The sequence below is a fragment of the Actibacterium lipolyticum genome (genome assembly GCF_900184935.1).
In the GTDB taxonomy this organism is placed as follows: Bacteria; Pseudomonadota; Alphaproteobacteria; order Rhodobacterales; family Rhodobacteraceae; genus Actibacterium_A; species Actibacterium_A lipolyticum.
Genome location: NZ_FXYE01000005.1, coordinates 57,672 through 112,718, shown reverse-complemented (window position 1 = coordinate 112,718; position 55,047 = coordinate 57,672). Strand labels below are relative to the sequence as shown.

The window sequence follows — 55,047 nt, the reverse complement described above, 5'->3', positions numbered from 1 at the left end:
GCAAGAGGATGTTGCCCCGGAGGATGCGGCGCGGGACAGTGCCGTAGTTATGGGAGGAAATTATGAACACGAAAAACACGGCGCTTGCCGCGTCGGTGGCGCTTGCATGTTCGTTAACGGGATCGGCGGCTTTGTCGTTGGATCTGACGGGTAAAACGGTTGATTTTGTTATTCCGTTTTCTGAAACAGGCGGGTCTGCACGCTGGGCGAACTTTTACGCGCCCCTGCTGAGTGAAGCGTTGCCAGGCAACCCCACGGTCGTTGTGAAATACATGCCGGGTGCGGGTTCGACCAAGGGCGCGAACTGGTTCCAAAGCCAAGACTACAGCGATAGCGAAGGCACGCTGATTTTCGGCTCTTCCGGGTCGACGCAATTCCCGTATCTGCTGGATGATCCGCGGGTGAAATACGAATACGGCGACTGGAATGTCGTTCTGGCGTCGGGCACCGGCGGCGTTGCGTTCCTGCCACCTGATCTGGCGGGCAAGATGAACGGGCTGGATGCGACCGGCCTGCAAGACACAGACTTTATCTGGGGCAGCCAGGGCGCGACGCGGCTTGACCTTGTTCCGCTGCTTGGCTGGGAAATGCTGGGCATGTCGGTCGAGCCTGTCTTCGGCATCAAAGGTCGCGGCGATGGCCGCCTGATGTTCGAACGTGGCGAAGCCAACATCGATTACCAAACTTCGGCTGCTTATCTGAAATCCGTGGTTCCGCTGGTCGAAGCAGGCCATGCTGTGCCGTTGATGACATGGGGCGCTTTGGATGCGGACGGCAATATCGTGCGCGACCCGACATTCCCTGACATCCCGACGTTCAAGGAAATCTGCGAAGCAACGCCAAGCTGTGAAACCAGCGGCGACGCGTGGGAAGCATGGAAAGCCTTCTTTATTGCCGGGTTCCCGGTGCAAAAGATGGTGTTCTTGCCCCAAGGTGCGGATCAAGACGCGATCGACACTTATACCGCAGCCTTCAACGAAGTGACCGCACGGGCCGATTTCAAAGAGCTAAGCGAGAACACGTTGGGTGTGTACCCGCAGATGACCGGCGATACGGCTCAATCGATGCTTAAGCTTGGCACCGAAGTTCCGGCCGAGGCGAAAGATTTCGTCAAAAAATGGCTTCTGGACACATATGGCGTGTCGCTGAAGTAACTTTACCTGAAACGTGTCTTCCGCGTGTGTGATTGCGCGGAAGGCCCTTCGACGGATCATCAAAAATGGACACTCTCGTCACGGCGCTTCCCGCGCTGCAGGAGGCGTTTGCCTTAATCCTTCAGCCTGCGCAGATCATGTATCTGGTTCTGGGCGTTCTGCTTGGCCTTTCGGTTGGGGTGTTTCCCGGCCTTGGGGGTATCGCGGGCCTGTCGCTGGTGCTGCCTTTTATGTTCGGGATGGATCCCGTTTCCGGCCTTGCGCTGATGGTGGGTTTGGTCGCGGTGGTGCCAACCTCTGACACGTTTGCATCGGTGTTGATGGGCATTCCCGGATCATCGGCCAGTCAGGCCACGGTGCTTGACGGGTTCCCGATGGCGCGAAAAGGCGAAGCAGCGCGCGCGCTTGCGGCGGCGTTCGCATCATCGCTGTTTGGCGGGTTGTTCGGCGCGACGGTTCTGACCGGTTTGATCCTTGTGGCGCGGCCCCTTGTGCTTGCCTTTGGCACGCCCGAGATGTTGGCGATTACCCTTTTGGGCCTGTCGATGGTGGCCATCCTTGCGGGGACTTTGCCGCTTAAGGGTGTTGCGGCGGCCTGTCTGGGCCTGCTTGTCGGCACCATTGGCGAGGCCGGCGCCGGCGGCAGCCTTCGCATGGCGACATATGACATTCCCTATCTGACGGACGGCATCAAGCTGGTCATCGTTGGCCTTGGCATCTTTGCGGTTCCCGAAATCATCAGCCTGCTGCGTCAGGATCAATCCATCGCGCGGGGTTCGCAACTGGGCGCGGGTTGGGCGCAGGGCGTGCGCGACTGGTTTGAAAACCGGTGGCTAAGTGTGCGGTGCGCCGTGATCGGCGTTGTCGTGGGCGTGATCCCCGGCCTTGGCGGGTCTGTCGTGGATTGGATCGCCTATGGCCACACGGTTCAAACCGCCAAAGACAAATCCGGCTTTGGCAAGGGTGACGTGCGCGGCGTGGTTGGGCCTGAAAGCTCTAACAACGCGAAAGAGGGCGGCGGGCTGGTGCCGACGCTGATCTTCGGCATCCCCGGTTCTGGGTCGATGGCGATTTTCATCGGCGGGCTTGGCCTGCTGGGCTTTAACGCGGGCCCGCAGATGATTCAGAACGATCTGGACGTGACCTATACGGTGGTGTGGTCGCTGGCCTTGGCGAACGTGGTGGGGGCGGGGCTTTGTATTGCGCTGTCTGGCCCGATTTCGCGGCTAACGACGATCCGCTTTACGTTGTTGGCGCCGTTCCTGTTCATGATGATTTCTTTCGCCGCGTTCCAATCGCGTCAGTCGCTGGGCGATTTGGTGACCCTGTTCGCGATTGGCCTGTTGGGCATCTTTCTGCGCCGGTTCGATTGGTCGCGCCCGGCGTTTCTGATTGGTTTTGTCCTATCCAGTCAGGCCGAGAATTTTTCGAACAACGCCCATCAGATCGCGACGTTCAAGTTCCGCAAAGGGATGGATGTCGGGTTGGAATATGTCGCGTCGCCCATCGTGATTGGGATTGTGGTTCTGACGATCATCTCGGTCGTTTTGGGGCTGCGCCATTCCAAGCAGATGCCGACCGAAGGGCCGGTTGTGTCTGGCAAAAAGCGGGCTCCGGTTATCTTCTTGCTGCTGATGCTGGCCTATACGGTCACCGCATGGATCAACGCCGCGCTGATCGATCTGACGTCGGATAAAATCTTTCCGCTGACGGTTGGCACCGTGGGGATCATCGCGCTGGTGCTGTTGCTGATCCGCATGATGCGCGCCCCCGAAGACGACCCGATTTTCGCAGACCGTGAAACCGCTGGCGATGACGGCGATGCGGCCCATGGGCTGTGGGCTACGCTGTCGTGGTTTGGCGCGCTGTTGGTCCTGTCATCGCTGTTGGGGTTCATCCTGGCGCTGATGCTTTTCCTTATCACCTTCTTCCGCATCCGCGCGGGGCTTAGCTGGGCGCGCTCTGCTTTGCTGACGGCCGCGGGCATTGCCGGAATGTGTTTCGTCGCCAGCACCCTGAACCGGGATTTCCCGCCGGGGCTGTTACAGGAGTTCATCGATATGCCGTGGCCATTCAAATGATACAGCGCAAGATACCTTTCCTTTTCATGCGGGGCGGAACCTCGCGCGGGCCGTATTTCAACGCGGCGGACCTGCCCGAAGACCGGGAAGAGCTGACCGAGGTGTTGCTGGCCGTCGTCGGCGCGGGCAATCCGCGCAACATCGACGGGATCGGCGGCGGCAACGCGGTGACCAATAAGGTGGCGATGCTGTCGCGCAGTGAAACCAACGATGCGGATGTGAACTATTTCTTCGCGCAAGTGGGGGTGGATGAACGGCTGGTCGATTACACGCCCACCTGCGGCAACATCCTTGTTGGGGTTGGGCCCGCGGCGATTGAAATGGGGCTGGTTCCGGTGACGGGGGATGTGACCTCGGTTCGGATCAGGGCCGTTAATACCGGCGCTTTGGTCGAAGCAGAGGTTCAGACCCCAAACGGCGCCGTGGATTATTCCGGGGACGAGGCGATCGACGGCGTGCCCGGCACCGCCGCCCCCGTGGCGCTGAACTTTCTAGAGGTCGTGGGGTCACGCACCGGCAAAATGTTCCCCACCGGCCATGCCAAGGAAGACATCGACGGGGTCGAGGTTTCTTGCGTTGATGTCGCCATGCCGATGATGATCGCCCGCGCGGCGGATTTTGGGCTTAGCGGCACCGAAACCCAAGACGAACTGGATGCCATGCCCGACCTGTTCAAACGCATGGAGGCGATCAGGCTGGAAGCAGGCCGCCGGATGGGGCTTGGCGATGTGACCAAAAGCGTGGTGCCGAAAATCGGGCTGATCGCGCCGCCTATGAACGGGGGGCATTTTTGTGCGCGCTACTTCATGCCGTGGACGACGCACCCGACTTTGGCTGTAACAGGGTCACAATGCCTTGCCGCTTGCGCCTTGGCACCGGGAACGGTGGCCGAAGGAATCGCGCGGGACGCGGGGGCATCGCCAGCCACCATTTTGATCGAACACCCCATGGGCACGATGGAGGTTCGGGTGAAATTTGACCGCTCTAACGGGTTTGAATTTCTGTCGGCGGGCGTCACCCGCACCGCGCGCCTGTTGGCGCAGGGCGAGGTGTGCGTTCCCGCCGCAAAGAAGGGCTAAGCGATGAAGTGTTTTGACATATTAGCGCAAGGTTTCCGCCAAGAAGGGGTTGGCACATGCTTTGCCCTGTTGGGGGATGCGAACATGCATTTCGCCACCCGTCTGGCCGAAGGTGGCTGCCGGATGATTTATGTCAGGCACGAACATTGCGCGGTGGCGGCGGCGATGGCCTATGCCCGGAAATCTGGTGAAACCGGCGTGGCCACAGTAACGTGCGGCCCCGGCCTGACCCAGTTGATGACAGCCCTTCCCGCCGCCGTGCGGGCGGGCATTCCGATGGTGATTTTGGCGGGCGAACCGCCCCTGAAATCGGGGTGGTACAATCAGGCGATTGATCAGGCCCCGTTCGTCACAGCCACCGGCGCCGCCTATCACAGCCTGCACTGGCCCGCGCGGATGCCGATTGCCATTCGCGATGCCTTTGCCCAAGCCACGCGCGAACAGCGCCCGGTGGTTCTGGGCATTCCGTTCGACCTGCAAGAGCGTGACTGGGAAGGCGCGGTTGATTTGCCGCCGCCGTCGGCCACGTTGGTGCCTGAAACCGGCCCGGTGCCGCCAAACCCCGATGATCTGGCACGGATCGCGGGCGTCGTTGGCGCGGCGCGGCGCGTGGTTGTGATGGCCGGAATGGGCGCCGTTGCGGCGGGCGCTGGCCCAGCGTGCCGCGCGTTGGCACAGGCCTGTGATGGCCTGTTGGCGACCACTTTGCCCGCGCGTGGGCTGTTTCACGATGACCCGTTTTCCATAGGAATCGCTGGGGGTTTCTCTTCCGGTGTCTCTCGCGATTGTTTTGGGGAAGCCGACCTCGTTATCGGGGTCGGCACTTCTTTGGCCAGCCATAACGCCGATGCGGGGCGGTTATGGCCGAACGCGAAGGTTCTTCAGATTGATCTGGACCCGATCAGCGTTTCGCAAGGCCGCGTGGCGGCGCAGATGCACCTGCGCGCCGATGCCCGGTTGGGGGTTGAGGCGCTGACCGCCGCGATTCCGGTGCGCCCGGCCGAATGGCGCAGCGATGCCTTGGCCGAACGCATCAAAACCACCCCCGCCGATAGCGCCGAGTTTGAGATTGAACCGGGCCTTCACGACCCGCGCGCGGTGGTTCAGGCCCTGAACGCGGCGATCCCGCAGGGGTGGCAGTTGGTCAACAGCTCGGGCCATTGTTCGTATTTCTTCGCCCAAATGCCCGGCCGCCCGTATGAAGAGTTTCTGACGATCCGCGAATTCGGGGCCATCGGCAACGGGATTTCCTTTGCGATGGGTGTGGCCGCCGCGCGGCCCGACGTGCCGACCGTGATGTTTGACGGCGACGGAAGCCTGTTGATGCATGTGCAAGAACTGGAAACCATCGTTCGTCACAAGCTGAACATCCTGATTGTTGTGCTGAACGATGGGGCCTATGGGTCGGAAATTCACAAACTGCGCGCCGAAGGCATATCGGACGAAGGTGCTGTGTTTGGCCGCACCGATCTGGCCGCGATTGCGCGCGGGTTTGGGGCCGGGGGTAAAACCCTGACCGACCTGTCCGCGCTGCCCGATATGGTGGCCGATTTTGCCAAAGATGGCGGGGCGGCGGTATGGGATGTGCCAATCTCGGATCAAGTGATAAGCCCGGTCGTGCGCCGTTCGCATTGGTCCGGCAAAGCGCATTAGGGAAACGCGATGAAGGTTCATATTCTAGACGACTGGTTTGACACGCTGCGCGCCTTGCCCAGCTTTCAACGGCTAAACGGCCATGATGTGACCATCTGGAACGATCACGTCGAAGATATTGACGTGCTGGCCGACCGTTTGGCGGATGCCGATGCGCTTGTCCTGTTTCGCGAACGCACGGCGATCACCGCGCCGTTGTTGGCGCGCCTGCCGGGGCTGAAACTGATCAGTCAGCGCAGTGTTTATCCGCATGTGGATGTGCCAGCCTGCACCGCCAATGGCGTGTTGCTAAGTTCGAACATGTCGGCGGCAGGGCCTTCGGTTGCGGCGTCCGAGCTGACGTTCGGGCTGATGCTTGCCTCGGCGCGGCAGATCCCACAGCAGATGGCGAACCTGCGGGCGGGCAACTGGCAGCTTGGCGTTGGTCAAACGCTGGCCGGGCGTCGGTTGGGCCTTTACGGATACGGGCGGATCGGCAAACAGGTCGCCATCTATGCCAAAGCGTTCGGAATGCGCGTTTGGTGGTGGGGCTCTGACGAAGGGCGCGCCCGTGCCGCCGCCGCGGGCGAAGAGGTTGCGCCATCGCGCGCCGCGTTCTTTGGCGAAAGCGATTTCGTTTCCGTGCATCTGCGTATGAACGCAGCCACGCGCGGCATCATTACGCCCGACGATCTGGCGGCGATGAAACCTTCGGCCAGCTTTATCAATACCTCGCGCGCGGGGCTGGTTGCGCCGGGTGCGTTGCTGGCGGCGCTGAACAACGGCCATCCGGGGCGCGCGGCAGTGGACGTTTACGACCAAGAACCGCTGACAGACCCGAACGACCCGCTGATCAACCACCCGTCCATCATCGCCACGCCCCATATCGGGTTCGTCACCGAAGACGAGTTGGATATGCAGTTCGGCGAGATCTATGACCAGATCAACGCCTTTGCCGCCGGGGGGCCGACCAACATGATCAACCCCGAGGTTTGGGACGCGGGTTAATGCGTGCTCAGCCCATGTCGGGGGCGGGGTGGTCTTTTGGCAGAACCACGGCGCCTTCTTCATCGGCAATCAGGTACGCGCCGGGGGTAATGCGGCATTCGCCCAAGCGAACCTCGATCCCGATCTGGCCATCGTCGCGGCGTTTGCCGGGGCGGGGGATGTGGCCAAGGGCCAGAACGCCGATGGGCAGGTTGCGCAATTCCTGCACGTCGCGCACCGCGCCCCAGATCACCATGCCCGCCCAGCCGTTTTCAACGAAGGCCCCTGCGATCATGTCGCCCATCACGGCGTTGCGCACCGAACCGCCCGCATCCACCACCAAAACGCGGCCTTTGCCATCGGTCTGGGACAGCTCTTTCATGCGGCTGTTGTCTTCGAAGCATTTGACGGTTTCGACCCGCCCGGCAAACCGCGCCTTCCCCCCGTACGAGGTCAGCCCAAAGGGCAAAACCTCTAGCAATGCGCCGAATTCATCATGTAGGTCACAGGTCGTTTTCATCTTATCCTCCTTCAACAGGTATCATGTCAGAGCTTAGCACCACAGCCGCCCATTTCTTCTTTAACGGTCTTGAACCGGCGGTCGCGGTCACGCTGGCGCTGGTCAGCTTTGCGTCGTCGTTCATCACCGTCGCGCTTGGCATTGGGGGCGGTGCAATACTGCTGGCGATCATGGCCAGTTTGATACCGCCCGCCGCGCTTATTCCGGTGCATGGGGTCATTCAGTTCGGATCGAACGTGTTTCGCGCCGGTGTGCTGATCCGGCATGTGCATTGGCCACCCTTGGCGGCCTTCGCCGTTGGGTCGGTCCTTGGGGTGGCGGTTGGCGGGGTGTTGGTGGTGAACCTGCCGCCCGCCTTCGTTCAGATCGGCGTTGGCTGTTTCGTAATCTGGAGCGTCCTGATGCGCCCGCCTGTTTGGCTGTCGCGCCTGCCGCTGATCACCGGTGGTTTGTCCAGCTTTCTGACGATGTTCTTTGGCGCGACGGGTGTTTTTGTCGCCAATTTCACCAAGTCGCTGAACCTGCCCCGGCAGGAACATGTGGCCACCCATGCGGTGCTGATGACGCTGCAACATGTGCTGAAAACCATCGCCTTTGGCACGCTGGGTTTTGCGTTCGGGCCTTGGCTTGGCTTCATCCTGATGATGATCGTTTGCGGGGTCGTGGGCACGCTGACCGGGCGCATGTTGTTGATGCGGATCAGCGATCATGGCTTTAAACGCGCGCTTGATGTGATTTTGATCCTGATCTCCCTTCGGCTGATCTGGGCCGGGGCGCGCGCCCTGATATAAGCGCGCGCCACAGGTTTACCCAAACATAGAGTTTGGAATGAGAAGCGCGATCTGCGGAAACAGGATAATCAGCACAAGACACACGATCATCGCCGCAAGGAATGGAAACACCCCGGCAAAGATCGTTTTCATCGGCACGTCTTTGGCCACGCCTTTCACGACGAACACGTTCAGCCCTACGGGCGGGGTAATCATACCCATTTCGATGACGATTACCGCGATCACGCCAAACCAGATGGGGTCAAACCCAAGGCCAAGGATGATCGGGTAATAGATCGGGATCGTGACAACCAGCATCGCCAGCCCGTCAAGGAACATCCCCAACACCACATAGCTAAGCAGGATCAGCACCAGCGTGCCGTATCTGCCCAGCCCCATCGCGGCCATCCCTTCGCTTAGGGCCACCGTAATATCCGTTAGCGCAAGGAACGGGTTCAGCACGTTCGCCCCAATCACGATCATATACAGCATCGCCGAGGTGCGGACCGTATCCATAATCGCCTTGGCATAACCCGCGCGGTTCATCGCCCGTGTTGCCAGCGCAATCAGGATCACAAGGCCTGCGCCGATCCCCGATGCCTCGACCGGGGTGAAGATACCGGCATAGATGCCGCCGATTGACAGAAAAATCACCGCCAGAAGAGGCGTGGCCTTGCCGAACAGTTTAATCCGATCTGCCAGTGGTGCAGGGTCGCCTTTGGGGCCAAGCGCAGGGTTGCGCAGCGTGACCAGCCAGATCGCGCCGATAAACAGCGCCATCATCAAAATGCCCGGCAGGATACCGGCCATGAACAGGCGCCCGATGCTTTCTTCCGTCAGGATGGCATAGATCACGAACCCGGTTGAGGGCGGGATCAAAAAGCCCAACGTGCCCCCCGCCGCGATGGACCCGGTGGACAGGCTGTCGCCATATCCAAGCCTGCGCATTTCGGGCAAAGCGACCCGTCCGATGGTCACAGCCGTGGCCACAGACGACCCTGATACAGCCGAAAACGCCGCGCAGCCCATCACGGATGCCGTCGCCAAACCGCCGCGAAACCGCCCGACCCAGGCATAGGCCGCGTCATACAAGCTGCGGCTAAAGCCCGCTTCTGACGCGATGTTGCCCAGCAGCACGAACATGGGCACCACGATCAGGTTGTAGTTGCTGATCGACGAATAGGTTTCGGTCATCATGACGGCCCCGGCGCGGTTCACGCCGTCCAGCACCCAGATGCCAAAGAAGCCCACCAACAGCATGGCAAACGCCACCGGGGTGCGCAGGATCATCAGGCCGAACATGCAGGCCAGACCCAGAATTCCGATTGTCAGGTCAGTCATGCCGCCTCTCTTCCGCGGGTGATTACAAGCGCGATCATCTGAAGCGCGAACACAAGGATGCACAGCGACATCCCCAGAACGATCAGCGCGAAAAACGGCCAAAGCGGCAGGGACAGCATGTTGGTCGCATCGCCATATTCGATGGCATCCAACACCTTGCCCCAAGATCGCTTCACCAGCACCGAAAGTGCGATGATCGAAAGGGTGCGCGACAGCAGATCGCCGAACAAACGCCCCCGGCGGCCAAGAACCCGGTCAAAGATATCGACGCGCACGTGTTCCTGCGCCTGAGTGCAATAGGGCAGGGACAACATGACAAGCGCGACGGCGGCAAGCTGGACGACCTCGTTCACGCCCAGAATGGCATGGCCGAAGACATAGCGCGCAATCACCGCGACGAAGATGATTGTGACCATCGCCAACAGGCAAACCCCGGCGATGGCCCCTAAAGCGGTGGTGACCTGGCCGGTCTTTTCCAGCCAGGTCTTTTTGGTAAACGCCGCCACTTCTTATTTACCTTGCAGCGCGTCGATGATGGCCGTGGCTGGAATGCCTTCGGCCTCTAGCTGGGCGGTGACGGTGGGCACAACCGATGCGGCCAGCGCGTTGAACGCGGCGATGTCGTCTGCGGCGGGGGTGATCACCTCGCGGCCGTCAAGCTTGGCGAAGGCTTCGATGCCGGATGCGGCAACGGCCAGCTGAGTTTCGTTGGCCAACAGGGAGGCCGCTCGGCCAGCGTCCAGAACGGCGGTTTGTTCGTCAGCCGACAAAGACTTAAAGCTGTCGCGGTTCATCACGATGAAGAAGGGCGAAATCGTAGTATCCAGACCCACAGTCAGGAAATTCGACACCTCGCCCAGCTTGAAGGCGTTGGTGGCCGTGCCGTCGATCATCGCGCCGTCAATCACGCCGGTCTGCATACCGTTATAGATTTCGGGAACGGGCATCGACACGGGCGTTGCGCCCCATGCTTCGACGATCAGGCCAGCGTTGCGCGATGGCACGCGGATCTTCAGGCCCTTGATGTCGTCAAGCGTGCGCACGGGTTTGTCGCGCATATAAAGAAGGTTGGATGCGTTGGACCAAAGCGCCACCAGCTGAACCCGGCGGTATTCATCGCTAAGCAGGTCAATGTTGTCCCACAGGGTTTGCGTGCCTGTCGCTTCGTCCAGAACGCCGGGCAGTTCCGAAACCAACGTGCGCGGAAAGTTGGACGCGGTATAGCCGGGCAGGCCAATCGCGAAATCCGCAACGCCATCGACGGCGCGCGCGTATTGTTCGACGGGGCCGGGGCCAAGTTCACCGCCGGAATAAAGCCGTACGGTCAGATCGCCGCCTGTCTTTTCGGCAACCATGTCAACAAAGGGCTGAAACGCGCCGCCCACATAGGGGTGGCCGGCTGGCAAGAAGTTCGCGAATTTCAGCTCGGTCGCGGTGGCAGACCCGATGCTAAGACCAAGCGCGACGGCTGCGCCGGTGATGATTTTGGTGATGGACATATTGCTCCTCCGATGTCGCAAAGGCGGCGTGCCGGGGGTGTGGCCCGGCGCGCCGCTGTGCGCAGAGAAGTGCCTTAGTCTATCGGATTCAGCTATTTGGAACGGAGCACAATCGTATTAATTTTTGCTATAACGATTTGGCTATTCGGCGGCGGCTTGGCTGATTTTGTCGATCAGCGCAAGTTGGCCGCGCGTTGGAATCCACCCGACGCGGGTGGTCAGCCCGATGGGGCGGCGGGTTAGCGTCAGGTCAAAGTCCAGCGGCACCATCAGGCCCATATCAACCTCGGCTGCGGCTTGCAGCCTAGAGATGCAGCCAAGGTGGTTGCTTTGCCTTAGCAACTGACGCATCAGGATCATCGACCCGGTTTCGACCAATGACACCTGGGTTTCGGCGGGATCGAACAGTTTATCGAACAACATCCGCGTCGGCGTGCCATTGCGCGCAACGACCCATGGAAAGGCGGCCATTTCTTCCAACGTTATCGCGGGCTTGCCCACCAAAGGATGATCTGGCCCGGCGACAAGGATCAGATCGTCGGTGAACAATTCGGTCTGTGTGACGTCGTCAATCGGCACCGGGTCGCGCAACGCGCCGATCAACATGTCCACCTCTCCGCGGCGCAGGCCGGATAGCAGTTCGCTATAGGGGCCTTCGTCCACGCGGATCAGCAGGTTGGGGCGGGTCTTGCGAAATTCGATAATCGCGGACGACAGGATATAGGCGCGCGACAGGGGCAGGGCGCCAACGACGATCTGCCCGACTTCGCGCCCGGCCAGTTCGGCCAGCTCCATCACGGCTTGATCCAATTCGGCAAAGGCAAGTTGCGCGGCATCGGCAAGCGCCTGACAGGCCCGCGTGGCCCGCAGGCCATAGGCCGAGCGTTTGAAAAGCGGCTTTTGCGCCTCTGACTCTAACTGCGATACGGCGCGGTGAACGGTGGGCTGCGCAAGGCCAAGGTGGCGGGCGGCAAGGCTGAAATTTTCAAGCTCGCGCACGGCGATCAGCGCCTCCAACTGCGATGTCGTCGCGGTGGAGGACAGGCGCGGCGCAATCGGCGCGGTGGCGGTATCAATCCGCGCAAGGGCGCGTTCAACCCTAAGCGCCAGCGTTTCCCCGGCGGGGGTCACGAACAAACCCTGCGTCATGTGCTGAAACAGCGGCAGGGCAAAGGCGCGTTCAAGTTTGGCGATGGCTTGGGTGACGGCGGGCTGGGACAGGTGGCATTCATCCGCGGCCCGTGACACCGAAGAATGGCGCGTAACGGCCAGAAACACACGCAGGTGCCTGATGTTCCATTTCATGCCCGAATCCTCCGATCAAGGGGGGACACTATAGCCAATACTTATGGGCGGAAACGGAAAAGGCCGCCAAGCAATGCTGGCGGCCTTTGGTGTTTGTTATACGCGTTCCAGCGCCAGGGCGATGCCCTGACCCACGCCGATACACATGGTCGAAAGCGAACGCTTGCCGCCGGTTTCCAGCAATTCAAACGCAGCCGTGCCAGTGATGCGCGCGCCCGACATGCCCAGCGGATGACCAAGCGCGATGGCCCCGCCGTTGGGGTTTACGCGCGGGTCGTCGTCGGCGATGCCAAGGTCACGCAAGGTGGCCAGACCTTGAGAGGCGAACGCCTCGTTCAATTCGATCACGTCGAAGTCGGTTTGGGTCAGACCCAACCGCGCCATCAGCTTTTTAGAGGCAGGTGCCGGGCCGAACCCCATGATGCGTGGCGCAACACCGGCGGTCGCGCCGCCCAGAACGCGCACCAGCGGGGTCAGCCCGTGGCGTTTCGCGGCCTCTTCGGTGGCAAGGATCAACGCCGCCGCGCCATCGTTCACGCCCGATGCGTTCCCGGCCGTCACGCTGCCCCCTTCGCGGAATGGCGCGCGCAGTTTGGCAAGTGCTTCGACGGTGGTGGTCGGGCGGGGGTGTTCGTCGGTGTCCACAACGATTGGGTCGCCCTTGCGCTGTGGAATGGTGACGGGCGTGATCTCTTTCGCCAAGCGCCCGTTTTCCATCGCTGCGCCCGCTTTTTGCTGCGAACGAACGGCGAAGGCGTCTTGATCTTCGCGGCTGATGTTAAAGTCTTCGGCGACGTTTTCGGCCGTTTCAGGCATGGAATCCACGCCGTATTGCGCCTTCATCAGCTTGTTGACAAAGCGCCATCCGATGGTGGTGTCGAACACCTCGTTCGCGCGGGAAAAGGCGGTGGTGGCTTTGGGCATCACGAAGGGCGCGCGGGTCATGCTTTCGACGCCGCCGGCGATCATCAGGTCAGCCTCGCCCGCCTTAATGGCGCGGGCGGCGGTGATGATCGCATCCATGCCCGAACCGCACAGGCGGTTCATCGTGGTGCCGGGGATGGTTTCAGGAAGGCCCGCCAAAAGCGAGCACATCCGGGCGACGTTACGGTTATCTTCGCCCGCTTGGTTGGCGCAGCCATAGATCACCTCGTCAACATCAGCCCAGTCGATGTCGTGCTTGGCCATCAGCGCCTTCAGCGGCACCGCGCCAAGGTCATCGGCGCGCACTTGGGCCAAGCCGCCGCCGAAACGGCCAATCGGGGTGCGGATATAGTCGCAGATATATACGTCACGCATTCTTAAAGCTCCGGCACGATAAGGTCGGCCACGGGGCCGTCTAGTTTCAGTTCAGCACCGGTGACGGCCTGCAAATCCTCGAGCGAGATCTGAGGCAGCTTTTCACGCAGCACAAAGTGACCGTCTTGAATATCCACAACCGCAAGGCTGGTGTAAACGCGGGTCACGCAGCCAACGCCGGTCAGCGGGAAGGTACATTCGGCCACCAGCTTGGGCTTGCCGTCTTTGGTGACGTGATCGGTGATCACCGCCACGCGGCCCGCGCCATGCACAAGGTCCATCGCGCCGCCAACGGCGGGCACACCTTTGTTGCCCACGCGCCAATTCGCCAGATCGCCGTTTTGCGCAATCTGATAGGCACCCAGAATGGCAACGTCCAAATGGCCGCCGCGCACCATGGCAAAACTGTCGGCGTGGTGAAAAAACGCCGCGCCGGGTTTCAGGGTGATCGCCTTTTTGCCGGCGTTGATCAGATCCCAGTCTTCGTCGCCTTCGGCGGGGGCTTGGCCAAAGCCAAGAACGCCGTTTTCAGTGTGAAAGATCGCCTCGCGGCCTTCGGGCTGATATTGCGCGACCATTTCGGGAAAGCCGATCCCAAGGTTCACATAGGCCCCATCTTCGATGTCTTGCGCGGCGCGCCATGCGATTTGGGCGTTGGTCAGTTTGATGTCGTTAATCATGGGTAGGTCGCTCCGGCACGGATCAGGGCTTCTTCTTGCTGGGGGTTGGCCACTTGGACCACGCCATCGACAAAAATGCCCGGCGTGATGACCTGTTCGGGGTCGATGCCCCCCGGCTGAACGATTTTGCTGACTTGGGCGATGGTGCGTTTGGCGGCCATGCACATCAGCGGGTTAAAGTTCCGCCCGGCAAGGCGATAGGTCAGGTTGCCCATCGGATCGCCCAGTTCGCCCTTAACAATGGCGAAGTCGGCCTTGAGCCAGCGTTCTTGAACGTATGAACGCCCCTCGAACACCTCAATCGGTTTGCCTTCGGCCAGTTCGGTGCCAAAGCTGGTGGGCGTGTAAAACGCCGGGATGCCTGCGCCACCGGCACGGATGCGTTCGGCCAGGGTGCCTTGGGGCACCAGCTCTAGCTCGATCTTGCCGTCAAGGTAGCGTTCGGTGAATGCCCGCGGGTCGGACGAACGTGGGAAGGAACACACCATTTTGGCAACCATGCCCGCGTCGATCATCGCGCCGATGCCGATTTTGCCGTTGCCCGCGTTGTTGTTGATCACGGTCAGGTTCTTGGGGCCCTTGTCGATCAGCGCGTGGATCAGTTCAATCGGGGCACCCGATCCGCCAAAGCCGCCGATCATGACGGTTGCGCCATCGTGAATATCCGCGACAGCATCCGCCACCGTGGCGATTGTCTTGTCCATTGCGCTCTCCATGTCTGCAAATTTGGGCGAACTTAGAAAGGCAGCGGCCCGTGCGGCAAGCGGTTCTGCGCGCATATTGACATTTGTTCACATTGCGCATCCATCTGTGCGCATGTCGAACAGATCCACAGATTTCATCGCCTCGTTGGCAAAAGGGCTGAACGTTATTGAGGCGTTCAGCGCGGAAACGCCCAAAATGTCGATCACCGATGTGGCCGCGAAAACGGGGTTAGACAGGGCCACGGCGCGGCGATGTTTGCTGACTTTGAACAGCTTGGGATATGCCGATTACGACGGCAAGTTTTTCACGCTGACCCCGCGCGTGCTGCGGTTGGGCATGGGGGCGCTGGCGGCGCTGCCGTTGCCGCAGATCGTGCAGCCGTGGTTGGATCAGCTTTCCGCCCGGATCGGCCATTCGGCGTCAGCGTCGATCTTGGATGAAACCGAAATTGTCTATGTCGCGCGGGCGGCGCAGCGGCGCGTGATGTCGATTGGGTTGATGCCGGGCACGCGGCTGCCAGCGCATTGCACATCGATGGGGCGCGTCCTGTTGGCCGCCCTGCCCGAAGGCGAGGCCCGCGCCATCGTCGAACGCAGCGATCTGACCCCGCGCACGCCGCTTAGCCTGACAGACCCGGATGCCGTGATGGCCCGCATCGCGCAGGTGCGCGCCGATGGCTATGCGATTATCGACCAAGAGGTTGAACTGGGCCTGCGGTCCATCGCGGTGCCGATCCGCAATGCGCATGGGCAAACGGTTGCGGCGTTGAACACCGGCATGGCGGCAGTTCACGCAGAGGCCAGCGAACTGGCGACCCTGTATCTGGAGGAGTTGTTGCGCGTGCAGGCCGGGCTGTCGCGCGTGGTGCTTTAGAGACTAAACCGGGGCTTTCTTACGCTCTTTGAAGGGCGCGCGGCTGGCGGCGTTGTTTCCGTCGGCCAGTTTGTGCAGCAAGGTGATCAGCGTTTCAGCCTCTTCATCGGTCAGGGGGGCAACGGTTCGGGTTTGCGCCTTCAGAACCGCCGGCGCACAGGATTGCGCCAGCGCGCGACCTTTGGGCGTGATCGACACGATCTTTGAACGGCGGTCCTTTTCCGACTGCGCCCGCGTGACAAGGCCGCGCCCCTCTAGCTTGCTGACGACAACGGCGATTGTTGTACGGTCCAGCGCGGAACGCCCGGCCAGCGTCACCTGATCCTGCGGGCCGCCGTTGATCAGATTTTGCAGCACGGCGAACTGAAGCGGGGTCAGATCGAATGCCTCGCATTCTTCAAGAAACAACCCGACAGAGATTTGGTGACAGCGCCGCAATAGATGGCCGGGCAGGTCTTTCAAAGACAATTTGTCGGGGCCATCTTCGCGGGACATGGCGGTTCCTTTAGGTGACGGCGTCGGGCTGGTTGGGCGGGGCCGCCTGATCGAACGCCGGAATTGAACTTAGCGCGTCAAAGATACCAGAAATCGTGGGATAGGGCGACGCATCAACGTTGAAGCGTTTGTTATTCCACATTTGTGCGAAAAGGCAAATGTCCGCCATGCTGGGGGTGTCGCCGTGGCAGAACCGGCCGGTATCGGGCGATGTGGCCAAGGTGGTTTCCAGCGCCGCGAATGTGGTCTGTACCCAATGGGTGAACCACGCCTTTTGCGCAGCGTCATCCGCACCAAAGGTTTCACCCAGATAGCCAAGCACACGCAGGTTGTTCAGCGGGTGCACCTCGCACGCGATCATATAGCACAGCGCGCGGACCCGCGCACGACCGTCCGGGTCCGAAGGCAAAAGCGCGGGCGTGGGGTGGGTTTCGTCCAGCCATTCGATGATGGCAAGGGATTGGGTCATCTGAACGCCATCGTCGCGTTCCAGCGTTGGCACCAAACCGGCGGGGTTGCGCGCCAGATAATCTGGCGCGCGCGTGTCCCCATCGCGCAGCGAATAGGGGACATAATCATAAGACAGCCCCTTTAGGTTCAGCGCCGCCCGTACCCGCACAGATGTAGAGGAGCGGAAGAAGTTGTGCAGGATCAGCGCCACGGGGCTTAGGCCGCCGGGCCGATATGGGTGGTCAGCGTGCCCAGCCCCACAATGCTGACTTCGCAGGTGTCGCCCACGTTCAGCTGGCCAACGCCAGCGGGCGTGCCTGTCATGATCAAATCGCCGGGCTGAAGCGTCATTGAGTGCGACAGGATCGAGATCACCTCGGGGATGGACCAGATGAGTTCGTTCAGGTCAGCGTCTTGCTTGGTTTCCCCGTTCACCGTCAGCTTGATCGACCCTTCGGAAGGATGACCAACCGCAGACACCGGATGAACCGGGCCAACCACGGCGGAACGGTCAAACGCCTTGCCCCAATCCCATGGGCGGCCCATTTCGCGGGCAACCAGTTGCAGGTCGCGCCGGGTCAGGTCATTGCCGATGGCATAACCCCAGACGTGGTTCAGCGCGTCCTTTTGCGCGATATTCACGCCGCCGGTGCCGATGGCGACGACCAGCTCTGCCTCATAATGAAAATTCTCGGTTTCGGGCGGGTAGGCCACCGTTTCGCCGTCCATCACCACGGCATCGGCGGGCTTGGTGAAAAAGAACGGGGGTTCACGGTCTGGGTCGCGGCCCATTTCGCGGGCGTGGGCGGCGTAGTTGCGGCCAACGCAAAAGATGCGGCGCACAGGAAGGCGGTCGTCAGAACCCGCCACCGCAACAGAGGCTTGCGGGGCAGGAGGGAAAACATAGTTCATTCATTCAGTCCTTAGTTATTGCCGCGGTCCTGCCGGAACAGCCCAAGTTTTTCTTGGGCCACCCGGTCCGAAAAGCTGAACAAGACGGCTTCGTCATCTGCTTCGTGCGTGACCCATTTCCACGAGGGTACGACGAAAATATCCTTTGGTCCCCATTCAAAAACCTGCCCGTCAATCGTGGTCCGGCCCGACCCTTCGACGGGAACAAAAACGGTGGCGTCGGTGGCCCGATAGGCGGCGGTTTTGAACCCTTTGGGCAGCAGTTGCAGGAACGGTGCGATTGTGGGCATCGCATAACCGCCATCAACCGGGTTCACATACCGCATTTTCAGGCCATGGCAGGGATCCCATTCGCCCTGATCCTTCATCTGTTCCAACGCCGCGCGGGACCGCTCATAGGGGTAGTTGAAGATGGGCGAGGCCAGCTTTTCCTGATGGTAATCCACCGGCAGCATATTCGCGCCGTACCGGGCCAGACTGTCGCCCATGGTGCGGTCGATGGGCTGTTCATCGTCGCCGTACCCTTCGGCGAAGCTGGCATCGAAATGCGAAACCATCGGGATATCCAGCCCATCAAGCCAGATCATCGGTTCATCCGTGTGGTTGCCGTGATCGTGCCAAGCCTGAGGTGGGGTAATCACGAAATCCCCGAAATTCATCTCCGTGCGTTCGCCGTTCACCGCCGTATGCGCGCCCGCGCCATCCAGCACGAACCGCAACGCGGATTGGGAATGGCGATGGGCGGGGGCAACCTCGCCCGGCATGACAAGTTGCAGCCCGGCATAAAGCGAGGTCGTGATCTTTGAATCGCCCCGCATGCCGGGGTTTTCCAAGATCAGCACGCGGCGTTCGGCCTCTTTCGCGGTGATCAGGTTGCCCGCTTCTAACAGATGGGCCTTGGCGTTGGCGAAGTTCCACAAATGCGGCTGGCAGGCCGATTTGGGTTCGGGGGTGATGATGCTGCTCATCACGGCCCACAGGGGGGTGAACGCCTCTTTGTCGATCTTGTCGTAAAAGGCGCGGCGTTCGGGGGTTTCGGCGGGTTTTTCAGTAAGGGACATTAGAACCTCCTTAATTCATGAGCCCGTTAGAGCCATAAAGCCAGTTCAACTGCTGGCACCAATCATCCGGCGACATGTTCGACATCACGTGGTTGCGCACGGCGGCTTTTGCGTCGTCGGGGTGGTAAATGTATTCGCCGATCAAACGGCTGTTCATCTGCACACGGGCGGTGCGCACAAGGCGTTGTTCCTGATACTTGCGCAGAGCGGTTTCATCGTCGTCGTAATTGTCAAAACAATGGGACAGGCAGACAGCATCCTCCATCGCCATACAGGCGCCTTGGGCGAAATATTGCAGCATCGGATGCGCCGCATCGCCCAGCAGGGCCACGCGGCCGTCCACCCAGTTTGAAATCGGCTCTCGGTCGCACAGGACCCACAGTTTCCAGTTGTCGCCGTGTTCGATGATCTGGCGGGCCTGCGGGGCGATGTGTTCAAAGCCTTGCATCACCTCGTCGCGCGACACGGGCTTACCGGCGATCGCCTCTTGCAGGTCGCGGTGATAGGTCACGACAAGGTTAAACACCTTCCACCCTTTCAGCGGGTAATGGACGATGTGGCACTTTGGCCCGGCCCAAAGCGTGGCCGCGTTCCAACGTAAATCTTCGGGCATTTGTTCTGTGGGAATGACAGAGCGATAGGTCGTGTGGCCCGAAATGCGCGGGGCGCCGTCGCCGACCATCTGCGCACGAATGGGGGAATTCAGCCCCTCGGCCCCGATCAGCACGCGGCCCTTAATCGGATCGCGCCCTTTTACGTGCAGCACGGCGGAGGCGCCATCTTGGCTGTAACCTTCAACGCGGTGATCCGTGCGAATATCCACCAACGGCGAAGCCGCGCAGAAATCGAGCAGCGTTTTATGCAAATCCGCCCGGTGGATCACCGCATAGGGGTTTTTGAAAAACGCGCGGAAATCGTCGCCCAGTGGGATTTGCGTGATGTCCTGCCCGGTTTTCGCATCCATCAGGCGCAGCGCGTCGATATAGACGGCCTCTTTGCGCATCACCTCTCCCACGCCAAGGTAGTCGAAACAGTGGAACGCGTTCGGGCCAATCTGAATGCCCGCGCCGATTTCACCCAAGTGCGGGGCCTGTTCCACCACGACCGACCGAACGCCCTTTTGCGCCAACCCAGCGGCAGAGGCCAAACCGCCAATACCACCGCCCGCGATTAGGACTGGAAGATCTGTCATATGTCATCCTTTCAAAGCCGTGCCGGATTCGGTATACAGCATTATGCGCATAGTACTGTACATATCAAGCCCGCCCCGTCACGTCACCCTGTGGGTATCGCCCAAGACCATCCCAGTATTGGACTTGGCGCATGGGATGGGCGCATCTTTGGCCCAATCAGTTTGTTGGGAAAGGCGTTGATCTGTGAGCAAAATCGACCGAATTGAGACCCTGATCGTCGATCTTCCGACGATCCGCGGGCATGTCCTTTCCATGACGACGATGATGCTTCAGTCGATTGTGCTTGTGCGTGTGCGTTTTGCAGATGGCTCTGTCGGGCTGGGCGAGGGGACGTCAATCGGTGGGTTAAGCTATGGCGCGGAAAGCCCGGAAAGCATCCAGCTGGCGATCGATACCTATATCGCGCCGCAGCTTTTGGGCCGGAATGGAGACGATATAAACGGCGCGATTGCCTTGATGGATAAGATGGTGCGCGGCAACCCGATTGCCCATTGTGCGGTGGAAACCGCGCTGTGGGATGGGCTGGCGAAGCGGCTTGATACCTCGGTCGCGCAGCTTTTCGGCGGGGCGGTGCGCGATGAAATGGCGGTGGCGTGGACGCTGGCCAGTGGCAATTCGGAAACTGACATCATCGAAGCCCAGCAGATGATCCAAGCCAAGCGTCACAACATTTTCAAGCTGAAGATCGGCAAACGTGCGGTGCGTGATGACATTGCCCATGTGGCCGCGATCAAAAAGGCCTTGGGCGACAGCGCCAGCATCCGTGTGGACGTGAACCAAGCCTGGACCTTGGCCGACGCGCGCTGGGGGCTGGCCGGGCTGCAAGACATTGGTGTCGATCTGGTGGAACAACCCATCCGGGCGCGCGCCTTAAAGGGCATGAAACAGCTGACCGACACGTATGAGATTGGCGTGATGGCTGACGAATCCCTGCAAGGCCCCGAAGATGCGCTGACCTTTGCGGCAGATCGTTCGGCGGATGTCTTCGCCGTGAAGATCGCGCAATCGGGCGGGTTAAAACGCGGGGCAGAGGTGATCGCCATCGCCCAAGCCGCCGGTATCGGGCTTTACGCGGGCACCATGTTGGAATCCGGGTTGGGGACGGCTGCGGCGCTGCAACTGTTTTCCACGGTTGAAACGTTGGAATGGGGCACCGAACTGTTCGGCCCGCTGCTGTTCACCGATGAAATTCTGCAAAACCCGATTGAATACAGTAACTTCCGGGTCAAGCGCCCTGCGGGTTTGGGCATCGGGGTGGCCTTGGACGAGGACAAGGTCAAATTCTACGCCCGCGATGGGGCGGCCGCTGCGCAACGGATTGCGGGCGAATAACTGAAACGGCTTGGCGGCCACCCAAGCGGGGCCGCCAAAGGAGGAGGAGCCAAACATGTTCACACAGACTGGTCTTGATGAACTAAGCCGCCGTCTTGACGGTATCGTGCAAGATGACCCTGAAAACGGCGTGTTCCGCGCCCGCCGCGATATGTTCACCGACGAAGAGCTGTTCGAGCTTGAGATGAAGCATATCTTCGAAGGCAACTGGATCTATATGGCCCACGAAAGCCAGATCCCGAACCCCGGCGATTATTTCACCCTGTTCATGGGGCGCACGCCGGTTGTTATCACCCGCGATAAGGGGGGCGAACTGCACGCGCTGGTCAACGCCTGTTCGCATCGGGGCGCAATGCTGTGCCGGTTCAAATCGCGCAACAAATCCACGTTTACCTGCCCGTTCCACGGCTGGACCTTTTCCAACACCGGCAAGCTGTTGAAGGTGAAAGACCCAAAAGGCGCGGGCTATCCCGAACAGTTCAACACCGACGGCAGCCACGATCTGACCAAGGTCGCCCGGTTTGAAAGCTATCGTGGCTTTTTGTTCGGCTCGTTGAATGCGGATGTGTCCTCGCTGGAAGAATATTTGGGAGACGCGACCAAGATGATCGACATGGTCGCCGACCAGTCCGACGAAGGGCTAGAGGTGCTGCGCGGCAACTCCACCTATACCTACGACGGGAACTGGAAGCTTCAGGCCGAAAACGGCGCCGATGGCTATCACGTTTCGGCGGTTCACTGGAACTATGTCGCCACGACCTCGCGCCGGGGCGAAGAAAAAGAAGACGTGATCAAAGCCACCGACGCGTCAAAGTGGGCCAAACAGAAGGGCGGTTTTTACAGCTTTGAAAACGGTCACCTGATGTTGTGGACAACATGGGCCGACCCATCGAACCGGCCGATGTTTGATCAGCGCGATGAATTGGTTGCCAAGTATGGCGAGGCAAAGGCCGATTGGATGATCGGATATCTGCGCAATCTGTGCCTGTATCCCAACGTGTTCCTGATGGATCAGTTCAGCAGCCAATTGCGCGTTTTCCGCCCGATTAGTGTCGATAAAACCGAAGTCACCATCTATTGCATCGCGCCAAAGGGCGAAGCGCAGGAAAGCCGGTCGCGCCGCATTCGCCAGTACGAAGATTTCTTTAACGCCTCAGGCATGGCCACGCCGGACGATACCGAAGAATTCCGCGCAACGCAGCGTGGCTATGCCGGGGCGGCCCACGCGCAGTGGAACGATCTGACCCGTGGCGCGACCCAATGGATCAAAGGCCCCGATGACGAGGCAAAGGCCATCAACCTGAACCCGATCCTGTCTGGCGCACGCACCGAAGACGAAGGTCTGTTCGTGATCCAGCACAGCCAGTGGACGGAACGCATGCACGACGCCATCACCAAAGAGCGCGAGCAGCTAGAAGCCCAACAACAAAACATCGCAGCGGAGTAAACCCAGATGAGCACCGCAACATTACAACGCACCGCCGCCCAGACCCTGTCCAACGAGGATGTGCAGCAGTTTCTATATGCCGAAGCCCGCTGTCTGGATGACCGTGAATGGGATCAGTGGCTGGCCTTTTACCACGACGATTGCGAATTCTGGATGCCCGCGTGGGATGACCACGACACGCTGACCGAAGATCCCCAGAACGAAATGTCGCTGATCTATTACCCCGATAAATCCGGGATCGAAGACCGGGTGTTCCGCATCAAAACCGACCGCTCGTCTGCCACCTCGTTGCCGGAACCGCGCACCTCGCACAACCTGTCGAACATCGAAATCATCAGCCAGCAGGATGGAGAGTTGAAGGTCAGGTTCAACTGGCTGACGATGAACTATCGCTATGGCAAAACGGACCAACACTGGGGCTGTTCGTTCTATACGATCGACACAACCGGGCCTACGCCGCTGATCACCGCGAAGAAGATCGTTTTGAAGAACGACGTGATCCATCACGTGATCGACATTTACCACATCTGATCCCGATAGGGTCTAACGCCAAAACGCGCGTGCCCGCCACAGGGCGTGCGACCAAGGGAGGAGCCAGAACCATGGCCTATAACATAGCGCTGAATTTCGAAGATGGCGTGACGCGGATCATCCAATGCGATGACGATGAAAAGGTCACGGACGCGGCCTTTCGCCAAAAGATCAACATCCCGATGGATTGCCGCGACGGGGTGTGCGGCACCTGCAAGTGTTTCGCCGAAAAGGGCGAATACGATTTGGAATTCTATATGGACGAAGCCATGACAGAGGAAGAGGCCGAACAGGGCTTTGTTCTGACCTGTCAGATGACCCCGGAAAGCGACTGTGTGATCAGCGTGCCAGCGTCCTCGGTTGTTTGTAAGACCGGGCCGGAAACGGTGGGCGGGACCGTGGCGGGGGTTGATGCGCTGTCTGACACGTCGTTCGCGTTGCGCGTGGCGTTGGACAAGCCGATTTCGTTTTTGCCGGGGCAGTACGTGAACATCACCGTACCGGGCAGCGACAAGCATCGGTCGTATTCCTTTTCCTCCGCTCCGGGCGCGGCTGAGGGTACGTTCCTTATCCGCAACCTGCCCGGCGGGCTGATGAGCACCTATTTGGCGCGCGCCGCGGCGGGTGATGCCGTGTCGCTGACCGGGCCGATGGGCGCGTTTTATCTGCGCCCGGTAAAGCGGCCCCAGCTTTGGCTGGCAGGCGGTACCGGGCTTGCGCCGTTTTTGTCGATGCTGGAACAGGTGGCCGAACAGGGCTGCGATCAGCCAATCACTCTCTATTACGCCGTAACACGCGCCGCCGATCTGGTGGAACTGGACCGCGTGAACGATCTGGCCGCCAAGATCGGCAACGTCACTGTCATCACCATTCTGGCCGCAGAAGAGGACGCGCATGACCGCAAAGGTTTCGTGACCGACCACCTGACGGCGGATGATCTGAACGGCGGCGACGTTGACGTTTACCTGTGCGGCCCGCCCCCCATGGTGGACGCGGTGCGCCAGCATCTGAACAACGCGGGGGTGGAACCTGCGAACTTTTACTTCGAAAAGTTCAACCCGACCGAAGCAGAGGCAGAAGCCGCATGAACGACCGTTTTCAGGGCAAAGCCTTTGTCGTGACGGGGGCTGCGCAAGGTATCGGCCAACGCGTGGCCGAACGCGCCGCCGCCGAAGGGGCCGAGGTGCTGATCGTGGACCGATCAGAAAACCGCCACGCCGTCGTCGCACAGATCAACGCGGCGGGCGGCAAAGCGCATGAACTGGCCGTGGATCTGGAAACATGGGACGGCTGCGCCGAAGCCATGGCCAAGGCGGTTGCGTTGTTCGGGCGTATCGACGTGCTGGTCAACAACGTGGGCGGCACGATCTGGGCCAAGCCTTACGAACACTATGAACCGCATCAGATTGACGCCGAAGTCCGCCGTTCGCTTTTCCCCACGCTGTACTGCTGTCGCGCCGTGTTAGAGCCGATGTTGAAGGCGGGGCAGGGGGTTATCGTCAACGTATCGTCCATCGCGACGCGCGGGTTGAACCGGGTGCCCTATGCCGCTGCCAAGGGCGGGGTGAACGCCCTGACCGCCAGCCTGGCATGGGAGGTTGCAGAACGCGGCATCCGCGTCGTCGCCACCGCCCCCGGCGGAACAGAGGCACCCCCCCGCGTCGTCCCCCGCAACCCCAACGCAGAAACCGAACAGCGCGAAGATTGGTATCAGACGATCGTTGATCAAACGATCCAGTCCAGCCCGATGAAACGCTATGGCACGCTGGACGAACAGGCCGGGGTCATTCTGTTTCTGGCGTCGGATGATGCGTCTTACATCACCGGGCAGACGGTGCCGGTGGGCGGCGGCGATTTGGGCTAGGGCTTAGAACATCTTGCGCGATACGGATTGCGCAATTTTCACGAAGTTGCTGACATGCACGCCCTGTTCATCCAGCCGCACGTTAATCGAAAGCTCGGTCGTGCCCAAATTGGGCGCGATCTTGTGAAACCGCACGCCATTGCGCTGCGCCGACCCGACAGAGGCCGGAACCACACAAACCCCTTCGCCAATCGCCACAAGGCTTAGCGCCGTCTGAAGGTCCATCGTGAACACGCGGTTTTTGATGCTGACGCCTTGTTCCTTGCACCGATCAAGCACCAGATCGGCAAAGCTGGGCCGGGGGTATTCGGGGTAAAGGATGAAATTGTGATCCTGCAACGCGTGCAGGTCCACCCGCCCGTTCGCCGCGATCTGAAGCGTGTCTGGCGTGGCCAGGGCCAGCTCTTCCTCGCCCAGTTTGCGGGTGACGAATTCGGAATCCTTCAGGGCGGGGCGGGCAAAGGCCACGTCGATTTCACGGCTGACCAAAGACCGGTGCAATTGCGCGTTGTTCATCGGGATCAGGCTTAGGTTTACATCGGCGTAATTGGCGCGGAACGATTTGATGATGTTGGGCAGAATGCCAAACGTGGACGACCCGACAAACCCAATGCGCAGGCGCCCTTCGGCACCTTGGCCGATGCGTTTCACCTCTAACTTGGCGTCGTCGATCTGGCGCAGGATGCTTTTGCTGCGTTCTAACAACCGCTCTCCGGCTTGGGTTAGGGAAATGGCGCTGCGGCCCCGGTTGAACAACAGCGCGCCCAGCTCTTCCTCGGTCTGTTTGATCTGACGGCTTAGCGGCGGCTGCGCCATGCCCAGCCGTTCCGCCGCGCGGCCGAAATGCAGTTCTTCGGCGACCGCGACGAAATATTCCATCTGCTTTAAGTTCATTCGTTCCCCCTTGGGTCAGAGTGAAACACCCAGCACCGAATTGCACGCCAATTGTCTGAGATAAAAAGGCCCCCGCACCGCGGAGGCCCTTTTACCGTCTGGGAGGGAGGAATTATTCCGCAGCCATTGCCGCAGATTCTTGTTTCAGCACAAAGTCGAACGCCAAACGCAGATCGGTGCCAAGGCTTGCGTCGGCTTTTTCGAAGGTGCCGATTAGGCTCTCTTTCACCGCAAAAACGCTGTCATCTTCCAGCCACGCGCTTTCAGAGTCATAGATTTGGCTGATCAGCGGGCGATAGCCGTCTTTGGAAATGATAAAGTGCATGTGCCCCGGGCGGTTCGGGTGGTGGCCCATATACCGCAGCAATTCACCGGCGGTTTCGTTGTCGGGGATCGGGTAAGGCACAGGGCGCACCGCAACAAAGGCATAGTGGCCGTTTTCATCCGTTTCGAACCGGCCGCGCAGGTTATATTCGGGCTGATCCGGGTCAAGGTTTTCGTAAACGCCGTTGGGGGCATCTTCCCAGACATCCAAGGTGGCACCGGCAATCGGGTTGCCGTTCGCATCACGAATATAGCCTTCGTAATAAGCGGTTTCTTCGTTTTCGTAATGCTTAAGGATCGTCGAAGCGCCCTTTGGCAGAACCGGGGGATTTTCACGATAGAATGGGCCAAGGACGGTCGATTCACTTTCGGTGCCTTCAGAGGGGTTGGTCAGCATATCAACCAACACTTCGACGCCCAGAATATCGCCCAACAGGATGAATTCCTGACGGTTGTCATCGCATGTCTGCCCCGCACGTTTCAGAAACTCACATCCTTCCAGAAACTCTCCGTGTTGCAGGTTCACGTCTTTGCAGAACCCGTGCAGGTGCTTCAGCAATGATGTCATGATTTCGCGCTGGCGGTCTGAAACATCGCCGTTTTTGCCCAGCGATGCGATCACCACGTCGGTGATGTTTTCAAGTGATACAATACCCATCCAATATCCTCCCTCTGGATAACAGGTCTCCTCCGAAGGGGCGCAGTATGCGGCGCCCCCGATTACGCACAATACTTCTTTATAGTTTGGCGGCGACCAATGCCTTGGACGGTATTGCCAGATACCCTGCGCGACATTGCTAGAACGGGCCTTGCCGTATCAGTTTGCCCCCAACACGCCGCGTGCTGAGGGGAACCGGAATGCTTTCAAATCTGCAATCAATGCAGGACCAACTGAACAATTGCGCGCATCTGCGCCGCATCGGGCGGCTGTTTTCCGAAACCGTGCAGCTTATCGTCGACGGGGAGGAGTTTTATCTGACCTTCGAAAAAGGCGCGCTGGTGGACATCACCCAAGGGCCCAGCCGTAAAACGCCGTGGCGCTTTTCGTTCCGGACCGATTGTGAAGCGTTGGAAAAACATTGGCAGGCCGTGCCCGAGCCCGGCTTTCACGACGTTTTCGGGCTTGTCAAAATTGGCCGTGGCCAGATCGAGGGCGATATCCTGTCGCTGGTGAAAAACCTGCGGTTCTTCAAAGAGTTTCTGGCCCTGCCGCGCAAAGGAAATACACAATGACCGCCGCGATAGAGCCGATTGTTGGCCGCTATGTCACTGTTCAGCTAAACGACGGGCCGCGCCGCGTGTATTTTGAAGAAGCCGGGCAGGGGTGCCCGGTGATCTGTTTGCACACCGCCGGGGCCGATACCCGCCAGTGGCGCCATCTGATGAATGACGCCGAGGTTACCAACCAAAACCGCCTGATCGCGTTCGACATGCCGTGGCACGGGAAATCCCTTCCGCCCGAAGGGTTCGAAACGCAGGAATACCTGCTGACGACAGAGGCCTATATCGAGACTGTTCTGGCGGTTTGCGATGCTTTGGGGTTGGAAAAGCCCATTCTGGCGGGCTGTTCCATGGGCGGGCGTATCGCTCTGCAACTTGCCGCGCTGCACCCGGACCGTTTCGCCGGTTTCATCGCGATCGAGGCAAGCGATTTTCAGCCCGCGTGGTACGACATCGACTGGTTCCATCGCCCCGATGCCCATGGCGGCGAAATGGGGGCGGCGTTGGTTTCGGCCAACATCTCTCCTTATGCGCCGGTGGCGGAACGCTGGAATACGCTGTGGATGTTTATGCAATCCGGGCCGGGCGTGTTTCGTGGTGATCTTAGCTTTTACACCAAAGATGACAGCCTGATCGCGCGTCTGGGGCAGATTGACACGGCGAAAACGCCGGTTCACCTGATTGTCGGGGCCTATGATCTGACCTGCACACCCGAAGACGCGGCCCGCACCGCCAAGGCCATTCCCGGCGCGACATTGGCCGTGATGGATGAACTGGGCCATTTCCCGATGAGCGAACACCCCAAAGGGTTCCGCCCGTTCTTTTTAGCGGCGTTGGGCAAGATGACGAACTGACCGGTATCACCTGATACCAACTGCGGATTTGACCTGCGCCATGTCCGCTAGATAAATTAGGCGCAATACTGAGGGATTCTGGGTAAACTGCCATAGAGTGAGGCCCGTCCGATCTCTCAAAAGGTTAAAAGGGAGGAAACCTATGACCATTACGCGTAAATCATTTCTGAACGTGGCGGCGGCTGCGGCGCTTGCTGTTGGCTTCGGCTCGGTTCCGGCGTTCGCAGAAGAGGTCACTCTGCGTTTGCATCAATTCCTGCCAGGACAGGCGAATGTGCCAAAGCTGGTGTTGGATGTCTGGGCGGATAACGTTGAAAAAGACAGCGGCGGCCGCATCAAGGTGGCGCGCTATCCGTCGATGCAGCTGGGCGGCAAACCGCCAGAACTGATGGACCAGGTGACAGACGGCGTGGCCGATGTGGTCTGGACCGTCGTTGGCTATACCCCCGGCCGTTTCCCCAGCACCGAGGTGTTTGAGCTTCCGTTCATCACCAGCGACGCGCGCGCCGCATCGCGCGCCTATTGGGAGATGTTCGAAAAGCATATGAAGGACACAGAGTTCAAGGATGTGCATATTCTGGGCACATGGGTGCATGGCCCCGGCATGTTGCACACCAAAGATCCTGTGACCTCTCCTGCTGATCTGCGCGGCATGAAAATCCGGGGCGGTTCGCGTCAGGTGAACATGCTGTTGACGAAACTGGGCGCAACCCCGGTTGGCATGCCGGTTCCCGCCATCCCCGAAGGCCTTTCCAAAGGCGTGCTGGACGGAACCACCATCCCGTGGGAGGTGACAACCGCCCTTAAGGTGCCTGAACTGGTTGAAAACCACACCGAATTCACCGGTGCCGCGCTTTATAACCTGACCTTCGTTCTGGCGATGAACAAGGGGCGTTACGAAGGGCTGCCTGATGATCTGAAGGCGGTGATCGACCAGAACTCTGGCCTTGAATTTTCGGTCTTTGCGGGTGGAACGCAGGCAGATGCCGATGGTCCAGCGCGCGAATTTGCGGCGGCAAAGGGCAATAACATCATCACCATCACCGAAGAGCAGACCCAAGAATGGCGCGCCCTTGCGCAGCCCATCTATGACGCATGGGTCGAAGATATGAAATCCAAGGGCATCGACGGTCAGGCCCTGATCGACGAAGCCACGGCATTGATGGCGAAATACGCCGAATAAACACCGGCACGCGGGCCGCATCCCAACAAAGATGCGGCCCGTATTTTATCCGGATTTCCGAACAGAGGGGGCGCGCATGCTGCGCATCATCGAAAAACTGGCCCGCACCATGGTGGTGCTGGGCGGCGTGGTTCTTGTGCTGTTGGTGGTCTTGACCTGCGCGTCTGTGATTGGCCGGTCCCTGAACGGGATGCTGCACAGCGATCTGGCGCAAAGCCTGTTGGGTGAGGTGGCTGACTGGCTTATCAACGCCGGAATCGGCCCTATCACAGGTGATTTTGAGATTCTTGAGGCCGGCGTGGCCTTTTCGATCTTTGCGTTCCTGCCCTATTGCCAGCTGCACGGCGGGCACGCGACGGTGGATGTGTTCACCTCGTTTCTGCCGGTCAAAGCCAACAAATACATCATCGCCTTTTGGGAGGTCGTGCTGACGGCTGTCATCCTTTTGATCACCTGGCGCCTGTACGCCGGGATGCTGTCAAAAATGGGCAACGGCGAAACCACCTTCCTTTTGCAATTCCCGGTGTGGTGGGGATACGCGGCCAGCTTTGTGCCCGCTGTCGTTGCCTGTGTCGTCGGGCTTTACTGCGCCATCGGGCGCGTCGCTGAAATTGTCACGGGCCGTGACTTTCTACCGAAATTGGAAGGAGCGGTTCATTGACCATGCTTGAAATGGGGATCGCCTCGTTCCCGATCCTGTTGCTGATGATCTTTCTGCGCGCGCCGATTGGCATGGCTATGTTTCTGTGCGGCATCGGCGGGCTGTACTTTGGGCTGGGCAGTTCCAACATGTTCTTGGCCAAGCTGAAGTCTGAAACCTATACGACGTTTTCCAGCTATTCATTGACGATTATCCCGATGTTCCTGCTGATGGGCCAGTTTGCCACGCTTTCGGGCATGTCGGCGGCGTTGTTCAAAGCCTCGGAATCGTGGCTGGGGCACCGCAAGGGCGGGGTTGCGATGGCGTCGGTTGGGGCCTGCGCCGGGTTCGGCGCGATCTGCGGATCCTCCCTTGCGACCGCCGCCACGATGAGCCGCGTCGCCCTGCCCGAAATGCGCCGATACGGCTATTCCGGCGGGTTTTCCACGGCGACGCTTGCGGCGGGCGGGACGCTGGGCATTCTTATTCCGCCGTCGGTGATCCTTGTGATCTATGCGATCCTGACAGAGCAAAACATCGCCAAGCTGTTTCTGGCCGCGTTCATTCCGGGGATATTGGCGGCCATCGGGTATGTCATCACAATCTCGATCTATGTGCGGCTGTTTCCCGATGCGGCGGGCACGCGCGACCCTGTGCCTTATGCCCAACGTTGGCGCGCCTTGTTCGATGTCTGGCCCGTGCTGACGGTGTTCGGGCTGGTTGTCGGCGGCATCTATCTTGGCTGGTTCACCCCAACCGAAGGGGCGGCGATTGGGGCGGCGGGCACCGGACTGCTTGCGCTGATTTCGGGGAACCTGACGTGGGCGGTGTTCAAGGAAAGCCTGTTCGCCACCGCCATGGCCACCGCGATGATTTTTTTCATCGTGCTGGGCGCCGGGCTGTACAACAGCTTCCTTGCGCTTAGCCAAGTGCCGCAGGAAATGTCGAACCTTGTGGTCGGTCAAGGTTGGAGCCCATGGACCGTTCTGACCGTGATTTTGGTCTTCTACCTTCTGTTCGGCTGCCTGATGGATAGCCTTAGCATGATCCTTTTGACGATCCCGATCTTCTTTCCGGTGATCAGCGTGCTGGATTTCGGCATGTCGGCGGAACATGTGGCGATCTGGTTCGGCATCCTGGTGCTGATCGTGGTCGAAGTGGGGCTGATAACCCCGCCCGTGGGCATGAACCTGTTCATCATCAACGCGATGGATCGCGAAACACCCATGTCTGAAACCTATAAGGCGGTGCTGTGGTTTGTGGGGTCAGATCTGGTGCGGGTTGTCATTCTGGTGCTGTTCCCGGCCATCACGCTGTGCCTTTTGCCTAGCTAAGCCAAACCTTCGCCCATCTGTTTGACGAGCAGGGCGAAGATTTGTAAAGAAGACCTATCTGTTGGGGTGCCTTTCGGGGCTGAGATGCATATCGCGAACCCATTGAACCTGAACCGGTTAGGACCGGCGGAGGAAACAGAATTTGGGTCTTTGCTATGCCCGAAAACCGATTCCTCGGTGGCCCTGACCAAGAACCAAAGGATTTGGCTTCTTGGTATCTATCGCTTTAACGATCGCAGGCTCTGACAGTGGGGGCGGCGCGGGCATTCAGGCCGATCTAAAGGCGTTTTCGGCGCTTGGCGTTTACGGATGCAGTGTAATTACCGCTGTTACCGCGCAAAACACCCGCGATGTTACGGCCGTTCATCCCATTCCCACCGACGTTATCGCCGCGCAGATTGATGCCGTTCTAAGTGACATTGACGTGGCCGCGATCAAGATCGGGATGTTGGGCATGCCCGATGTAATCGAAACGGTCGCCGAGGCGCTGCAATCCTTTGACGGCCCAATCGTGCTGGACCCGGTGATGATCGCCAAATCCGGTGCCGCGTTGTTACCGCAAGAGGCGACAGCGGCGCTGCGCGAGGTGCTTTTGCCCCGCGCCACCGTCCTGACCCCCAACATCCCCGAAGCGGCCCGCCTGTTGGATGCCGACGAACAGCTGACCGACGAAGGGCTAAAGCAACAGGGCCGCGCGCTGTTTGCCTGTGGGCCTCAGGCGGTTCTGATGAAGGGCGGGCACGGCGCCGGGGGCACCTGCACCGATTGGCTGATGACCGCAGACAGCGAACAATCACTGCAATCCGAACGGATCGACACGAAGAACACCCATGGCACCGGGTGCAGTTATTCGTCGGGGATTGCGGCGGGGTTGGCCAAGGGGCAAAGCGTTGCGGCGGCAACCCACGCGGCGCACGGTTGGCTGCACGATGCCATTCGCCGCGCGGATCAGCTGAACGTTGGGTCGGGCCATGGGCCGGTGCATCATTTCCACGGGCTGTGGGCATGAGCTCCCCCATCACCATTCTGGGCAGCGGCGTTGCCGGGCTTTGCGTTGCGGCCGAACTTTCGGGGGCGGGCCACGCCGTCACGGTGATTGACCCGCATCTGGCGCCGGGCGCGCATGGCTGTTCGTGGTGGGCGGGCGGCATGCTGGCCCCTGATTGCGAAGGCGAGGTTGCCGAAGAACCCGTTGTGCGGCTGGGGCGCGACGCGGCGGATTGGTGGCAAGGTAAGGGGGCGCAGGTCACGCGCAACGGCTCTGTCGTGGTGGCGCTGGATCGTGACCGGCGACAGTTGGACCGCTTTGCACGGCAGACCGAAAACCATCAAACATTGGACCGCGCCGCGCTTGAGGCGCTGGAACCGCAACTGGCCGACAGGTTCGACCGCGCGCTTTTCATGACCCAAGAGGCGCATATAAACCCGCGCGAAACCCTGTTGGGCCTGCATGCCCGTTTGGCCGACGCCGGGGTCCAGTTTGTCAAAGATGGCACCCCGCAGGGGCAGGTGATCGACTGTCGTGGGTTGGCGGCGCGCGATGCCTTGCCTGATCTGCGCGGGGTTAAGGGGGAAATGGTGATCCTTTCGGCGCCGGATGTGACCCTATCCCGCCCGGTTCGGCTGATTCACCCGCGCTTTCCTTTGTATATCGTGCCGCGCGGCGATGGGGTGTTCATGCTGGGCGCCACCCAGATCGAAAGCGGAGAGCGCAGCCGCGCCACCGTCCGTTCAATCATGGAGCTGCTGAACGCCGCCTATGCCCTGCACCCCGCATTTGGCGAGGCCGAGGTTCTGGAAATCGGCGTCGATGCGCGCCCCGCGTTTCCCGACAACCTGCCGCGCATTGGCCGCATCGGCGACCGCCTTTATGTGAACGGGCTGTTCCGTCACGGTTTTCTTTTGGCGCCCGCGATGGCGCGCATGGTCGGCGCGATGGTGCGTCATGGCGATCAGCCGGAGGTTTGGCATGAAGATCACAGTTAACGGCGAACAGGTCACGGTTCAGGCAAGCACCTTGGCCGATGCATTGGACGAACTTGGCCACGGCGGGGCCAAGGTGGCCACGGCCGTGAACGAAACCTTTATTCCCGCAACGATGCGCGCGGCGCGGGTGCTTGAACCCGGCGACCGCGTTGAAATCGTCGCGCCGCGGCAGGGGGGCTGACATGCCGAATTTTTACGGAACCGAAGTTGCCTCGCGGCTGATGTTGGGCACGGCGCAATACCCATCGCCCGCCATTCTGGCGGATGCGTTCCGCCGATCCGGGGCTGGCATCGCCACCGTTTCGGTCCGCCGCGAAGCGGGCGGCGACCGCGCGGGGCAGGATTTCTGGGCGCTGATCAAGGAACTGGGCGTTGCCGTTCTGCCCAACACCGCCGGGTGCCATTCCGCGCGTGAGGCGATCACCACCGCCCACATGGCCCGCGAATTGTTCGACACCCCTTGGATCAAGCTAGAGGTGATCGGCCATGCCGACACGTTACAGCCCGACCCGTTCGGCCTGATCGAAGCGGCCCGTGCTTTGACGGACGACGGGTTTCAGGTCTTTCCCTATTGCACCGAAGATCTGGTTCTGTGCGAACGCCTGCTAGAGGCCGGGTGCGAAGTTTTGATGCCATGGGGCGCGCCCATCGGCACAGGGCTGGGGCTGAACAACATCTACGGTCTGCGCAGCCTTCGCGCCCATTACCCCGACGTTCCCATGGTGATCGACGCCGGGCTTGGCCTGCCCAGTCAGGCGGCGCAAGCGATTGAAATGGGGTTTGATGCGGTGCTGTTGAACACCGCCGTCGCCAAAGCGGGCGACCCCGCGATGATGGCCGAAAGCTTTGCGTTGGCGGTTCAGGCCGGGGCGCTGGCCCACGCCGCCGACCCGATGGAGCCGCGCGACATGGCCGCGCCCAGCACCCCCGTTTTAGGAAAGGCGTTCCTATGACCCTGCCTTCGTTTTACCCGATCTTTGATGATGTGCGTTGGTTGCACCGGACCCTGCCCTTGGGCGTGAAGCTTGTGCAGCTTCGCATCAAGGACCAGCCCCAAGACGTGCTGCGCCAGCAGCTCGCCGAAGGCCGTGATCTGTGCCGCGCCCATGGGGCCACGTTGGTGGTCAACGACTATTGGGAACTGGCGATCGACCTGGGGTGCGACTGGATCCACCTTGGGCAAGAAGATCTGGACACCGCAGACACTCCGGCCATCCGCGCGGCGGGCCTGAAGCTGGGCGTTTCAACCCACGACCGGGCCGAACTGGACCGTGCGTTGGCGTTGAACCCTGACTATGTGGCGCTTGGCCCGGTTTATCCGACCATCCTGAAAAAGATGAAGTGGCACCAGCAGGGGCTGGAAAAGCTGACCGAATGGAAAGCGTTGATCGGGGATATCCCGCTGGTCGCCATCGGCGGCATGTCGGTGGAACGTGCGCAAGGGGCGTTTGACGCTGGCGCAGACATCGTTTCCGCCGTCACCGACATCACCCTGAACGATGATCCCGAAGGGCGCACCGAAAGCTGGCTAAAGGTGTGCAAGTGACCCGTTACGCCCGCCAGATTGCCGTGCCCACATTCGGGGCCGAAGGGCAGGCGCGTTTGCGCGCGGCCACGGTTCTGGTGATCGGTGCGGGCGGGTTGGCGGCACCTGTGCTGCAATATCTGGTCGGGGCAGGGGTGGGCACGATCCGCTTGGTCGATGATGACACCGTCGCGCTTAGCAACCTGCACCGCCAAACGCTGTTCCGTGAAACCGACATTGGCGTGCCAAAGGCCATGGCCGCAGCCGCACATATGAAGACCCTGAACGCCGAAAGTGAAATCCTCCCCCACATCACGCGGTTTGATCCGGCCAATGTCGGCGCGTTGTGCCATGGGGTTGATGTGGTGCTGGATTGCGCCGACAGCTTCGCCGCCTCTTACATCGCGTCCGATCACTGCGTTGCCCATGGCATCCCGTTGATCAGTGCCTCGGTCGTGGGGATGGATGGGTATTGCGGCGGGTTCTGTGGCGGCGCACCGGGGTTGCGCGCAGTGTTTCCTGACCTGCCCGAACGGCTGGGCAGTTGCGACGCAGACGGGGTGCTTGGCCCCGCTGTTGGGGTGATTGGGGCGGTGCAGGCGCAGATGGCGGTGGCGGTTTTGGCCGGCAGCGCGCCGTCGCCACTTGGCCAGCTTGTCACCTATGACGCGCAGAATTTCCGATTTGGCGGCTTTCGCTTTGACGGCGCTGAAAACCCCGCGCCTCTGCCCGGTTTTATCGCCCATGGCGACATCGCGCAGGGCGATTTCGTAGTGGACCTGCGCGAGGTGAACGAACCCGGCCCAGCCCTAAACGGGGCCGGGCGCCACAGTGTTATCGAATTCGGGGCCGATGGCCCTGTCCCTCAACCCTCCCAACACCGGGCCGTGCTGGCGTGTCGGTCGGGCCTGCGTGCATGGCAGGCGGCTGATCGTTTGGCGCGTGTCTGGACGGGTGAAATTGTGCTTGTTGCCCTTGGCGACGGCGATGAACATTAAGGAGAAACAGATGTTCAAATACCTTGTAACCGCCGCGCTGTTCGCGGCCAGCGGCCCGGCGATGGCGCAGGACAAAATGACCCTGCTGCTGGATTGGTTCATCAACCCCGACCACGGCCCGATCATCGTGGCACAGGAAAAGGGCTATTTCGCGGATCAGGGGCTAGAGGTTGAAATCATTGCCCCCGCTGATCCGGCCGATCCGCCCAAAATGGTTGCCGCAGGCAAGGCAGATCTGGCCGTGTCTTACCAACCCTCGCAGCATTTGCAGGTTGCCGAAGGCCTGCCGCTGATCCGCGTTGGCACGCTGGTTGCCACGCCGCTGAACTGTCTGTTGGTGTTGCAAGACGGGCCGATCAAACAGATCGCCGACCTGAAGGGCAAAAAGATCGGCTATTCCGTTGCCGGTGTCGAAGAGGCGCTTTTGACAGCCATTCTGGGGCGTCACGGGCTGGCCACATCGGATGTGGAGCTGGTTAACGTGAACTGGTCGCTGTCGCCGTCGCTGATGTCGGGGCAGGTGGACGCGGTGATTGGTGCCTACCGGAACTTTGAGCTGAACCAGATGGAGATTGAAGGCGTCAACGGCCGCTGTTTCTATGTCGAAGAAGAAGGCGTGCCGACCTATGACGAACTGATCTATGTCGCCAACAGCGAAACGCTTGATGCGGCTCTAATCCGCCGGTTTTTGCGCGCAACCGAACTGGCCACGCAGTATATCGTCAACCACCCCGAAGAAAGCTGGGAGCTGTTCAAAGGCACCTCTGCCGAGCTGGATGACGAACTGAACGCAAAAGCATGGGTCGATACGTTCCCACGGTTTGCCCTGCGCCCCGAAGCGTTGGACGAAGGCCGCTATGCACGGTTCGAACAGTTCCTTGCAGATGCGGGTCTGATCGAAGGAACCCGCCCGGTTTCCGAACTGGCCGTTGATCTGGGCGCGCAATGACCTTTGGGCGCATCTTTCCCCTTTGGCGTGATGCGGCGGGCCCAGATTGGCCCGCCTACACCAATCATGCCTTCGTTCAGGGGCTTGGCGATGGCACCCTGCCGCGCGACGCGTTCCTGCACTATCTGGTGCAGGACTATGTGTTCCTGATCCACTTTTCCCGCGCTTGGGCCTTGGCGGTTACCAAGTCCGAAGCGCTGGAAGAAATGCGCCTTTGCGCGGCCACGGTGAACGCACTGATCAACGAAGAAATCGCGCTTCATGTTGGGGTGTGCGGCGCGGCGGGCATATCCGAGGCGCAGCTTTTCGCAGCCGAAGAGCGGCCCGAAAACCTTGCCTACACCCGCTATGTGTTGGATGCGGGCCATTCGGGCGATTTGCTGGATCTGCTGGCGGCGCTGGCGCCATGTGTTCTGGGCTATGGCGAAATCGGCGCGCGGTTGGGCCGCACGGCAACGTCTGATGCATACGGTGATTGGATCGCGACCTATTCGGGGGCCGAATACCAACAGGTTTGCGCAGATGTCGGCGGGCTGATCGACGGTGCGGTGGAACGGCGTCTGGGCGATGCGCCCGAAAACTCTCCGCGTTGGGGGGGCTTGTGCAAACGGTTCCATATGGCCACGAAGCTAGAGGTTGGATTCTGGGATATGGGGCTGAAACCGTGACTATTGCACCGGCATTGCATCTTGATGGCGCGGCCTCGTTTGATGGGGTGCCGGTGTTTGCAGGCGTGTCGCTGGACGTTCCGGCGGGGCAGTGGACCTGTTTGCTAGGCTCCAGCGGGGTTGGCAAATCGACCGTGCTGAAACTGTTCGCCGGGCTGGATGCGGGCGTTGAATTTGACGGTGCGTTGGGGGCCAGCGACGGCCCGCTTGCCGGTCAGGTCGCGCTGATGGCGCAGGATGATCTGTTGCTGCCGTGGCTGTCCGTCACTGAAAACGTGCTGCTGGGAGCGCGCCTGCGGGGCACGCGGCCGGATCACGCGCGCGCCCAATCCGTACTGGCCCGCGTCGGGCTGACGGACAAGGCAGATCGTCGGCCCGGGGAACTGTCCGGAGGGCAGCGCCAGCGCGTCGCGCTTGCCCGCACCCTGATGGAGGATCGCCCCGTCGTCCTGTTGGATGAACCCTTTTCCGCCCTTGATGCCCGCACCCGTGCCCAGATGCAGGAACTGACGGCCGAGGTTCTGACAGGGCGCACCGTGCTGTTGGTCACCCACGAACCGGCCGAGGCGGCCCGGCTGGGCCACAGCATCAAAGTGATGACAGAAACCGGGCTGATTGATGTGACGCCGCCCCCCGGCGACATTCCGCGCCCGGTCGATGATCCGGCCGTTTTACGCGTTCAAACCAGCCTGCTGGCCCAATTGAGAGAGGACGCCAATGCGCGCGACTGAATACCTTAGGACCCTGGCAAGCGACGATTGGGCCGCCGCAACGCAACATGCGTTTACCGACGCGCTGGCCGATGGCAGCTTAAGCGCCCGGAAAATGGCGGGCTATCTGCAACAGGATTACCTGTTTTTGGACGAATTCGTGCGGCTTTTGGCCTCGGCCGTTGCTCATGCGCCGACATTGGCAGACAGGGTGCCCGCCGCGCAGTTTCTGGCGCTGATCACCGGCCCCGAAAACACCTATTTTCAGCGCAGTCTTGATGCGCTGAAGGTACCCCACGACGCTGCGCCGATGCCCGAAACCAGCGCGTTTCTGGCCCTGATGGCCGAGGCGCGCAGTTCGGGCCGGTACGAAGTGATGCTGGCCGTGCTGGTCGTGGCCGAATGGGTCTATCTGGAATGGGCAACGCCCTTTGCCGACCGGGCTGACGATTTGCCATTCTGGCTGGGTGAATGGATCACGCTGCACTGTGGCGAAGGGTTTGAAGGGGTTGTCGCCTATCTGCGTGGCCAGCTTGATACCGTGTGGGCCGAACTTGACGTTACCGCCCGCGCCCGCGTCGAAGAGGTGTTCTGCGAAGCGGTCCGGTTAGAACGCGCGTTCTTTGACGCCGCTTGGGCCGGGTTTCGGGTCGCATGATGCGCGGTTGGCAATCAGCTGTCGCCTCGGCCGTGCTGGGGCTTGCGCTTTGGCAGGGCGTCGTTTGGGCGTATGACTTGCCGCGCTTTATCCTGCCGGGGCCTGTGCTGGTGGCCGAAACCATGTGGAAAAGCCGCGCGCTGATTGCCGAACACACGTTGATTACTGCGACCGAGGTTCTGATCGGGCTGGTTCTGGGCGCGGTGCTGGGGGGGCTATCGGCCATCGGGTTGGCGGCCTCGCCCATGGCGCGGTCGTTGGTCAAACCGCTGTTGGTGTTCAGTCAGGCGATCCCGGTGTTCGCGCTGGCGCCGATCCTGACGCTGTGGCTGGGCTATGGGTTGGGGTCGAAAATCGCGATGGCGGTGATCATCATCTATTTCCCGGTCACGTCGTCCTTCTTTGACGCACTAATGCGCACGAACCCCGATTGGCTGGGTTTGGCCCGCGTAATGGGCGCACGCCCGGCGCGGATCATGTGGCACATCCGCATTCCGGCCGCCTTGCCGGGCTTTGCATCCGGCCTGCGTCTGGCCGCCGTTTACGCCCCGATCGGCGCGATCATTGGGGAATGGGTCGGTGCCTCTAAGGGGTTGGGGTATTTGATGCTGTTGGCCAACGGACGCGCCAAAATCGACCTGATGTTCGCCGCGCTGATCGTCTTGGCAATCTTTACGATCCTGCTGCATGTGGCTGTGGGCAAGCTGGCCGAGAAACTGTTTGAGCGGGCCTAAGCCCTGAGCAAGTTGCCGCCGCAACTGCTTAGGGCAGCGCGATCCAAAGGCTGATAACACTGCCTTCGTGGGGCAGTTGGCAATCCGAAAAGGCCGGGCTTTTATAAGGCTTTGCGCCCCCTGCCAGAAACGTGGTCGATTCCAAGTAAATCTTGCACTTTCTGTTTCGTGCGAAGTCTTGCGCGACCTTAAGGAATTTCTGATTTTGTTGCGCATTGGCAAATCTTTTATGCCCCGTCACCACGCCGATCGGAAATACCTAGGCCCAACGCGCCCCTTTCGGTTGGTTGACCTTGCGCCAGTTGCGGCGAACAGGCCATTGCATTAGCATTATGACAGCGCTAACCACCCCAAACGCTCAGCAAACGAAGTAGCCAGGCCGGAAAATCTCAAAGGCCAGCTTATGTCGTTTCATCCCAGAATGTATGCCTCGGTTCACGGGTTCGTCACCCGCGCAGACCCGCATAGTATCGTGTTGGACCACGGTGCGATTGATTACTGGGACGTGCATTGCGATGCCGGCGCGGCGGGGCACTATGTTTCGATACATCCGCGGTTTGTGTTCATTTTGGATCACGCGCCAATATCGTTTTACACGCAAAAAGGCGGTTCTGCGTTTGAATCTATGGCGTGCTATATCCCCGCCGGGCAGCAGTTGTGGAGCAAGGTCGAAAAGCGGCGCACGCTTCGGCATTTGGACGTGCACATTTCCAACAAGCACCTGCACAAACTGCGCGGGCCGGGTGTGCGGTTTGATCAGCCAGTGCATCTGTCAAATTCAGCAGGTCTGGGGGCCATGGCTGAAATCTTGGCGGGCGAATGTGTGACCCCCCAACGGTCAAAGCGTCATATCGAAGAGCTGACAAATTCCATCATCCACGAACTGTTCCACCTTGCGGCATCGCAAACCTCGGATCAGTCGCGCCACAGCCTGACGCCCATCGTCAAAGCGTATCTTCGCGAAAATCTGGATCAGAAGATCACCGTTGAACATCTGGCCGAACGGGCCGGGATGTCGCGCACCAATTTCAACCGGATGTTTCGAAAAGAAACCGGGTCGTCCCCATATCAGTGGATTTTGCAGGCCAAGGTTAAGCACGCGCAGAAATACATCCAACGGGGCATGCCGTTTGCCCAAATCGCCAGCGCGACGGGCTTTACCGATCAGGCCCATTTTAGCCGCAGCTTCAAGTTGGCCACCGGCGTTGCGCCCGGGGTTTGGAAAATCGAAAACCAGATGGGCAATTCTGGTCCGATTATACAAGACATCTAAACCCGACTCTTTTTATCAGGGACGCAAATATGGGGCCCGCGCGACGTTCGCGGGATATTTGCTTGCGAGGTATCATGAAAAACAGTGAATGGAATTCACGCCGCTTCACCCGGATCGGGGTTTGCGGATTAATGCTGTCGGTGTCAGCCACGGCGCTGTCGGCACAATCAAGCGATGGCATTATCGACCTAGAAGAAATCGTGGTCGAAGTGCAGGAAGACGCGACAGGCCCGGTGGGCGCTGACAAGAACCCGCCGACGGTGACGGGGTCAAAGTTCCCTGTGTTCCTGAACGAAGTTCCGCAATCCGTAACCGTTTTGGGCGAAGAGCAAATCCAACGCTTTGGCGCCAAACGCACAAGCGAAGCGTTGCGATACGCGGCCGGTGTGACAGCCGACGTGTTTGGCGACGACAACGATTACGACTGGCTTCGGATCCGGGGCTTTCAGGCCGATCAAACCGGGGTTTATCTGGACAATGCCCAAAACCTTGCCTTTGCCTTCGGGTCATTTTTCATCGACCCCTACACGCTTGAGCGGATCGAAATTCTGCGCGGTCCCTCTTCGGCGTTGTATGGCGGATCGAACCCGGGTGGGCTTGTTAACTACGTCTCAAAAAGACCGGGCGAGCGTCTTCGCGAAGTTACGGTTGGTCTGAACGATGCGTCGTCCCAATGGCTGGAATTTGATTTCGGCGATACGCTTGGCGGCGAACAGGCATACCGCCTGACGGGTCGCATCGAAGGCGGCGACAAGTACGATGAATTCAACAGCGGCCTGCGCGGAACGCTTGCGCCGTCTTACAAATTCACCACCGATGGCGGCACCGAAGTTACCCTTCTTGCCAACTTTCACATGGCCGACGAACAGCACAACGGCAGCACGTTCCTGCCGTATGAAGGCACCGTCGTGGCCACGCCTGAATTCGGCTATATCGGTGACGACGTGAACTTTTCTGATCCCGACTGGGACAGCTATATGCGCAAGCAGGGTTCGGTGTCTGCGATTGTCGAACATCAGTTCGATAACGGCTTTACCTTTACCGGCATCGGGCGCGCGGGCGTTGCAAGCGTGGAAGAATCCTATTGGTACGCTTCGGGGTATTCCGGCTATGCGCCCAGCCCCGTGGATGCGGCTGGCACGCTTAGCATGATCGCGTTCGACCATGACACTCTTGTCAAAACGGCCCAAGCTGATTTGCGTTACTACGGCACGATCGACGCGGGCGCGGTAAGTCATGATCTGTTGTTCGGGCTGGATGCGCGCGACTATTGGCTGGATGAAACGCAGGCTGTTGGTTTTGGATCGACCACCGTGGTTGGTTCCTCATCCCCCGGCACGCCGACAATTGGTGCGCCTTATCAAGATGCGGTCACGACCCAACAACAGGTCGGGCTGTATTTTCAGGATCAGATGCGTTGGGGCGCGGGCTGGATCGGCACCGTCAACCTGCGCCACGATTTCGTAGAGACCGAACAGGATGGCCCAGCAGGCTTTAGCCGTAACGACAGCGAATCGTCCTATCGCGTGGCAATTGCGCGCGAAGGTGCCAACGGGTTCACGCCTTATCTGTCCTATTCCAGCTTCTTTGACCCGCTGATCGCCTCGCCGGCCAGCGGTGTGACAAAGCCGGAATACGGCGATCAGATCGAACTTGGCTTTAAATGGGCACCGCTGGGTGAAAACTTTGCGCTGTCTGGCGCGGTGTTCCAGATCGACCAAAGCAACGTCGTAACGGGTGCATTCCCTGTCTTTGACCAGCTGGGCAAGGTGCGTTCGCGCGGGGTTGAATTGGAAGGCAGCTATGACTTTGGCAACGGCCTTTCGGTTGCTGGTGCTGCGACCTTCCTTGACGTGAAAGTCAAAGAAGACAGCAACGCCGCCTTGATCGGCACAACACCAACCCTGATCCCCGAATCCGAACTTTCCCTGACCGCCAGCTATGAATTTGCGGGCGCGTTGAACGGGCTGACAGTGGGCGCAGGCGCACGCCATCGCGGCAAAAGCTTTGCTGACGCGAACAACACGCTTTCGGTTCCAACCTCTACGGTGGTCGATGTCTTTGCGTCGTATGAATTTGCCAACGGGCTGGAAACCAACTTTGCCGTCACGAACGTCGCTGACAAAACCTATGTGACGGGCTGTCAGACTGCGGTTGTGTGTTCTTACGGATCAGGCCGCGAAGTAAGCCTTTCGCTTACCTCGCGCTTCTAATCCACGGGGCATTTCAAAAGATGAAGTTACGCTGTGAAAACGGCGTAACTTTTTTGTTCGATCGGGCCATGTAAGGGCCCAGCTCCTGCTTTTTGACGTGTGTTGATTGGGTGACGGGACGGGGTAAGATGAAAAGAGCGACCGGTATTCAGGCCCCGCAAGCGGGGCGCGCGTCCAGACGTGGGTTTCTGGGCGGTGCCTGTGCAACCCTGTTTGCGCCCCATGTCATTGCGGCCCCATCCCAGCTGCGTTTTACCCATGCCTATGGCGAAACCGTTCTGGCGGAACCCGCCCGGCGCGTCGTTTCGGTGGGGTATAATACCCAAGACACCATTCTGGCCCTTGGCGTTGTGCCGGTTGGCATTCGTTATTGGTTTGGCAACTATCCCTTCGGGGTCTGGCCTTGGGCGCAATCCTATCTGGGTGGGGCAGAGCCTAAGCTTATGATTGGCGAAGTGTCGATGGACACCGTGTCGGGCCTTGCGCCTGATCTGATCATTGCCAACGGATCGGGCATTTCCAAGGCCGAATATGCGCTGCTGTCCAAGATTGCTCCGGTTTTGATGCAGGGCGAAAACTATTCGACCTATGGCAGCCCTTGGCACGAAGACACCCGCCGGATTGGCCGCGCCTTGGGCAAGTCTGATCTGGCCGAGGATTTGGTGGCAGGCGTCAAAGCCAAATTTGCCGCCGCCAAAGCCCGCCACCCCGAATGGCAGAATAAAACCGCCGCGGCGGCGTGGCACAATACCGGCGAAACCGGTGCCTTTATGCGCGAAGACACCCGCGCGCGCTTCTTGTCAGAGCTGGGCTTCGTTCCCACCAAAAAGCTTGACTATATCGCCGCAAAAGATGGATTTTACACCACCCTGTCGCCCGAAGATCTTTCGCCGCTGGATGCCGATCTGCTGATCTGGATTTCGGCGATGGATGATGCAACCGACATTGCGAACCTGCCCATGCGGCGCACGCTGGCCGCCCACCGCGCCGGGCGCGAGGTGTTCGCAGGCCAGCTGATTTCCGGCGCCTTGTCGTTTGGCAGCGTCTTGTCCCTGCCTTTCGCGCTGGAACAGCTTGAAGGTGACATCGTGGCGGCAATGGATGGGCGGCCTGAAACCGTTGTCGCGTCATCGGCCAAGGCCGGGATCGTGCCATGAAGGGCGCGGTCGTGGTTATAGGGCTGATTGCGTCGATCCTGCTGTCGCTGATGGTCGGGTACAGGGTGCTGGTCCCGTCGGACTATTGGCAGGCGCTAAGCGCGTTTGACCCATATGACCCGGCGCATGTCACGCTGTGGTCTATTCGGGTTCCGCGTGTCATCGCCGCGCTGATCGCGGGCAGCGCGCTGGGGATCGCGGGAACGGTGATGCAATCGCTGACGCGTAATCCGCTGGCTGATCCGGGGTTGTTGGGCGTGAACGCAGGGGCGGCCTTTGCGCTGATCATCGGGACAACGGTGTTGGGCCGGGTCGATCAAGCGTCGATCGCGATGATGGCGTTTCCGGGGGCGGCCGTTGCCTCGGTCGCGGTGTTTGCCCTTGGGGGCGGGTTGCGCGGCGATGCGGGGCCTGTGCGCCTGACGCTTGCGGGCGCTGCGTTGAACGCGCTGCTGTTGTCGCTGGTCACCGCGATGGTGCTGATCCGCCAAGATTCCTTAGAGGTGCTTCGGTTCTGGGTTGCAGGTTCCCTGACACCCGCAGCCATGCGCCCCCTTGCGGAAATGGCGGTGGTTGTCGGGCTGGGCGGTGCGGTCGCGTGGCTTATCGCACCCCAGCTAGAGGCGCTTTCGCTTGGCACCGCAATGGCACGCGGGCTGGGCGCGCGGCCCGCGCGGGTTCAGGGCGCAGCGCTGATTGTCGTTACCTTAACGACGGGGGGCGCTGTTGCGGTGGCGGGCCCGATTGCGTTTCTGGGCCTGATGGTGCCACCGCTTGCCCGGCTGGTTTCGGGCCATCGGTTGCGCGGTGAACTGTTCGCCGCAGCGGGCCTTGGCGCGATGATCGTGCTGTTTGCCGACACCGCTGGGCGGCTGATCCTTGCCCCGGGCGAGGTCCGCGTTGGCGTGATGATCGCCCTTTTGGGTGGGCCTGCCTTTATCTGGATCGCCCGCCAACTGCGCCCCGGAGCACAGACATGAAGGGCGGCGTGATCATTGCCGTGCTTTTGGTGCTGGCGGTTCTGTTTGGCCTGCTGATGGGCCAAGTGCAGATCAGCCCGGCGATGATGTGGCAGGGGCTTGTTACCGGCGAAGGGCCGGGCGCGCTGATGCTGGGCGTGATCCGTGGGCCACGGGTTTTCACGGCTGTGGGGGCGGGGGCGGTGCTAGGCCTTTCGGGGGCCATTTTCCAGACCCTGTTCCGCAACCCACTGGCCGCGCCCGACATCATGGGGTTCACCGCAGGGGCGGGGCTTGCCGTGGTGATGGCCATCGCGTTCGGGGTGAGCGCCCCGATGCCTATCGTGGCGGCGGTTGGTGGTTTGCTGGCCGGTGGGCTGGTCGCGGCGCTGGCCTATCAGCGCCAACATGTGACGCCGCCGCTGACGCTGATCCTGATCGGGCTGGGCGTGGGGTTTGCGGCCTCGGCGCTTTCCACCTTTTTGATGACCCGCCTGACATACAGCGAAGCCGCCGAAGCGCAGCGTTGGCTAACCGGTTCGCTTGCCGCGCGGGACTGGACGCATGTGTCACAAGTCTGGGGGATTGGGCTGGTTTTGACACTGTTTGCGCTGGGACAGAGCCGCTTTCTGTCGGCGATGGAACTGGGCGCAGATCTGGCCGCAGGGCTGGGCGTAAGGGTTGAACGCGCGCGTTGGGGCCTGTCGGTCACTGCCGTTCTGTTGGCGGCAACCGGCGTTGCGGTGGCGGGGCCGGTTCCGTTTGTCGCGCTGATGGCTGGCCCGTTCGGGATACGCCTGACCGGGGCGACAACGTTGGCCGGGCGATTGATGTCGGCCGCCGCTGCCGGTGCGTTGATCATCGTCGCGGCCGACCTGTGCGCGCGCGCCGCGATTTCGGGGGTTCAACTGCCTGTTGGCGTGATGACCGGAATTCTGGGCGCACCCTATCTTTTGTGGCGTTTGTCACGCGAAATGGAAAGAGGCGAGCTATGAACCTCAAAGCCGAGGGGCTGACACTTGGCTATCGCGACCGGAAGGTTGTCACGGCCCTTGATCTTGACCTGCCGCCGCAAAAAGTAACCGCTATTTTGGGGCCGAACGGGTGCGGAAAATCCACGCTGCTGCGTGCCTTGGCGCGGCTTATCAAACCCCAACAGGGCCGCGTGACGCTGAATGGGCGCAACATTCACGCCTGCCCAACCCGCGCCTTGGCACAGGACCTTGCGATATTGCCACAAGCACCGCTTGCCCCCGAAGGCATCCTTGTTGGCGATCTGGTCAAACGCGGCCGCACCCCTTGGCGCGGTTTCCTGTCGCCATGGCGGGCAGAGGATGCCCAAGCCTGCACCCAAGCGCTGGATGCTGTCGGGTTGGGCGATATGGCCGACCGGCAGTTGGATGAGCTGTCTGGCGGGCAACGCCAACGCGCGTGGATCGCGCTGGCCCTTGCGCAACAAACGCCGCTGTTGTTGCTGGACGAACCAACCACTTATCTTGATCTGGTTCACCAGATTGATGTGCTTAGCCTGTTGCGTCAACGCAACCGCGACGCTGGCACAACCGTGATCAGCGTTCTGCATGATCTGAACCTTGCCGCGCGGTTTTCCGACCATCTGGTGTTGATGGGTGATGCCGGGATCGTGGCGACCGGCAGCCCGGAAACGGTTCTTAACCCCGAAAACTTGGATCTGGCCTTTGGCCTTAGGGCGCAAGTCATGCCCGACCCAACAACCGGCGCGCCGATGGTTTTGCCGCTTTAGTCACTGAAATTGCACGCCCCCCGACGGCTTTGGGACAAAAGGAATCATACCGTGACCTATACACAGCAAGCCAACGCGCAGTTCGACGGGGCGCTTCCCGCGGACTTTCAGGTGCATTTCAACGAACATCTGCGCGACATCGGTTTCCCCGTTCATCCCACGGCCGAAGGGTTTCGCGCCCATATGCCCGAAGCCAGCGTAGAGATGAGCCTGGCTGAAACCGGCTTTGCGGTCACGATCCTGTCTTCAAGCACCATCCATCTGCATCAAACCCGCGAAGGGTTTTTGCAAATGCTGAACTACCTCTTTCCCGACGCCGTGGATCAACTGGATTGGAGCGGTGAAATCTCGCGCAATATCGCGCCGCCGAACTTTCATCTGGTCAGCGTGGCGTCTGTGCGCCGGATCAGCCCCAATTTCCTGCGCGTTACCATGGCCTGCGAAAACGTCGGCGCGCTGTTGACGGGCGGCATGCATTTTTCGCTGTTGTTGCCACCCGAAGGGCGCGCGCCGGTCTGGCCGCATATCAATGACGAAGGGCGCACCATCTGGGCCGAGGGCGAAGATCAGCTTCACCGCGCGCCTTATACGTTCGTGGATTTGGACGTAAAGGCCGGGACGTTCAGCTTTGATGTGTTCGAACACGACGGCGGGCGGACAACCGAATGGGCCCGTCACACCACAAAAGGCGACGTTGTCGCCGTTGTCGGCCCCGGCGGCGGAACCTTTCCAACGGGCGATTTTTTGTTGATGGCGGGCGATGAAACCGCGCTGCCTGCGATGCGCCGGATATTGGAACATTCAGACCCCGCGCGCCGTGGCGCGGTGTTCATCGAACTGGGCGATATGCGCGACAAATGCCCAATCGCAGCCCCAGAGGGCGTGACCGTCACATGGGTCCAGCGCGGATCGGGCGACACGATCTTGGATCAGATATGTGCCGCTGGCCTGCCCGAAACAGAGCAAAGCCATTTCGTTTGGTTTGCCGCAGAACGCGATCAGGTGCGCCGTGCAAAATCTCATTTCCGCGACACGGTAAAGATTGAACGGACCCAAGGGTATTTTTCGACCTATTGGACATCTTAGCATCGGCCCGAACACGGCGGTTATTGCGATAACGGATGGAACTAAGCGCCGTTGTCGAATAGGCTTTGACCATGAAGATTGCCGCCAAACCATCCGTGAATGACACGCTTAATCTGCACGCTTTGCCGCGCTGGATCACTGCCGGGCCGCAGGGCACAATCGAAGATGTGGCGTTCGCATCCGGCGCGGCGCTGGCCATGGTAGACATCGTTCTGCGCGACGGCGGGGGCAATTTGCCCGCCGCACTGTTGCGCGATCGGCTGGCCATGAAGGCGGCGCTTGCGTGTCTAAAGCTTGAAGGGCGCAACGAAACCGAATCCGACATTCGCGATGCGGTGTGCCTTAGCCGGCCGGGCGACGCGCTTGGCCCCGCTGGGGATATGTTCGCGGGCTGGCGTCACGTGGCACGGTTGAACCTTGGTATCTCTGTCTGGGTCGATGGGTTTCAGCGCAGTCTTCCCGAACAGATGCGTGATCAGCTGTCGGTAAGTGATTTGATGCGGGCAGGGCACGCGCATCCCGTTGCCCATGCCGCTGACGTGTTGTCCAACGTGTTAACTCAGTTCCCCCGTGAAGAGGCCGCCGCCCTGATGCTGGCAGACATCTGTTTGGCGCGCGGGGTGGGGTGGCCCTTTGCTGTGCCGATCTTCGCGGCACATCTGACCCGGCGCAACGTGCGCGATATTGCAAACGGCCAAGGTGACGCGCTGTTCGCGGCGCATACGGCCGTTATCGCGGGCAGTGGCGGGATCCTTGGGATGGCGTCTGACCTTACCCGCCGTATGGCCAAAATCCGCACGATCGCGCCAAAGCTGCGTGCAAAAGGGGCCGACGATGCGGTGGCATTGTTCCTGCGCACCGATGCGGTATCGCCATCCATCGCCCTTAGCAATTTGATGAGCGACCGCGCCGCCCGCCGCCTGTGTGACCGATTGGTAGATCTGGGCGCGGTCAAAGAGCTGACCGGCCGCCCGACCTTTCGGCTTTACGGGGTTTAGGCATGGCGCAGACAGACACACGCCGACGAAAGGACGATATGACAGGGGCGAAACCAACGCTTGATACCGAACTGTCGGATTTCGCGCCCGAATTGCGTTGGCGCGAATGGATGGCCCGCGTCGAAGCGGTGATCTTTGCCAGCGCAACCCCCGTTGCCAACGAAGACCTGGCGCGGGTTGTCGGGCAGGGCGTGTCTGTCGATCTGCTGATCGAAGATATCCAATCCGAACTTCAGCTTCGCCCCTATGAGCTGGTCGCCGTCGCGGGGGGGTGGATGTTCCGCACGCGTCCTCAGTTCGCCGATTCCATACGCTCAGCCGCGGATGTCAGCGATCAGTTGCTGGACCTGAACGATTTCGAAATCGCGGTGCTATCGGCCATTGCATATCACCAACCGCTGACGCGCGAGGGCCTAAAAGACATCTTCGGAAACGAGGTCAGCCGCGACCTGATCTCCCGCCTTCGCCAGCGTGATCTGATCACAACAGGGCCCCGCAGCCCCCGCGCGGGCGCGCCCTATACCTATGTCACGACCGCACAGTTTCTGGTGGCCTTCGACCTGCAAAGCCTGCGCGACTTGCCCGACCCCGAAGGGTTAGAGGACGCCGGGCTGAGGTAACGCCTTGGGCAACGCAGTGAACCAGATTTCACAACCTCTGGAACAGACCTAGTCCGCTCAGACCGAGCATCTTCGTCGCAAACATGAGCTGATAATCAAAACCTTCGGGAACTATCTGCTGAACGTCTTCGCTGCCGCACGAATCGAGGTGCTGCGCCTGTCGCCAATCAAGAGCTTGGCCTGACAGCTCACATTCGTGACGGCCGCTCTTCATCATCCACGACTTCCAACGAGTAGCCGTCGCCTGTCCAAGCCCACAATACGATGTTGAAGTCCGATGCCGATGCGCCCTTCGCAAAACTCCGGATCAGAAGCCCTACAAACGTATCCGCTATGAGAGCGCGTGCAAGATCCTGCGTCGGCACCGATTGGCCGTCGAGCATCATCATGCGCCATGCAGGATCGGCAAGCATGTCCGCTGTCATGCCGTATCGCGCCAGCGCGTCCTGATCGCGTGTATCAAAAATCGGGCCAAGATCGGCGGTGTAGGACATCAGGATCGTGGGTTGCAGGCTGCCGACCTGATTGGCTTCGCGGAGCGCAGTCTTGGGATCTAGCGCCGTGTAGAGGGCAGGGGTCCCCTTGGCATTGAAGCGCCCTCCATAGAGTTCTGCGCCTCGTCCGGAGAGAGGTTCTCGCGCATACACGGGGTTCAGGGCGCGATAGAGTGGCCCCGTGTAGCGCCTATCTTTCAGAGGCATCAGGCGAAGACGCCCGCGTCGACCGCGTCGATGTACTCCAGAACCTGCTGCGCTTTTCCTTCCTGGACGAGCTGCATGGCGGTCCTACCATCAAAGCCGGGCAGGGGCTCTGATCGGTACCACGCATAAGCCATCAGTTCCGATCCAAAGCGGGGTTCGACCTTGTTCAGCACCTCGACCAGTTCGCGCAAACGGCGCTGCGTCTTGTCAGATCCGATACGCGCCCGCCGTTGCAGGGCGTCCTTGCCGAGTCCGACCGTCAAGGCGATTTCCTCTGCCGATGTCCGCAACACCGCCGCGATCTTTCGTGGTTCGAACTGTCCGCCTTCAGCGAAGTTTGCAAGGTGCATGTTTTACTATCCTTCGGCCATTGTGACGGTATATAGCGCCAATATTACTGATTTTCAAGTTCCAAGTAGGGCATGTGGAGATTGCGCGGCATAATCTCCGCAAAGGCTGCGTAAAATATGACCTTCATCCACGAAATCCCTGATTGGCCGCAGTTTATCTGGGACGAGGCCAAGCTGCCTTCACAACTTGCCGCGGTTCGCCACCATCAAGGCAAGCTCTTGGGGCGAATGGAGGGGCTTGGCTCGTTTGGTTCCTGAATTGCCTGGACCGTGCATTTTGTGGTGCAGAGATCATTCTTGAGGCTGTGTTCCGGAAAGCGCGGTTCTGAGAGAAATACGGAACGGCGAACATCAACGACCGCCAGCGGGACATGCTCAATCGCCTTCTGGATGGGTTCGAAGGAAAACTCACGACGTCGAAATATGCGAAGATCGAGAAGTGTTCCCAGGACACGGCATATCGCGACATCCTCGATCTGATCGATTTGGGGGCACTTGAGAAAGATGAGGCTGGGGGACGCAGCACCAGCTATTCCCTGACAGCGACGTAAAGAGGGGTGTTGTAGGCGGTGCTCCAGACGCCCATTCCAAGCAAGTATCAGTTAATCACCGGTAAGATTTGCCGATCTTGAGGTTCTAAATGCAATGAAAGTGAACCCTGGTTCTGACGGCCTCGGAATTCCTCAGCCTGTGCCTCCGGGCTCGCAGAAAGTGAAATTGTCCTTTGGGTTTTGTGACAGTGACCGGCCCCCGAGGCTCCCTCATTCATAACGAGAGTCTGCGGGTCTGGTTTTCATATTCGTCGTCGTTGGTTTGGGCAAGCGCGCCGGGCGCGGAGCCCTCAAATTGCTCAAGCGTCCGGCGCGCTTCTGCGGGCATCCTCCAAGCTGTCGAACATCTCCTCGTTCAGGAGCTCATCACGCAGGCTGCCATTTGTGAGTGCCGCAGAAAGACCCAGTCGTTAACGGCTGCTGGCCGAACGGATCGGTCATTGCCGCGACTGTCTTCGCCAGCCTCTCCGCACCCCGGTCCAGGGCTTGAGTCGCCCGACCGCCAGCGCCCAGGCTCCAATTGCCGCCGCACACATCAAGGTCTTCGATTCTGTCCCCATCGTGCCTTCAATCAGGATCGCGTGTGCCACGCTCCCGACGACGACAATGGAGGCTGCCATGGTGTGTCCAAGTCGCCAGACCTGCGGTCGAAGACGGAGCTTTTGCCTGATGCCGGCGAGGAGCGCAGCTGCGATCAGTGCCCACATCGCCACGACGCCAAAGGCGGAGAACGCGGTTGGTGCGGTGAAGGTCAATGCATCGACCATGTCGGGCGGGCTCGTGATCCACAGACCGACGACATGCACGGCAATGGCGAGCACCAGCGCAACGCCGGTCCAGCGATGGATCCGTCGCCCAGCCTGCATCGGTATCCCGGGCAGCAGTCTGGCGGCCAGCAGAGGCTGCACCAGCAAGAGGGCCAGCGCGGTCACACCGGCAAATCCTGCCGCCACGTAGGCGGGGGAGCGATACGCGAGGTACTCGCTCCCTGCAGCAACGACCAGGGATGCGCCGATGACGCCCACAATCGCAGACCAGATCAGAATCGCGCGAAGGACGGCCAAGGTCAGGCCGGTTGCAGCACGAAATGCGCGGACAGGCTGGTGTCACGGGAATTTGCCATGACCGGGCGCAGAAAGACGGTCTGGAAGTCACCGCTGTCGTAGGCAAGGTGTCCATGTGGTTGCCCGAAGGTCGGCACGATCTGCGGCATCTCGAGTTGGAACACGCCGTCAGCGTTCGTCAGGGTCGCACCGTGGCTTCGCGTGTCTCTCTCGCGGCCTTCAGTGGTGTGGGCCCAGATCTGGATGCGAATACCGGCCAGCGGTGCGCCGTCGCCCGCGCGGCGGACGGTGCCAGACATCATGAAACCGCCGCCACCGATCCGGTCCACGATGGGCGCGCCGGGCCGGTAGTTGTTCGCCCCGCCGCGCATCGTTGTCGTCGGAGCGAGGCCCTGCGCACGGACGGGCGACATCAGGCCTGTCCCGGTGGTCATCAGTGCTGCAGTCCCCGTTGCCATGAACGTTCGGCGGGGTATCGGAATTCGAGACATTAGCAGGCCTCCCTTCGTCAGAGCTTGTCGTTGCACCTGAGTTTAGCGCAAATTTTGGGTCAGAGGGGATTGGCGCCCATTGCCGCACAGACTTGTGATCAGCCCGGAGGTCACATCCCTTGGCGGGGTGGCGCTTCAGATCGACAAAAGCGTGTTTCAGCACTTGCCGCCGCCGATGTCGGCCCACAGGTGCTGTTCGCCGGGTTGGTCATCGCTGCGGCTCGGTTTCCCCGAACCTGACATTCGTTGCAGCTGCAGAATTGAAGGTGCCGATGTGCTGATCCAATTTTGATGCGGCGCATTTGCGACCTTGGCGTGGCGGTCCTTGGTTTGGTATGGGCGGTGCGGAATGGCAATTGAAAGGACAGCCCGATGATTCAGCCCGTTTCCTCGTTCAAGGAAAACCTTCAGAACCTGCCATCCATTGACGGGATCGAGAGATTGGAGATGGTCGATGCCGCAGGCGATGTGGTCGCGTCCATTGAGAACCAACCGGGCAAGCAGGGGTCCCTGGCGGTCTACCAATATCTGTTCGCGACGTATGGGGTTCTGAATGCCGAAGCTGCGACACACGGACTAGCAGTTTTTGCGGAACATACCGAGGACGCGCGGAACCGACCCGGCGCGCATCCGAACATAGACCGCCTGTTCGAGATACAAGGCGGTGGTGCGTCTTTGACCATGCGGCTTATAGGGCAGTAACCGCTTCGGCTGCCGCTGTGTGAGAACTGACATGTTTTAAGGCTGTGATGCAGGGGAGACCGAGGCCAGTTCGGCCCAAAGCTGCCGTTCAACCCATCCAAAGGTTGCTGCATTGCCGCCCTTCAAAGCTGTCATTCGCCGTGCATGCTTAATTTCCGAAGGTTGAAGTTCCGGTCAGCGATCCGCCTTGGATGTTCTGAAGCAAGCGCCCTCCTACCATCTCACATGTCGTGTGCCTGAAGCCAACACCACAGGAGCAAAGCCAGACTCTTGCGGCCGATGAAACTGTTCGCAATCGGGTTGAACGGCGGATCGATCCATCGGCACGGCAAATCAGTACTGTGGGGCTGAATAACTGGAGCCATGCCATGGAATCGGCAAGGCTCCAGCCGGAACCTGATCGGGTTAGTCCTGAATGACCCACTGTTTGAAGCTTGGCTCCAGACTATCGCAGGCCGCGAGGATCAGATCGCGGGACTGGAACGGCCCGGCGTCGTCAATGGCGGTCGAGACCGTCACACATTGCGTCGCATCCATGCCCAGACGGATTTCCATGCTGGCTTCGTCGTAGACAAAACGCTGGGCTTCATCCGTCTCGTCGCAAGCGATCAAGCCAAAGGGACTTTCGACGCTCTCGGCGGCGTTATAGGCCATGCAAAGGCCGTCATACGTCGCGGAGCTGATCCTGCCCTTGTCGGCCGCATAATCGAAAAGCACGTCATCGCCCGTAGGTTTGCAGGAATGCGCGTGGAGCTGGTCGCTCAGCCCACGGCCTTCGGTATCAATACACCAGCCAAGCATCGCGTCTTCGTCAAGGTTGTCAGCGAGGTAGATGATGGCCCCTTGGGTCTGGATCGTTGGCGCCTCGGCGAATGCGGCCAGCGGAAACGTCAAGCACAGGGTCGTGCAAAGGAGGGTTACAGTTTTCACGGGACTTTCCTTTCCAAGTGTCAGAATTGCTGCTGGAACGCACGGATGCGGGCGGCGTTGACGCCTTGATCGCTGCGACCAACGCGGGACACGCTGCGCATATCAACGCGGCTGCCACTGTCCTGTTCGGTCACGACAACCACGACATCATCCGCGAAGTAAAATACGGATGTGCGGGCGGTCGCCTCGAACCGGTGGTTTTCAGCATCCTCTGCGATGATCTCCCAGCCCATCGCATTGGCCACAGCCAAGGCGCGCGCATAGGCGGCAGCTGCGTTAAGTTCGGTTTCAAGTGGTGCGAT

The 55,047-nt window shown here is 60.3% G+C and carries 60 protein-coding genes, 1 pseudogene and 1 riboswitch (1 of these 62 cut by a window edge); of the genes and pseudogenes, 39 read left to right on the top strand and 22 right to left on the bottom strand.

Features of this window, described 5'->3' with window-relative positions:
* The first annotated feature begins 62 nt into the window (after nucleotides 1-62).
* From COL8621_RS18770 to COL8621_RS18750, 5 genes are all read left to right on the top strand, one after another.
* Entirely contained in the window at nucleotides 63-1,154 is a 1,092-nt protein-coding gene (locus COL8621_RS18770) for a tricarboxylate transporter (RefSeq protein ID WP_093968958.1), read from the top strand.
* A 65-nt stretch (nucleotides 1,155-1,219) separates the two neighbouring features.
* Nucleotides 1,220-3,235, top strand: coding sequence for a tripartite tricarboxylate transporter permease (locus COL8621_RS18765; protein ID WP_093968957.1), 2,016 nt, complete (start codon nucleotides 1,220-1,222; stop codon nucleotides 3,233-3,235).
* A complete protein-coding gene (locus COL8621_RS18760) occupies nucleotides 3,232-4,314 on the top strand; it encodes a 4-oxalomesaconate tautomerase (protein ID WP_093968956.1) in 1,083 nt (360 codons plus the stop codon). The genes COL8621_RS18765 and COL8621_RS18760 overlap by 4 nt, the downstream gene beginning before the upstream one ends.
* Before the next feature lie 3 nt (nucleotides 4,315-4,317).
* On the top strand, nucleotides 4,318-5,967 hold the full coding sequence (locus COL8621_RS18755) for a thiamine pyrophosphate-binding protein (RefSeq protein ID WP_093968955.1): 1,650 nt from the start codon (nucleotides 4,318-4,320) through the stop codon (nucleotides 5,965-5,967).
* Between the two features lie 9 nt (nucleotides 5,968-5,976).
* Nucleotides 5,977-6,954: a D-2-hydroxyacid dehydrogenase family protein gene (locus COL8621_RS18750; RefSeq protein WP_093968954.1), complete on the top strand. Its 978-nt coding sequence runs from the start codon at nucleotides 5,977-5,979 to the stop codon at nucleotides 6,952-6,954.
* A gap of 7 nt (nucleotides 6,955-6,961) precedes the next feature.
* On the opposite strand, the gene rraA is transcribed toward COL8621_RS18750, so the two are convergent.
* Nucleotides 6,962-7,453, bottom strand: coding sequence for a ribonuclease E activity regulator RraA (gene rraA, locus COL8621_RS18745; protein ID WP_093968953.1), 492 nt, complete (start codon nucleotides 7,451-7,453; stop codon nucleotides 6,962-6,964).
* A gap of 23 nt (nucleotides 7,454-7,476) precedes the next feature.
* Between rraA and COL8621_RS18740 the strand changes: the two genes are divergently transcribed.
* The gene (locus COL8621_RS18740) at nucleotides 7,477-8,244 is read left to right on the top strand and encodes a sulfite exporter TauE/SafE family protein (protein ID WP_093968952.1); all 768 of its coding nucleotides are present in this window, start codon (nucleotides 7,477-7,479) and stop codon (nucleotides 8,242-8,244) included.
* Nucleotides 8,245-8,259: 15 nt separating this feature from the next.
* On the opposite strand, the gene COL8621_RS18735 is transcribed toward COL8621_RS18740, so the two are convergent.
* The 7 genes from COL8621_RS18735 to COL8621_RS18705 form a co-directional block, all read right to left on the bottom strand.
* Nucleotides 8,260-9,564 (bottom strand): TRAP transporter large permease, encoded by a 1,305-nt coding sequence (locus COL8621_RS18735; RefSeq protein WP_093968951.1) that lies wholly within the window; start codon nucleotides 9,562-9,564, stop codon nucleotides 8,260-8,262.
* Nucleotides 9,561-10,070 (bottom strand): TRAP transporter small permease, encoded by a 510-nt coding sequence (locus COL8621_RS18730; protein ID WP_235823951.1) that lies wholly within the window; start codon nucleotides 10,068-10,070, stop codon nucleotides 9,561-9,563. The genes COL8621_RS18735 and COL8621_RS18730 overlap by 4 nt, the downstream gene beginning before the upstream one ends.
* A gap of 3 nt (nucleotides 10,071-10,073) precedes the next feature.
* Nucleotides 10,074-11,063: a TRAP transporter substrate-binding protein gene (locus tag COL8621_RS18725; protein ID WP_093968950.1), complete on the bottom strand. Its 990-nt coding sequence runs from the start codon at nucleotides 11,061-11,063 to the stop codon at nucleotides 10,074-10,076.
* A gap of 141 nt (nucleotides 11,064-11,204) precedes the next feature.
* Entirely contained in the window at nucleotides 11,205-12,368 is a 1,164-nt protein-coding gene (locus tag COL8621_RS18720) for a LysR family transcriptional regulator (RefSeq protein ID WP_093968949.1), read from the bottom strand.
* 96 nt (nucleotides 12,369-12,464) lie between these two features.
* Nucleotides 12,465-13,667, bottom strand: coding sequence for a 3-oxoadipyl-CoA thiolase (gene pcaF / locus COL8621_RS18715; protein WP_093968948.1), 1,203 nt, complete (start codon nucleotides 13,665-13,667; stop codon nucleotides 12,465-12,467).
* Between the two features lie 2 nt (nucleotides 13,668-13,669).
* Nucleotides 13,670-14,347 carry a 3-oxoacid CoA-transferase subunit B gene (locus COL8621_RS18710; protein WP_093968947.1) on the bottom strand — a complete coding sequence of 226 codons (678 nt, stop codon included), beginning with the start codon at nucleotides 14,345-14,347 and terminating at the stop codon, nucleotides 13,670-13,672.
* On the bottom strand, nucleotides 14,344-15,051 hold the full coding sequence (locus COL8621_RS18705) for a 3-oxoacid CoA-transferase subunit A (RefSeq protein ID WP_093968972.1): 708 nt from the start codon (nucleotides 15,049-15,051) through the stop codon (nucleotides 14,344-14,346). Before COL8621_RS18705 ends, COL8621_RS18710 begins: the two co-directional genes overlap by 4 nt.
* Nucleotides 15,052-15,163: 112 nt before the next feature.
* Between COL8621_RS18705 and COL8621_RS18700 the strand changes: the two genes are divergently transcribed.
* Complete coding sequence (locus COL8621_RS18700; protein WP_093968971.1) at nucleotides 15,164-15,925, top strand: IclR family transcriptional regulator domain-containing protein; 762 nt, start codon at nucleotides 15,164-15,166, stop codon at nucleotides 15,923-15,925.
* A 3-nt stretch (nucleotides 15,926-15,928) separates the two neighbouring features.
* Here the strand turns inward: COL8621_RS18700 and COL8621_RS18695 are convergent, their stop codons facing one another.
* Genes COL8621_RS18695 through COL8621_RS18675 form a run of 5 tightly spaced genes read right to left on the bottom strand, consistent with a single transcriptional unit; the run spans nucleotide 15,929 to nucleotide 20,035 of the window.
* Complete coding sequence (locus COL8621_RS18695) at nucleotides 15,929-16,420, bottom strand: MarR family winged helix-turn-helix transcriptional regulator (protein ID WP_093968946.1); 492 nt, start codon at nucleotides 16,418-16,420, stop codon at nucleotides 15,929-15,931.
* Nucleotides 16,421-16,430: 10 nt separating this feature from the next.
* Complete coding sequence (gene maiA / locus COL8621_RS18690; protein WP_093968945.1) at nucleotides 16,431-17,081, bottom strand: maleylacetoacetate isomerase; 651 nt, start codon at nucleotides 17,079-17,081, stop codon at nucleotides 16,431-16,433.
* A 5-nt stretch (nucleotides 17,082-17,086) separates the two neighbouring features.
* Nucleotides 17,087-17,782: a fumarylacetoacetate hydrolase family protein gene (locus COL8621_RS18685; RefSeq protein ID WP_093968944.1), complete on the bottom strand. Its 696-nt coding sequence runs from the start codon at nucleotides 17,780-17,782 to the stop codon at nucleotides 17,087-17,089.
* Between the two features lie 11 nt (nucleotides 17,783-17,793).
* Complete coding sequence (gene gtdA, locus COL8621_RS18680; RefSeq protein WP_093968943.1) at nucleotides 17,794-18,843, bottom strand: gentisate 1,2-dioxygenase; 1,050 nt, start codon at nucleotides 18,841-18,843, stop codon at nucleotides 17,794-17,796.
* A gap of 10 nt (nucleotides 18,844-18,853) precedes the next feature.
* Nucleotides 18,854-20,035, bottom strand: a complete 1,182-nt coding sequence (locus tag COL8621_RS18675) for a 3-hydroxybenzoate 6-monooxygenase (RefSeq protein ID WP_093968942.1) — start codon at nucleotides 20,033-20,035, stop codon at nucleotides 18,854-18,856.
* 184 nt (nucleotides 20,036-20,219) lie between these two features.
* On the opposite strand from COL8621_RS18675, the gene COL8621_RS18670 reads away from it, so the two are divergent.
* The 5 genes from COL8621_RS18670 to benD all read left to right on the top strand — a co-directional run bounded on the left by COL8621_RS18670 (nucleotide 20,220) and on the right by benD (nucleotide 25,210).
* On the top strand, nucleotides 20,220-21,368 hold the full coding sequence (locus COL8621_RS18670; RefSeq protein ID WP_093968941.1) for a muconate/chloromuconate family cycloisomerase: 1,149 nt from the start codon (nucleotides 20,220-20,222) through the stop codon (nucleotides 21,366-21,368).
* 55 nt (nucleotides 21,369-21,423) lie between these two features.
* The gene (gene benA, locus COL8621_RS18665; protein ID WP_093968970.1) at nucleotides 21,424-22,815 is read left to right on the top strand and encodes a benzoate 1,2-dioxygenase large subunit; all 1,392 of its coding nucleotides are present in this window, start codon (nucleotides 21,424-21,426) and stop codon (nucleotides 22,813-22,815) included.
* A gap of 6 nt (nucleotides 22,816-22,821) precedes the next feature.
* Nucleotides 22,822-23,346 (top strand): benzoate 1,2-dioxygenase small subunit, encoded by a 525-nt coding sequence (benB, locus tag COL8621_RS18660; protein WP_093968940.1) that lies wholly within the window; start codon nucleotides 22,822-22,824, stop codon nucleotides 23,344-23,346.
* Nucleotides 23,347-23,417: 71 nt separating this feature from the next.
* Nucleotides 23,418-24,434, top strand: a complete 1,017-nt coding sequence (benC, locus tag COL8621_RS18655; protein ID WP_093968939.1) for a benzoate 1,2-dioxygenase electron transfer component BenC — start codon at nucleotides 23,418-23,420, stop codon at nucleotides 24,432-24,434.
* Entirely contained in the window at nucleotides 24,431-25,210 is a 780-nt protein-coding gene (gene benD, locus COL8621_RS18650; protein WP_093968938.1) for a benzoate diol dehydrogenase BenD, read from the top strand. Before benC ends, benD begins: the two co-directional genes overlap by 4 nt.
* Before the next feature lie 3 nt (nucleotides 25,211-25,213).
* On the opposite strand, the gene COL8621_RS18645 is transcribed toward benD, so the two are convergent.
* Both COL8621_RS18645 and COL8621_RS18640 read right to left on the bottom strand, forming a co-directional pair.
* Entirely contained in the window at nucleotides 25,214-26,104 is an 891-nt protein-coding gene (locus COL8621_RS18645) for a LysR family transcriptional regulator (RefSeq protein WP_093968937.1), read from the bottom strand.
* A gap of 112 nt (nucleotides 26,105-26,216) precedes the next feature.
* Complete coding sequence (locus COL8621_RS18640; protein WP_093968936.1) at nucleotides 26,217-27,086, bottom strand: dioxygenase family protein; 870 nt, start codon at nucleotides 27,084-27,086, stop codon at nucleotides 26,217-26,219.
* 200 nt (nucleotides 27,087-27,286) lie between these two features.
* On the opposite strand from COL8621_RS18640, the gene COL8621_RS18635 reads away from it, so the two are divergent.
* From COL8621_RS18635 to scpB, 25 genes are all read left to right on the top strand, one after another.
* On the top strand, nucleotides 27,287-27,661 hold the full coding sequence (locus COL8621_RS18635) for a hypothetical protein (RefSeq protein WP_093968935.1): 375 nt from the start codon (nucleotides 27,287-27,289) through the stop codon (nucleotides 27,659-27,661).
* Complete coding sequence (locus COL8621_RS18630) at nucleotides 27,658-28,503, top strand: alpha/beta fold hydrolase (protein WP_093968934.1); 846 nt, start codon at nucleotides 27,658-27,660, stop codon at nucleotides 28,501-28,503. Before COL8621_RS18635 ends, COL8621_RS18630 begins: the two co-directional genes overlap by 4 nt.
* Before the next feature lie 142 nt (nucleotides 28,504-28,645).
* Nucleotides 28,646-29,686, top strand: a complete 1,041-nt coding sequence (locus COL8621_RS18625; protein ID WP_093968933.1) for a TRAP transporter substrate-binding protein — start codon at nucleotides 28,646-28,648, stop codon at nucleotides 29,684-29,686.
* A gap of 76 nt (nucleotides 29,687-29,762) precedes the next feature.
* The gene (locus COL8621_RS18620; protein WP_093968932.1) at nucleotides 29,763-30,347 is read left to right on the top strand and encodes a TRAP transporter small permease; all 585 of its coding nucleotides are present in this window, start codon (nucleotides 29,763-29,765) and stop codon (nucleotides 30,345-30,347) included.
* Entirely contained in the window at nucleotides 30,344-31,660 is a 1,317-nt protein-coding gene (locus COL8621_RS18615) for a TRAP transporter large permease (RefSeq protein ID WP_093968931.1), read from the top strand. Before COL8621_RS18620 ends, COL8621_RS18615 begins: the two co-directional genes overlap by 4 nt.
* A 52-nt stretch (nucleotides 31,661-31,712) precedes the next feature.
* A riboswitch (TPP riboswitch) is annotated at nucleotides 31,713-31,812 on the top strand.
* 59 nt (nucleotides 31,813-31,871) lie between these two features.
* Nucleotides 31,872-32,669 (top strand): bifunctional hydroxymethylpyrimidine kinase/phosphomethylpyrimidine kinase, encoded by a 798-nt coding sequence (thiD, locus tag COL8621_RS18610; RefSeq protein WP_093968930.1) that lies wholly within the window; start codon nucleotides 31,872-31,874, stop codon nucleotides 32,667-32,669.
* Nucleotides 32,666-33,646: a glycine oxidase ThiO gene (thiO, locus tag COL8621_RS18605; RefSeq protein WP_093968929.1), complete on the top strand. Its 981-nt coding sequence runs from the start codon at nucleotides 32,666-32,668 to the stop codon at nucleotides 33,644-33,646. The genes thiD and thiO overlap by 4 nt, the downstream gene beginning before the upstream one ends.
* On the top strand, nucleotides 33,630-33,827 hold the full coding sequence (gene thiS, locus COL8621_RS18600; protein WP_093968928.1) for a sulfur carrier protein ThiS: 198 nt from the start codon (nucleotides 33,630-33,632) through the stop codon (nucleotides 33,825-33,827). The genes thiO and thiS overlap by 17 nt, the downstream gene beginning before the upstream one ends.
* A gap of 1 nt (nucleotide 33,828) precedes the next feature.
* Complete coding sequence (locus tag COL8621_RS18595; protein WP_093968927.1) at nucleotides 33,829-34,599, top strand: thiazole synthase; 771 nt, start codon at nucleotides 33,829-33,831, stop codon at nucleotides 34,597-34,599.
* Nucleotides 34,596-35,192 (top strand): thiamine phosphate synthase, encoded by a 597-nt coding sequence (locus tag COL8621_RS18590; protein WP_093968926.1) that lies wholly within the window; start codon nucleotides 34,596-34,598, stop codon nucleotides 35,190-35,192. Before COL8621_RS18595 ends, COL8621_RS18590 begins: the two co-directional genes overlap by 4 nt.
* Nucleotides 35,189-36,169: a HesA/MoeB/ThiF family protein gene (locus COL8621_RS18585; protein WP_093968925.1), complete on the top strand. Its 981-nt coding sequence runs from the start codon at nucleotides 35,189-35,191 to the stop codon at nucleotides 36,167-36,169. The genes COL8621_RS18590 and COL8621_RS18585 overlap by 4 nt, the downstream gene beginning before the upstream one ends.
* A gap of 10 nt (nucleotides 36,170-36,179) precedes the next feature.
* On the top strand, nucleotides 36,180-37,118 hold the full coding sequence (locus COL8621_RS18580; protein WP_093968969.1) for an ABC transporter substrate-binding protein: 939 nt from the start codon (nucleotides 36,180-36,182) through the stop codon (nucleotides 37,116-37,118).
* Nucleotides 37,115-37,786, top strand: a complete 672-nt coding sequence (tenA, locus tag COL8621_RS18575) for a thiaminase II (RefSeq protein ID WP_093968924.1) — start codon at nucleotides 37,115-37,117, stop codon at nucleotides 37,784-37,786. The genes COL8621_RS18580 and tenA overlap by 4 nt, the downstream gene beginning before the upstream one ends.
* Nucleotides 37,783-38,517 (top strand): ABC transporter ATP-binding protein, encoded by a 735-nt coding sequence (locus COL8621_RS18570; protein ID WP_093968923.1) that lies wholly within the window; start codon nucleotides 37,783-37,785, stop codon nucleotides 38,515-38,517. Before tenA ends, COL8621_RS18570 begins: the two co-directional genes overlap by 4 nt.
* Nucleotides 38,504-39,154 (top strand): TenA family protein, encoded by a 651-nt coding sequence (locus COL8621_RS18565; RefSeq protein WP_093968922.1) that lies wholly within the window; start codon nucleotides 38,504-38,506, stop codon nucleotides 39,152-39,154. Before COL8621_RS18570 ends, COL8621_RS18565 begins: the two co-directional genes overlap by 14 nt.
* Entirely contained in the window at nucleotides 39,154-39,888 is a 735-nt protein-coding gene (locus tag COL8621_RS18560) for an ABC transporter permease (protein WP_093968968.1), read from the top strand. Before COL8621_RS18565 ends, COL8621_RS18560 begins: the two co-directional genes overlap by 1 nt.
* A gap of 403 nt (nucleotides 39,889-40,291) precedes the next feature.
* On the top strand, nucleotides 40,292-41,161 hold the full coding sequence (locus tag COL8621_RS18550; RefSeq protein WP_093968920.1) for an AraC family transcriptional regulator: 870 nt from the start codon (nucleotides 40,292-40,294) through the stop codon (nucleotides 41,159-41,161).
* A gap of 74 nt (nucleotides 41,162-41,235) precedes the next feature.
* On the top strand, nucleotides 41,236-43,374 hold the full coding sequence (locus COL8621_RS18545) for a TonB-dependent siderophore receptor (protein WP_235823950.1): 2,139 nt from the start codon (nucleotides 41,236-41,238) through the stop codon (nucleotides 43,372-43,374).
* 128 nt (nucleotides 43,375-43,502) lie between these two features.
* Nucleotides 43,503-44,531 (top strand): ABC transporter substrate-binding protein, encoded by a 1,029-nt coding sequence (locus COL8621_RS18540; RefSeq protein WP_093968918.1) that lies wholly within the window; start codon nucleotides 43,503-43,505, stop codon nucleotides 44,529-44,531.
* A complete protein-coding gene (locus tag COL8621_RS18535) occupies nucleotides 44,528-45,511 on the top strand; it encodes a FecCD family ABC transporter permease (RefSeq protein ID WP_093968917.1) in 984 nt (327 codons plus the stop codon). Before COL8621_RS18540 ends, COL8621_RS18535 begins: the two co-directional genes overlap by 4 nt.
* Nucleotides 45,508-46,485 (top strand): FecCD family ABC transporter permease, encoded by a 978-nt coding sequence (locus COL8621_RS18530; RefSeq protein WP_093968916.1) that lies wholly within the window; start codon nucleotides 45,508-45,510, stop codon nucleotides 46,483-46,485. Before COL8621_RS18535 ends, COL8621_RS18530 begins: the two co-directional genes overlap by 4 nt.
* Entirely contained in the window at nucleotides 46,482-47,252 is a 771-nt protein-coding gene (locus COL8621_RS18525) for an ABC transporter ATP-binding protein (protein WP_093968915.1), read from the top strand. Before COL8621_RS18530 ends, COL8621_RS18525 begins: the two co-directional genes overlap by 4 nt.
* Nucleotides 47,253-47,303: 51 nt before the next feature.
* The gene (locus COL8621_RS18520) at nucleotides 47,304-48,338 is read left to right on the top strand and encodes a siderophore-interacting protein (RefSeq protein ID WP_093968914.1); all 1,035 of its coding nucleotides are present in this window, start codon (nucleotides 47,304-47,306) and stop codon (nucleotides 48,336-48,338) included.
* Between the two features lie 71 nt (nucleotides 48,339-48,409).
* Nucleotides 48,410-49,336 carry a DUF1403 family protein gene (locus COL8621_RS18515; RefSeq protein WP_093968913.1) on the top strand — a complete coding sequence of 309 codons (927 nt, stop codon included), beginning with the start codon at nucleotides 48,410-48,412 and terminating at the stop codon, nucleotides 49,334-49,336.
* A gap of 2 nt (nucleotides 49,337-49,338) precedes the next feature.
* Entirely contained in the window at nucleotides 49,339-49,956 is a 618-nt protein-coding gene (gene scpB / locus COL8621_RS18510; RefSeq protein WP_235823949.1) for an SMC-Scp complex subunit ScpB, read from the top strand.
* A 188-nt stretch (nucleotides 49,957-50,144) separates the two neighbouring features.
* Here the strand turns inward: scpB and COL8621_RS18500 are convergent, their stop codons facing one another.
* Both COL8621_RS18500 and COL8621_RS18495 read right to left on the bottom strand, forming a co-directional pair.
* The gene (locus COL8621_RS18500) at nucleotides 50,145-50,657 is read right to left on the bottom strand and encodes an RES family NAD+ phosphorylase (RefSeq protein ID WP_093968911.1); all 513 of its coding nucleotides are present in this window, start codon (nucleotides 50,655-50,657) and stop codon (nucleotides 50,145-50,147) included.
* Nucleotides 50,657-51,007 (bottom strand): MbcA/ParS/Xre antitoxin family protein, encoded by a 351-nt coding sequence (locus COL8621_RS18495; protein WP_093968910.1) that lies wholly within the window; start codon nucleotides 51,005-51,007, stop codon nucleotides 50,657-50,659. The genes COL8621_RS18500 and COL8621_RS18495 overlap by 1 nt, the downstream gene beginning before the upstream one ends.
* 117 nt (nucleotides 51,008-51,124) lie before the next feature.
* Here COL8621_RS18495 and COL8621_RS19455 point away from each other — a divergent pair, with 117 nt between their 5' ends.
* Nucleotides 51,125-51,265 carry a DUF4172 domain-containing protein gene (locus COL8621_RS19455; RefSeq protein WP_093968909.1) on the top strand — a complete coding sequence of 47 codons (141 nt, stop codon included), beginning with the start codon at nucleotides 51,125-51,127 and terminating at the stop codon, nucleotides 51,263-51,265.
* Between the two features lie 507 nt (nucleotides 51,266-51,772).
* On the opposite strand, the pseudogene COL8621_RS19050 reads toward COL8621_RS19455, so the two are convergent.
* From COL8621_RS19050 to COL8621_RS18475, 3 genes and pseudogenes are all read right to left on the bottom strand, one after another.
* A pseudogene (locus tag COL8621_RS19050) lies at nucleotides 51,773-51,941 on the bottom strand (IS3 family transposase); the annotation flags it as partial.
* A gap of 54 nt (nucleotides 51,942-51,995) precedes the next feature.
* Nucleotides 51,996-52,622 (bottom strand): ferric reductase-like transmembrane domain-containing protein, encoded by a 627-nt coding sequence (locus tag COL8621_RS18480; RefSeq protein ID WP_093968908.1) that lies wholly within the window; start codon nucleotides 52,620-52,622, stop codon nucleotides 51,996-51,998.
* A 2-nt stretch (nucleotides 52,623-52,624) separates the two neighbouring features.
* Complete coding sequence (locus tag COL8621_RS18475; RefSeq protein WP_370804715.1) at nucleotides 52,625-53,056, bottom strand: twin-arginine translocation pathway signal; 432 nt, start codon at nucleotides 53,054-53,056, stop codon at nucleotides 52,625-52,627.
* 429 nt (nucleotides 53,057-53,485) lie between these two features.
* Here COL8621_RS18475 and COL8621_RS18465 point away from each other — a divergent pair, with 429 nt between their 5' ends.
* Nucleotides 53,486-53,815, top strand: a complete 330-nt coding sequence (locus COL8621_RS18465; RefSeq protein ID WP_093968905.1) for a DUF2322 family protein — start codon at nucleotides 53,486-53,488, stop codon at nucleotides 53,813-53,815.
* Nucleotides 53,816-54,220: 405 nt separating this feature from the next.
* Here COL8621_RS18465 and COL8621_RS18460 read toward each other — a convergent pair whose 3' ends face one another.
* Together COL8621_RS18460 and COL8621_RS18455 are read right to left on the bottom strand one after the other, a co-directional pair.
* Nucleotides 54,221-54,745: a ricin-type beta-trefoil lectin domain protein gene (locus COL8621_RS18460; protein WP_141137922.1), complete on the bottom strand. Its 525-nt coding sequence runs from the start codon at nucleotides 54,743-54,745 to the stop codon at nucleotides 54,221-54,223.
* A gap of 20 nt (nucleotides 54,746-54,765) precedes the next feature.
* Nucleotides 54,766-55,047, bottom strand: the 3' portion of a protein-coding gene (locus COL8621_RS18455) for a DUF1499 domain-containing protein (RefSeq protein ID WP_093968903.1). 438 nt of this gene lie beyond the right edge of the window; 282 of the gene's 720 nt are visible here — the last part of the coding sequence; the start codon falls outside the window, past its right edge — the gene reads right to left on this strand; the stop codon is at nucleotides 54,766-54,768.

Bases quoted from the DNA above. Each gene is read 5' to 3' on its own strand.
- COL8621_RS18770 (WP_093968958.1), top strand. From the start codon at position 63: ATGAACACGAAAAACACGGCGCTTGCCGCGTCGGTGGCGCTTGCATGT.
- COL8621_RS18765 (WP_093968957.1), top strand. From the start codon at position 1,220: ATGGACACTCTCGTCACGGCGCTTCCCGCGCTGCAGGAGGCGTTTGCC.
- COL8621_RS18760 (WP_093968956.1), top strand. From the start codon at position 3,232: ATGATACAGCGCAAGATACCTTTCCTTTTCATGCGGGGCGGAACCTCG.
- COL8621_RS18755 (WP_093968955.1), top strand. From the start codon at position 4,318: ATGAAGTGTTTTGACATATTAGCGCAAGGTTTCCGCCAAGAAGGGGTT.
- COL8621_RS18750 (WP_093968954.1), top strand. From the start codon at position 5,977: ATGAAGGTTCATATTCTAGACGACTGGTTTGACACGCTGCGCGCCTTG.
- rraA (WP_093968953.1), bottom strand. From the start codon at position 7,453: ATGAAAACGACCTGTGACCTACATGATGAATTCGGCGCATTGCTAGAG.
- COL8621_RS18740 (WP_093968952.1), top strand. From the start codon at position 7,477: ATGTCAGAGCTTAGCACCACAGCCGCCCATTTCTTCTTTAACGGTCTT.
- COL8621_RS18735 (WP_093968951.1), bottom strand. From the start codon at position 9,564: ATGACTGACCTGACAATCGGAATTCTGGGTCTGGCCTGCATGTTCGGC.
- COL8621_RS18725 (WP_093968950.1), bottom strand. From the start codon at position 11,063: ATGTCCATCACCAAAATCATCACCGGCGCAGCCGTCGCGCTTGGTCTT.
- COL8621_RS18720 (WP_093968949.1), bottom strand. From the start codon at position 12,368: ATGAAATGGAACATCAGGCACCTGCGTGTGTTTCTGGCCGTTACGCGC.
- pcaF (WP_093968948.1), bottom strand. From the start codon at position 13,667: ATGCGTGACGTATATATCTGCGACTATATCCGCACCCCGATTGGCCGT.
- COL8621_RS18710 (WP_093968947.1), bottom strand. From the start codon at position 14,347: ATGATTAACGACATCAAACTGACCAACGCCCAAATCGCATGGCGCGCC.
- COL8621_RS18705 (WP_093968972.1), bottom strand. From the start codon at position 15,051: ATGGACAAGACAATCGCCACGGTGGCGGATGCTGTCGCGGATATTCAC.
- COL8621_RS18700 (WP_093968971.1), top strand. From the start codon at position 15,164: ATGTCGAACAGATCCACAGATTTCATCGCCTCGTTGGCAAAAGGGCTG.
- COL8621_RS18695 (WP_093968946.1), bottom strand. From the start codon at position 16,420: ATGTCCCGCGAAGATGGCCCCGACAAATTGTCTTTGAAAGACCTGCCC.
- COL8621_RS18685 (WP_093968944.1), bottom strand. From the start codon at position 17,782: ATGAACTATGTTTTCCCTCCTGCCCCGCAAGCCTCTGTTGCGGTGGCG.
- gtdA (WP_093968943.1), bottom strand. From the start codon at position 18,843: ATGTCCCTTACTGAAAAACCCGCCGAAACCCCCGAACGCCGCGCCTTT.
- COL8621_RS18675 (WP_093968942.1), bottom strand. From the start codon at position 20,035: ATGACAGATCTTCCAGTCCTAATCGCGGGCGGTGGTATTGGCGGTTTG.
- benA (WP_093968970.1), top strand. From the start codon at position 21,424: ATGTTCACACAGACTGGTCTTGATGAACTAAGCCGCCGTCTTGACGGT.
- benB (WP_093968940.1), top strand. From the start codon at position 22,822: ATGAGCACCGCAACATTACAACGCACCGCCGCCCAGACCCTGTCCAAC.
- benC (WP_093968939.1), top strand. From the start codon at position 23,418: ATGGCCTATAACATAGCGCTGAATTTCGAAGATGGCGTGACGCGGATC.
- benD (WP_093968938.1), top strand. From the start codon at position 24,431: ATGAACGACCGTTTTCAGGGCAAAGCCTTTGTCGTGACGGGGGCTGCG.
- COL8621_RS18645 (WP_093968937.1), bottom strand. From the start codon at position 26,104: ATGAACTTAAAGCAGATGGAATATTTCGTCGCGGTCGCCGAAGAACTG.
- COL8621_RS18640 (WP_093968936.1), bottom strand. From the start codon at position 27,086: ATGGGTATTGTATCACTTGAAAACATCACCGACGTGGTGATCGCATCG.
- COL8621_RS18635 (WP_093968935.1), top strand. From the start codon at position 27,287: ATGCTTTCAAATCTGCAATCAATGCAGGACCAACTGAACAATTGCGCG.
- COL8621_RS18630 (WP_093968934.1), top strand. From the start codon at position 27,658: ATGACCGCCGCGATAGAGCCGATTGTTGGCCGCTATGTCACTGTTCAG.
- COL8621_RS18625 (WP_093968933.1), top strand. From the start codon at position 28,646: ATGACCATTACGCGTAAATCATTTCTGAACGTGGCGGCGGCTGCGGCG.
- COL8621_RS18620 (WP_093968932.1), top strand. From the start codon at position 29,763: ATGCTGCGCATCATCGAAAAACTGGCCCGCACCATGGTGGTGCTGGGC.
- thiO (WP_093968929.1), top strand. From the start codon at position 32,666: ATGAGCTCCCCCATCACCATTCTGGGCAGCGGCGTTGCCGGGCTTTGC.
- thiS (WP_093968928.1), top strand. From the start codon at position 33,630: ATGAAGATCACAGTTAACGGCGAACAGGTCACGGTTCAGGCAAGCACC.
- COL8621_RS18595 (WP_093968927.1), top strand. From the start codon at position 33,829: ATGCCGAATTTTTACGGAACCGAAGTTGCCTCGCGGCTGATGTTGGGC.
- COL8621_RS18590 (WP_093968926.1), top strand. From the start codon at position 34,596: ATGACCCTGCCTTCGTTTTACCCGATCTTTGATGATGTGCGTTGGTTG.
- COL8621_RS18580 (WP_093968969.1), top strand. From the start codon at position 36,180: ATGTTCAAATACCTTGTAACCGCCGCGCTGTTCGCGGCCAGCGGCCCG.
- tenA (WP_093968924.1), top strand. From the start codon at position 37,115: ATGACCTTTGGGCGCATCTTTCCCCTTTGGCGTGATGCGGCGGGCCCA.
- COL8621_RS18565 (WP_093968922.1), top strand. From the start codon at position 38,504: ATGCGCGCGACTGAATACCTTAGGACCCTGGCAAGCGACGATTGGGCC.
- COL8621_RS18560 (WP_093968968.1), top strand. From the start codon at position 39,154: ATGCGCGGTTGGCAATCAGCTGTCGCCTCGGCCGTGCTGGGGCTTGCG.
- COL8621_RS18550 (WP_093968920.1), top strand. From the start codon at position 40,292: ATGTCGTTTCATCCCAGAATGTATGCCTCGGTTCACGGGTTCGTCACC.
- COL8621_RS18545 (WP_235823950.1), top strand. From the start codon at position 41,236: ATGAAAAACAGTGAATGGAATTCACGCCGCTTCACCCGGATCGGGGTT.
- COL8621_RS18540 (WP_093968918.1), top strand. From the start codon at position 43,503: ATGAAAAGAGCGACCGGTATTCAGGCCCCGCAAGCGGGGCGCGCGTCC.
- COL8621_RS18535 (WP_093968917.1), top strand. From the start codon at position 44,528: ATGAAGGGCGCGGTCGTGGTTATAGGGCTGATTGCGTCGATCCTGCTG.
- COL8621_RS18530 (WP_093968916.1), top strand. From the start codon at position 45,508: ATGAAGGGCGGCGTGATCATTGCCGTGCTTTTGGTGCTGGCGGTTCTG.
- COL8621_RS18525 (WP_093968915.1), top strand. From the start codon at position 46,482: ATGAACCTCAAAGCCGAGGGGCTGACACTTGGCTATCGCGACCGGAAG.
- COL8621_RS18515 (WP_093968913.1), top strand. From the start codon at position 48,410: ATGAAGATTGCCGCCAAACCATCCGTGAATGACACGCTTAATCTGCAC.
- scpB (WP_235823949.1), top strand. From the start codon at position 49,339: ATGGCGCAGACAGACACACGCCGACGAAAGGACGATATGACAGGGGCG.
- COL8621_RS18500 (WP_093968911.1), bottom strand. From the start codon at position 50,657: ATGCCTCTGAAAGATAGGCGCTACACGGGGCCACTCTATCGCGCCCTG.
- COL8621_RS18495 (WP_093968910.1), bottom strand. From the start codon at position 51,007: ATGCACCTTGCAAACTTCGCTGAAGGCGGACAGTTCGAACCACGAAAG.
- COL8621_RS19455 (WP_093968909.1), top strand. From the start codon at position 51,125: ATGACCTTCATCCACGAAATCCCTGATTGGCCGCAGTTTATCTGGGAC.
- COL8621_RS18475 (WP_370804715.1), bottom strand. From the start codon at position 53,056: ATGACCACCGGGACAGGCCTGATGTCGCCCGTCCGTGCGCAGGGCCTC.
- COL8621_RS18465 (WP_093968905.1), top strand. From the start codon at position 53,486: ATGATTCAGCCCGTTTCCTCGTTCAAGGAAAACCTTCAGAACCTGCCA.